Source organism: Mediterranea sp. ET5 (assembly GCF_023337025.1).
Lineage (GTDB): Bacteria > Bacteroidota > Bacteroidia > Bacteroidales > Bacteroidaceae > Phocaeicola_A.
Map to the genome: position 1 here is coordinate 1 of NZ_JAMBLN010000008.1, position 57,671 is coordinate 57,671.

General features: G+C 49.7%; 49 protein-coding genes, 2 pseudogenes and 1 CRISPR repeat array (1 of these 52 running past the window's edge). Of the genes and pseudogenes, 17 read left to right on the top strand and 34 right to left on the bottom strand.

The genetic code is table 11. From position 1 onward, the window contains the following. Positions 1-541: pseudogene (locus tag M3087_RS06285) on the top strand (beta-galactosidase); the annotation flags it as partial. A 516-nt stretch (positions 542-1,057) separates the two neighbouring features. Here M3087_RS06285 and M3087_RS06290 read toward each other — a convergent pair. Continuing rightward, entirely contained in the window at positions 1,058-1,261 is a 204-nt protein-coding gene (locus tag M3087_RS06290; RefSeq protein WP_249094474.1) for a hypothetical protein, read from the bottom strand. An 81-nt stretch (positions 1,262-1,342) separates the two neighbouring features. Between M3087_RS06290 and M3087_RS06295 the strand changes: the two genes are divergently transcribed. Beyond that, positions 1,343-3,070 (top strand): transglutaminase domain-containing protein, encoded by a 1,728-nt coding sequence (locus M3087_RS06295; protein WP_249094475.1) that lies wholly within the window; start codon positions 1,343-1,345, stop codon positions 3,068-3,070. Positions 3,071-3,083: 13 nt separating this feature from the next. Then, positions 3,084-4,007: a FimB/Mfa2 family fimbrial subunit gene (locus tag M3087_RS06300; RefSeq protein WP_249094477.1), complete on the top strand. Its 924-nt coding sequence runs from the start codon at positions 3,084-3,086 to the stop codon at positions 4,005-4,007. A 94-nt stretch (positions 4,008-4,101) separates the two neighbouring features. Here the strand turns inward: M3087_RS06300 and M3087_RS06305 are convergent, their stop codons facing one another. Continuing rightward, the gene (locus M3087_RS06305) at positions 4,102-5,301 is read right to left on the bottom strand and encodes an FprA family A-type flavoprotein (RefSeq protein WP_249094479.1); all 1,200 of its coding nucleotides are present in this window, start codon (positions 5,299-5,301) and stop codon (positions 4,102-4,104) included. A 19-nt stretch (positions 5,302-5,320) separates the two neighbouring features. After that, positions 5,321-6,259 (bottom strand): TIGR01212 family radical SAM protein, encoded by a 939-nt coding sequence (locus M3087_RS06310; protein ID WP_249094481.1) that lies wholly within the window; start codon positions 6,257-6,259, stop codon positions 5,321-5,323. 204 nt (positions 6,260-6,463) lie between these two features. Between M3087_RS06310 and M3087_RS06315 the strand changes: the two genes are divergently transcribed. Next, a complete protein-coding gene (locus tag M3087_RS06315; protein WP_249094482.1) occupies positions 6,464-8,674 on the top strand; it encodes a S9 family peptidase in 2,211 nt (736 codons plus the stop codon). 382 nt (positions 8,675-9,056) lie between these two features. Here the strand turns inward: M3087_RS06315 and miaA are convergent, their stop codons facing one another. The 12 genes from miaA to M3087_RS06375 all read right to left on the bottom strand — a co-directional run bounded on the left by miaA (position 9,057) and on the right by M3087_RS06375 (position 22,927). Beyond that, entirely contained in the window at positions 9,057-9,971 is a 915-nt protein-coding gene (gene miaA, locus M3087_RS06320) for a tRNA (adenosine(37)-N6)-dimethylallyltransferase MiaA (RefSeq protein ID WP_106484756.1), read from the bottom strand. 170 nt (positions 9,972-10,141) lie between these two features. Beyond that, the gene (locus M3087_RS06325) at positions 10,142-10,696 is read right to left on the bottom strand and encodes an IS1096 element passenger TnpR family protein (RefSeq protein ID WP_022384144.1); all 555 of its coding nucleotides are present in this window, start codon (positions 10,694-10,696) and stop codon (positions 10,142-10,144) included. 53 nt (positions 10,697-10,749) lie between these two features. Then, positions 10,750-11,517, bottom strand: coding sequence for an acyl-ACP--UDP-N-acetylglucosamine O-acyltransferase (gene lpxA, locus M3087_RS06330; RefSeq protein WP_106484757.1), 768 nt, complete (start codon positions 11,515-11,517; stop codon positions 10,750-10,752). 52 nt (positions 11,518-11,569) lie between these two features. Next, positions 11,570-12,955 carry a bifunctional UDP-3-O-[3-hydroxymyristoyl] N-acetylglucosamine deacetylase/3-hydroxyacyl-ACP dehydratase gene (locus M3087_RS06335; RefSeq protein WP_022384142.1) on the bottom strand — a complete coding sequence of 462 codons (1,386 nt, stop codon included), beginning with the start codon at positions 12,953-12,955 and terminating at the stop codon, positions 11,570-11,572. 10 nt (positions 12,956-12,965) lie between these two features. After that, complete coding sequence (lpxD, locus tag M3087_RS06340) at positions 12,966-14,009, bottom strand: UDP-3-O-(3-hydroxymyristoyl)glucosamine N-acyltransferase (RefSeq protein ID WP_022384141.1); 1,044 nt, start codon at positions 14,007-14,009, stop codon at positions 12,966-12,968. 370 nt (positions 14,010-14,379) lie between these two features. Continuing rightward, positions 14,380-15,204 carry an orotidine-5'-phosphate decarboxylase gene (pyrF, locus tag M3087_RS06345; RefSeq protein ID WP_249094484.1) on the bottom strand — a complete coding sequence of 275 codons (825 nt, stop codon included), beginning with the start codon at positions 15,202-15,204 and terminating at the stop codon, positions 14,380-14,382. Between the two features lie 12 nt (positions 15,205-15,216). Continuing rightward, positions 15,217-16,917, bottom strand: a complete 1,701-nt coding sequence (locus M3087_RS06350; protein WP_249094486.1) for a DUF4153 domain-containing protein — start codon at positions 16,915-16,917, stop codon at positions 15,217-15,219. Between the two features lie 31 nt (positions 16,918-16,948). Continuing rightward, a complete protein-coding gene (gene prfA, locus M3087_RS06355) occupies positions 16,949-18,061 on the bottom strand; it encodes a peptide chain release factor 1 (RefSeq protein ID WP_249094487.1) in 1,113 nt (370 codons plus the stop codon). Between the two features lie 109 nt (positions 18,062-18,170). Beyond that, positions 18,171-19,340, bottom strand: a complete 1,170-nt coding sequence (locus tag M3087_RS06360) for an AIR synthase-related protein (protein WP_022384137.1) — start codon at positions 19,338-19,340, stop codon at positions 18,171-18,173. 29 nt (positions 19,341-19,369) lie between these two features. Next, a complete protein-coding gene (locus M3087_RS06365; RefSeq protein ID WP_022384136.1) occupies positions 19,370-19,948 on the bottom strand; it encodes a LemA family protein in 579 nt (192 codons plus the stop codon). Positions 19,949-19,993: 45 nt separating this feature from the next. Beyond that, on the bottom strand, positions 19,994-20,917 hold the full coding sequence (locus M3087_RS06370) for a TPM domain-containing protein (RefSeq protein WP_249094490.1): 924 nt from the start codon (positions 20,915-20,917) through the stop codon (positions 19,994-19,996). Between the two features lie 84 nt (positions 20,918-21,001). Further along, a complete protein-coding gene (locus M3087_RS06375; RefSeq protein ID WP_249094611.1) occupies positions 21,002-22,927 on the bottom strand; it encodes an NAD(+) synthase in 1,926 nt (641 codons plus the stop codon). A 335-nt stretch (positions 22,928-23,262) separates the two neighbouring features. Between M3087_RS06375 and M3087_RS06380 the strand changes: the two genes are divergently transcribed. From M3087_RS06380 to M3087_RS06395, 4 genes are all read left to right on the top strand, one after another. Then, entirely contained in the window at positions 23,263-23,673 is a 411-nt protein-coding gene (locus M3087_RS06380; protein ID WP_106484762.1) for a Fur family transcriptional regulator, read from the top strand. 49 nt (positions 23,674-23,722) lie between these two features. Beyond that, entirely contained in the window at positions 23,723-24,268 is a 546-nt protein-coding gene (locus tag M3087_RS06385; RefSeq protein ID WP_022384132.1) for an NADH peroxidase, read from the top strand. A 326-nt stretch (positions 24,269-24,594) separates the two neighbouring features. Beyond that, positions 24,595-25,200: a sugar O-acetyltransferase gene (locus M3087_RS06390; protein WP_249094493.1), complete on the top strand. Its 606-nt coding sequence runs from the start codon at positions 24,595-24,597 to the stop codon at positions 25,198-25,200. Between the two features lie 358 nt (positions 25,201-25,558). Continuing rightward, complete coding sequence (locus M3087_RS06395; protein WP_249094494.1) at positions 25,559-26,293, top strand: copper resistance protein NlpE N-terminal domain-containing protein; 735 nt, start codon at positions 25,559-25,561, stop codon at positions 26,291-26,293. 141 nt (positions 26,294-26,434) lie between these two features. Here M3087_RS06395 and M3087_RS06400 read toward each other — a convergent pair whose 3' ends face one another. The 9 genes from M3087_RS06400 to M3087_RS06440 form a co-directional block, all read right to left on the bottom strand. Continuing rightward, positions 26,435-27,475 (bottom strand): asparaginase, encoded by a 1,041-nt coding sequence (locus tag M3087_RS06400; RefSeq protein ID WP_106484765.1) that lies wholly within the window; start codon positions 27,473-27,475, stop codon positions 26,435-26,437. Positions 27,476-27,556: 81 nt separating this feature from the next. Further along, a complete protein-coding gene (gene trpA / locus M3087_RS06405; protein WP_249094497.1) occupies positions 27,557-28,354 on the bottom strand; it encodes a tryptophan synthase subunit alpha in 798 nt (265 codons plus the stop codon). Positions 28,355-28,412: 58 nt separating this feature from the next. Next, positions 28,413-29,030: a phosphoribosylanthranilate isomerase gene (locus tag M3087_RS06410; RefSeq protein ID WP_249094499.1), complete on the bottom strand. Its 618-nt coding sequence runs from the start codon at positions 29,028-29,030 to the stop codon at positions 28,413-28,415. Further along, the gene (trpC, locus tag M3087_RS06415) at positions 29,027-29,809 is read right to left on the bottom strand and encodes an indole-3-glycerol phosphate synthase TrpC (RefSeq protein ID WP_249094501.1); all 783 of its coding nucleotides are present in this window, start codon (positions 29,807-29,809) and stop codon (positions 29,027-29,029) included. The genes M3087_RS06410 and trpC overlap by 4 nt, the downstream gene beginning before the upstream one ends. 5 nt (positions 29,810-29,814) lie before the next feature. Continuing rightward, positions 29,815-30,810, bottom strand: coding sequence for an anthranilate phosphoribosyltransferase (gene trpD, locus M3087_RS06420; protein ID WP_022384125.1), 996 nt, complete (start codon positions 30,808-30,810; stop codon positions 29,815-29,817). Next, positions 30,807-31,421, bottom strand: a complete 615-nt coding sequence (locus M3087_RS06425; protein ID WP_249094515.1) for an anthranilate synthase component II — start codon at positions 31,419-31,421, stop codon at positions 30,807-30,809. Before M3087_RS06425 ends, trpD begins: the two co-directional genes overlap by 4 nt. A gap of 39 nt (positions 31,422-31,460) precedes the next feature. Further along, complete coding sequence (locus M3087_RS06430; protein WP_249094518.1) at positions 31,461-32,861, bottom strand: anthranilate synthase component I family protein; 1,401 nt, start codon at positions 32,859-32,861, stop codon at positions 31,461-31,463. Continuing rightward, entirely contained in the window at positions 32,858-34,054 is a 1,197-nt protein-coding gene (trpB, locus tag M3087_RS06435) for a tryptophan synthase subunit beta (protein ID WP_249094520.1), read from the bottom strand. Before trpB ends, M3087_RS06430 begins: the two co-directional genes overlap by 4 nt. 288 nt (positions 34,055-34,342) lie before the next feature. Next, positions 34,343-34,849 (bottom strand): histidine phosphatase family protein, encoded by a 507-nt coding sequence (locus M3087_RS06440; protein WP_249094523.1) that lies wholly within the window; start codon positions 34,847-34,849, stop codon positions 34,343-34,345. A 210-nt stretch (positions 34,850-35,059) separates the two neighbouring features. On the opposite strand from M3087_RS06440, the gene M3087_RS06445 reads away from it, so the two are divergent. Beyond that, positions 35,060-35,710, top strand: a complete 651-nt coding sequence (locus M3087_RS06445; RefSeq protein WP_249094525.1) for an HdeD family acid-resistance protein — start codon at positions 35,060-35,062, stop codon at positions 35,708-35,710. A 315-nt stretch (positions 35,711-36,025) separates the two neighbouring features. On the opposite strand, the gene M3087_RS06450 is transcribed toward M3087_RS06445, so the two are convergent. Further along, positions 36,026-38,215 carry a glutamine synthetase III gene (locus M3087_RS06450; RefSeq protein ID WP_106484775.1) on the bottom strand — a complete coding sequence of 730 codons (2,190 nt, stop codon included), beginning with the start codon at positions 38,213-38,215 and terminating at the stop codon, positions 36,026-36,028. Between the two features lie 149 nt (positions 38,216-38,364). Between M3087_RS06450 and M3087_RS06455 the strand changes: the two genes are divergently transcribed. The 7 genes and pseudogenes from M3087_RS06455 to cas2 all read left to right on the top strand — a co-directional run bounded on the left by M3087_RS06455 (position 38,365) and on the right by cas2 (position 48,999). Beyond that, complete coding sequence (locus M3087_RS06455) at positions 38,365-39,696, top strand: glycoside hydrolase family 28 protein (protein ID WP_106484776.1); 1,332 nt, start codon at positions 38,365-38,367, stop codon at positions 39,694-39,696. Positions 39,697-39,965: 269 nt separating this feature from the next. Next, complete coding sequence (gene pheT / locus M3087_RS06460; protein WP_022384117.1) at positions 39,966-42,428, top strand: phenylalanine--tRNA ligase subunit beta; 2,463 nt, start codon at positions 39,966-39,968, stop codon at positions 42,426-42,428. Between the two features lie 54 nt (positions 42,429-42,482). Beyond that, positions 42,483-43,217, top strand: a complete 735-nt coding sequence (locus M3087_RS06465) for a YebC/PmpR family DNA-binding transcriptional regulator (protein WP_022384116.1) — start codon at positions 42,483-42,485, stop codon at positions 43,215-43,217. 20 nt (positions 43,218-43,237) lie between these two features. Further along, positions 43,238-43,492 (top strand): TIGR03905 family TSCPD domain-containing protein, encoded by a 255-nt coding sequence (locus M3087_RS06470; protein WP_106484778.1) that lies wholly within the window; start codon positions 43,238-43,240, stop codon positions 43,490-43,492. A gap of 195 nt (positions 43,493-43,687) precedes the next feature. Next, complete coding sequence (gene cas9, locus M3087_RS06475; protein WP_249094527.1) at positions 43,688-48,184, top strand: type II CRISPR RNA-guided endonuclease Cas9; 4,497 nt, start codon at positions 43,688-43,690, stop codon at positions 48,182-48,184. 174 nt (positions 48,185-48,358) lie between these two features. Beyond that, positions 48,359-48,661, top strand: a pseudogene (locus M3087_RS06480) (CRISPR-associated endonuclease Cas1); the annotation flags it as partial. Beyond that, positions 48,658-48,999, top strand: a complete 342-nt coding sequence (cas2, locus tag M3087_RS06485; protein WP_249094529.1) for a CRISPR-associated endonuclease Cas2 — start codon at positions 48,658-48,660, stop codon at positions 48,997-48,999. The pseudogene M3087_RS06480 and the gene cas2, both read left to right, overlap by 4 nt. 109 nt (positions 49,000-49,108) lie before the next feature. Continuing rightward, a CRISPR array of direct repeats spans positions 49,109-49,770; the repeat unit is 47 nt; unit sequence GCTGTCTCTGATGGCTCAAAGGTAGTAATTTAGAAGCAAATCACAAC. A 56-nt stretch (positions 49,771-49,826) separates the two neighbouring features. Here the strand turns inward: cas2 and M3087_RS14325 are convergent. The 3 genes from M3087_RS14325 to M3087_RS06495 form a co-directional block, all read right to left on the bottom strand. Continuing rightward, positions 49,827-49,955, bottom strand: a complete 129-nt coding sequence (locus tag M3087_RS14325; protein WP_022384706.1) for a hypothetical protein — start codon at positions 49,953-49,955, stop codon at positions 49,827-49,829. Positions 49,956-50,349: 394 nt separating this feature from the next. Next, positions 50,350-50,952, bottom strand: coding sequence for an OmpH family outer membrane protein (locus M3087_RS06490; protein ID WP_022384705.1), 603 nt, complete (start codon positions 50,950-50,952; stop codon positions 50,350-50,352). Between the two features lie 32 nt (positions 50,953-50,984). Continuing rightward, the gene (locus tag M3087_RS06495) at positions 50,985-51,215 is read right to left on the bottom strand and encodes a hypothetical protein (protein ID WP_249094613.1); all 231 of its coding nucleotides are present in this window, start codon (positions 51,213-51,215) and stop codon (positions 50,985-50,987) included. A 155-nt stretch (positions 51,216-51,370) separates the two neighbouring features. Here M3087_RS06495 and M3087_RS06500 point away from each other — a divergent pair, with 155 nt between their 5' ends. Continuing rightward, the gene (locus M3087_RS06500; protein WP_249094533.1) at positions 51,371-52,831 is read left to right on the top strand and encodes an aminoacyl-histidine dipeptidase; all 1,461 of its coding nucleotides are present in this window, start codon (positions 51,371-51,373) and stop codon (positions 52,829-52,831) included. 79 nt (positions 52,832-52,910) lie between these two features. On the opposite strand, the gene rlmH is transcribed toward M3087_RS06500, so the two are convergent. The 6 genes from rlmH to M3087_RS06530 form a co-directional block, all read right to left on the bottom strand. Continuing rightward, complete coding sequence (gene rlmH, locus M3087_RS06505; RefSeq protein WP_106625772.1) at positions 52,911-53,384, bottom strand: 23S rRNA (pseudouridine(1915)-N(3))-methyltransferase RlmH; 474 nt, start codon at positions 53,382-53,384, stop codon at positions 52,911-52,913. Between the two features lie 174 nt (positions 53,385-53,558). Next, a complete protein-coding gene (locus M3087_RS06510) occupies positions 53,559-54,299 on the bottom strand; it encodes a LytR/AlgR family response regulator transcription factor (protein ID WP_249094536.1) in 741 nt (246 codons plus the stop codon). A gap of 3 nt (positions 54,300-54,302) precedes the next feature. Further along, positions 54,303-55,391: a sensor histidine kinase gene (locus tag M3087_RS06515; RefSeq protein ID WP_022384700.1), complete on the bottom strand. Its 1,089-nt coding sequence runs from the start codon at positions 55,389-55,391 to the stop codon at positions 54,303-54,305. An 89-nt stretch (positions 55,392-55,480) separates the two neighbouring features. Further along, the gene (locus tag M3087_RS06520) at positions 55,481-56,701 is read right to left on the bottom strand and encodes an ABC transporter permease (RefSeq protein WP_022384699.1); all 1,221 of its coding nucleotides are present in this window, start codon (positions 56,699-56,701) and stop codon (positions 55,481-55,483) included. A 26-nt stretch (positions 56,702-56,727) separates the two neighbouring features. Further along, positions 56,728-57,474, bottom strand: a complete 747-nt coding sequence (locus M3087_RS06525) for an ABC transporter ATP-binding protein (RefSeq protein WP_022384698.1) — start codon at positions 57,472-57,474, stop codon at positions 56,728-56,730. A gap of 2 nt (positions 57,475-57,476) precedes the next feature. After that, on the bottom strand, positions 57,477-57,671 hold the end of the coding sequence (locus tag M3087_RS06530; RefSeq protein ID WP_249094540.1) for an efflux RND transporter periplasmic adaptor subunit. The gene runs 1,038 nt beyond the window's last position; 195 of the gene's 1,233 nt are visible here — the last part of the coding sequence; its start codon lies off the right edge, out of view; the stop codon is at positions 57,477-57,479.

Consider the following 57,671-nt stretch of genomic DNA (forward strand, 5'->3'; position numbering starts at 1 on the left):
TTTACCTCAAAACACGCTGAAAGGACATCTGCTCAAAGGAGAAACTCCACAAACTCCTTCTTATGTGGACACCAAGTACGACGTGGCCATTGTTTCAGCTCAGGCAGGAGCCAACCAGGCGGATGCCGTACGGAGCTATGATGACAACGAACTGAGTGAATGGGTCAATGACGGACAGTTGTCTACCGCATGGATTACCTATACCTTGGCACGTGAGGCTGAAGTGGATGACATCTGCATGAAGCTTAACGGGTGGCGTTCACGCAGCTATCCGTTGGAAGTTTATGCAGGCGACAAGCTCATCTGGAGTGGAAACACGGAGAAGAGCCTTGGATACATTCATCTGGAAATAGCTGAACCTGTCCGTACGAATGAAATCACAGTGCGTCTGAAAGGCAGCACGACGGATAAGGATGCTTTTGGCCAGATTGTTGAAGTGGCGGGTGGTGCAGCCAACGACATGGAGAAGAAAGCTCGAAAGAGCAAGAGCCGTCATAACTTGCGCATCATAGAGATAGAATTTCTTGAATCTGTGAGGTGATGCAAGACAGGCATGACTTATAGAGGAGAGCTGTAATCAAACCTCCGGCAGGCTGAGTGTGAATGCTTGGTCTCCGGAGGTTTGGTCTTATATGGTGGAATGTCATTTTGTCAAAATGTCAAATGAAGCTTTCCGCCTGGCTGTATTTTATACCTGAAGTCAGGGTGGAATGGGGACAAGTCTCTTCAGGCGATGTGCAGCATGCAGATGAATAGCCTGTCAGTTGTTTGAATGCCCTTTTGTTCTTTTCTGTCTTTTTACGATGAGTAACTCATACCTTCCTTTTGGAATCCTGGAGAGGAAACTGCAAAAATCAGATTCCCGGACGGTCAAATTCGGACTTCTCCCGCTGTTTTTGCATATTTCATGCCGTGAAACTTTAATTTTGCCGCATCGGTTTTGTATTTCGATGCGGCGAAATGTATGTTTCCCGGCGGGATTTTTCCTGTTTTCGTGCGATGTAGTGCTAAGTTTTCTGAAATAGACTCGTCAATTCAAGTCGAATGTTAATTCTGATTAGCAGTTGAACACTCCTAATCCCCAAGTCTCTCCAGACGTTTGTTCGCGTAAATCTTCTTTTTGCTTGATTTTGTTAGCCGAGTCGTCGGTACAGGTTTCTTTTTGATGATTGCCTGTGATGGTTGTTGCGGGGTGTTTGTTGACATGGTATTTTGCGCTTCCGGGTGAAAAAGGCGTCATCTTGTAACCCTTTTTTTCCATTGAATCGTCTTTAAGAAGCATGAAGAGACGAATGCAAGAGAGACATTCGTTGCATAGTATTAATTTTAAAATGATAGAGACATGAAAAAAATGCTGGTTTGGAGCATGCTCTTTCTCGCTTGGGGAGGAGTCGTTTCCTGTTCCGATGATGACAACGCATTGCGTCCGGTAAGTATGGCTGTTGGATTGCCTACTGGAGAGGGAAGTGACGTCGCATTGGATGAATTGACGTCTTTTGACTACTTGGTGTGGAACTCAACTACAGGTGAACTGGTTCCGATAGAGGGAGCGGAACAGGGGGTTGCAAGCCTGGACCCGTCGGCCTTGGCATTCGGAGCTTTTCAATTGAATTTGTCGGCTAAAGACACTTACCAGGTGTATGCCATGGCAGTAAGGGAGACCGCTGCGGACGGTGGCATGACGGCTACCATCGTTAATCCTACACGGACGGAGCAAATGATAGATCCACGTACAGTTGTATGGAAGACGGATGTGGACGGCGAATTGCAACAGACGGATTTGTTTCATGGGGTGGCAACCTTGTCGGCAGCGAATGCCGGACAGTTGGAATTGGAACGTGCGGTCGGACAGGTGTCGGTCGAGTTGCCCGACCGAGAAACCGTTACAATAGATTCTTTGGCGTTGGAAGTTCCCGAGGACAAGTTGAGCCTGGCGATATTGCGGGATGGAACCCTGGTGAAGGGAACGGAGGCAACTCCGCGGAAATGGGTAGTCCCGGAAGTGTTCTATATGCTGCCTATGGAAGAGCCTGCGACCTCCGGTGCCGTATTGCATGTCTATGTGACTACACAGAAGGGGGAGGCAGTGGACTGCAAGGTGTCGTTGGATGAGATTGGCTTCCAGGTAAAGAAGAACCAATGTCTGCATATGGACCTGTCCGCCATGTCGTGGAACGAGACTGGAGAATTGATGCCGGCTTTTGTACCGGTTGTGGAGTGGGGCGAAGTGATATCCATGGAGTTGGGGGCTGCGGATGTGCCCAGTTTCATTCCGGGCGATGAGCTGTGGCCGGACATGGACGTCTACTACTATTATGGATTGCTGAATGAGGCGCAACAGGCGGCTTACCTGGAGGTGATGAAGGCAGCTGTGGCATTTGATGACGAAGGCAGTGCGCTGGCACGCGTGACCATCCCGGTGCCGATGGAGCTGGAGCGGACGGAAATCACGGAACTCTCCAATGCCGTGACCTATGACCTGCCTTCACTCTTCCACTTGTCATCGGTCGCAAACTACGGTACTTATAAGACTTGGATTACGTTGCGCTTTGCGTACCCCTACGAAGATTACGTGTTCAAGTATAAAGCTGTTCTGGATGCTTCGAATGCCATCATTGACCGGATGCCGGAGGGACTGGATGAATATGGCAAAGCGAAGTATTGTTATGAAGAGCTGCTGAAATACGTGACTTACGGTCAGTTGGAAGGTTCAGCCGGCAATCTCTACGGTGCTTTCGGACTGCGTAAGATTGTCTGTGAAGGCTATGCCCGCGCTTACCAGTACTTGTGCCAGCGTGTCGGTCTGCAGGCTATTTACATGACCGGAAATGCCTATCCGAACGACAACATACCGGTGAATCATGCCTGGAACATTGTACGCATCGACGGCAAGTATTATTACGCAGACCCGACGTTCGATGACGGCATGATCGCCGGTTCGGATGTGGTGCGTTATGACAACTTCCTGAAGTCGGCTGCTACGTTTGGAGTGCTGCATGACTTGAATCTTACACCGGAAGACATTACAATCAGCTCTGAAGATTATCCACTTGATATTACCGAACAATAAAAATGATTCACGTATGAAACGTATTCTATATTATTTATGCATGGCATGCCTGTTGGTTGCATGCCAGGAAAATGAGGAGATGTGGCAAGGCAATGATGGAACGAGTGAAAGTACACGGGTGACCGTCCGTTTTTCACCGGTACAGGCATACTATGGGGAGGTGGCCTCGCGAGGGGTTGACGACGTACAGGGGAGCACCATTCAGGAATTGCTTTATCGCCTCCATTATGTCTTGACGGATTATGAGGGGAACATGCTGGAGCACGACACCGTGACTGCGGAGGAACTTCCCGGGTTCACGTCCCTGAATCTCACCCTTCCGCTGGGAACGTATCATTTGTATGTATTGGGAGAGGGACTTAACGAGGGTTTCATCCATGTGAACGAGGAAGTGCAGGCGATAGACTCGGATTCTGCTGTCTGGTTCCGGAACATCCGTTTCCAGCCGGTACGTCGTGAGCTGTTCTATGCACAGCACACGTTCGTGGTGGAAGGTACGGAGGCGGGAACGTCTTTCAGTGTAGAGCTGCAACGGCAGGTCGGCATGGTCGACCTGAAGGTGAAGTGCAGCGACGAGCATTTCGATTTGCTGGGAGTGACACTGATGATTCCGGACGGATATGCTGGCAATACGCTGAGTGTGGATGGCAAGGTGGCTTTCGACTGGTCGCAGACCAACGGTACGGGATACTTCTGGACCAAGAATATCGGCTATGGCAATGCGCCCGTCAACTGGGAAGAGGAGGGAAGTACTTATCGCACCCGTTTCTTCATGTTGCCTACGTTGGCGGATTATGAAGGCGAACAGGCTCCTTGGCTCATGTGCACCTATCTCACCGGTGCCAACGGCAACTTGTTCAACAAGGAAGTTTCTCTGAAGGGGCTGACTATCGCCCCCAACCAGGTGACTTCCATCACGCTGGATCTGGATAAGTAGCCGGGCAGTCCGGGCATAAGAAAGAGGGTGTGTCAAAAGCCATTCTTGGAACGTTGCTTTTGACACACCCTTTATCTTTGGGTACAAGAAAGACTTAAGCCGGTTGACGGTCCATCTTCAGCCGGTCTGCCATGGCGCGTGCCAGGGCTTCACATGCCTTGCGGGTATCCGGCATCAGGCCCTGCTTCATCTCGACCGGATTGCCTACGACCTCGAAACCTACCTTTTCACTGAATGCAGCCAACCGTTTGACCGAATGGCAAGCCCAGGAGAAGGAGCCGAAATAGCTCAGGTAACGGCCCTTGATGCCTCGCATCTCGATTTCGCTCATGAGCATCTCCATCTGCGGGAAGATGGAGGCATTGTATGTGGGGGCGCACAGGATGATGCCTTTGTAACGGAAGATGTCGGCAAGGATGAACGAGTGGTTCGTGCGTGCCACATCATGGAGCACCACTTTGCGGATGCCTTCGCGCGACAGTTCTTCTGCTACGGCTTCGGCTGCCTGTTGCGTATTGCCATACATGGAACCGTAGGCTATGACCACTCCTTCTTCCGTAGCATAACGGCTCAGGCGGTCATACACACTGATGACACGGGGCACATTCTCGCCGGTCCACACCGGACCATGGGTTGCACAAATCATGTCGATCTCCAGGCCTTTCAGCTTTTGCAGGGCACGCTGTACCGGGGAACCGTATTTGCCGACGATGTTGGAATAGTAGCGTTCCATCTCACTCCAGTAGATGGTCGGGTCCATCTGATAGTCGAGCGGTGTGCCGTTGAGTGCACCGAAGCATCCGAAGGCATCTCCACTGAAAACGATGTGGTCGGTCAGGTCATAAGAGACCATTGTCTCGGGCCAGTGCACCATGGGAATCATGTGGAAGCGGAGCACATGGTGTCCCAGCTCCAGCGTGTCACCTTCGTCGATGACCTTGGACGAAGGAGCTGTCCCGTAATAGCCTTCCACCATCTCAAGTGCCTTCTTGTTCGTCACGACGGTCAGTTCCGGATAGAACTGGCGGAGCATACGGATGGAACCGGAATGGTCGGGCTCCATGTGATTGATGACCAGGTAGTCGATGGGGCGGTCACCAATGACCTCCTTGATTTTATCGAGGAAGAGGTCGAAATAGTTCGCATCGACCGTGTCGATGAGGGCTACTTTCTCGTCAGCAATCAGGTAGGAGTTGTAAGTCACTCCATAAGGCAATGGCCACAAGCCTTCGAATAGGGGCTTGATGCGGTCGTTTACGCCGACATAATGTACTTTTCCTTTTAGGGTTATCATTGTTGTTTGTGTTATAGGGTTATTTGTTTTGTTTTTCTTCATAAAGTCTTCCCTGCCACGTCTGCCGTTGACGCATCCGCTTCTTGACCCGTTCCGTGAACTCATGGTTCTTGATGCCCCAGTCGGGAGCAATCAGCAGTTCCTTGGGGGACTGGGAGACGAAGCGTTCCAGTATCAGGTCGGGGCGCAACCGCTCGATGTAGTCAATCACCAGCTCGACATACTCGTCTGCCGTATACAGGTGGAAGTCTGACGGAGACTGGCTGTATTCATGCGCCATGCGTGTCCCTCTGATGAGTTGCAGCTGGTGCATCTTCAGGGTGGTCAGAGGCAGACGGGAGAGGATGCGTGCCTGCTCCATCAGCTCCTCATGCCCTTCGCCGGGCAGCCCGAGGATGACGTGTGCACCGGTGGCTATGCCGGCCTGGGCGGTACGTTCCACGGTTTCGCGGGCCGTCTCGAAGGTATGGCCGCGGTTGATGCGTTTCAGGGTCACGTCGCTGGTGCTCTCAATGCCGTATTCGACAAGGAGGAAGATCCGTCGGTTGAGCTCGCTCAGGTACTCCAGCAACGGCTCAGGCATACAGTCGGGGCGGGTCCCGATGACCAGACCAACGACCTGCTCGACGGCGAGGGCCTCTTCATATTTGGCCTTCAGCTCTTCAACGGCAGCATACGTGTTGGTGTAAGCCTGGAAGTAAGCCAAGTATTTCATGTGGGGATATTTGCGGGAGAAGAAGGCTTTCCCCTCTTCCAGCTGGGCGGTGATGGACTTGTCCGTCCGGCAATAGGCAGGATTGAAGGTCTGATTGTTGCAGTAGGTGCACCCTCCGTGTCCGACAGTCCCGTCCCGGTTCGGACAGGAAAAACCGGCATTCAATGAGATTTTCTGTACTTTCTCCTTGAAGCGCCTTCCCAGGAAGACATTCAGGTCATTGTAGAGAAGAGATGATTCCATGTCGTATCATTGTGTTTGTGGTGGGTTGCCTTTGTGCATTCATACTAAAGCCCTTCCCTGTCTGTTGACTGGTCTGTGGGCTGTAGAACAAACTCTTGCTGACATCAGGTCTCATAAAGTGGGGACAAAAATACGAAAAAGAAGTGGAAATAACCGGTGAAAGCTTTACATTTGCGGCATCGGATACTATAATTAACCTATTATATGAAAAAACTAACGATTTTATTGGCTCTCTTTTTGGCTTGTGCGGCACCGTTGGTACGGGCTGCTGACAGGCTGGAGATGCGGGACGTAGTGTCAGGAAAGTATGCAGCGCAACGCATCTACGGTGTGAATCCGCTGCTTGATGGTGAACACTATGCACAAATCAGTCCCGACGGCAAGCGCATTGTGAAGTACTCTTTCAAGGATGGCAAAGAGGTGGGCACGTTGTTCGATGTGACTACAGCCCGGAATGTCAAGCTGGAAAGCTTTGATGGCTACATCATGTCCCCCGATGAAAGCCGCATCCTGATTCAGACCAAGACGCGTCCCATTTACCGCCGTTCGTTCACGGCGGAATATTATATCTATTCCGTGCGGAACAACACGCTCGAGCCGCTTTCAGAGAACGGTCCGCAGCAGGTCCCCCTGTTCTCACCCGACGGAAACAACATTGCCTTTGTGCGCGACAACAACCTCTTTCTGGTGAAACTCCTGTTCGACAACAGCGAGTCGCAGGTGACAAAGGACGGCAAGTTCAACGAGGTGCTCAACGGCATTCCCGACTGGGTCAATGAAGAGGAGTTTGGCTACAACCGGGCGTTCGACTTCAGTGCCGACAGCAAGATGATTGCGTTCATCCGCTTTGATGAGACGAAGGTCCCCCTGTTCTCGTTCCCCCTCTACCAGGGGATGGCTCCCGCCTATGAGCAGTATGCCGAGTATCCGGGAGAGTATTCCTACAAATACCCGGTGGCAGGTGCACGGAACTCCGAGGTGACCGTGCAGACGTATGACATCAAGAGCCACGTCATCCGTCAGATGGAACTTCCGCTGGACAAAGACGGCTATGTGCCCCGCATCAAGTTCACCGACGACCCCGACGGCTTGATTATCACGACCCTCAACCGCAATCAGAACCGTTTTGAAATCTACATGGCAAACCCGCGTTCGCGTGTCTGCCGCCTCCTGGTGCGCGACGAGGCTCCCCAGTACATCAAGGAATCGGCGTATGCGGACCTGCATTTCTACGATGATTCGTTTGTGATGATGAGCGAGCGCGACGGTTTTAACCACCTGTATCTCTATTCGCTGAACGGGAATCTGTTGCGTCAGGTGACCAAAGGCGAGTTCGAGGTGACATCCTTCATCGGCTGGGACCGCAAGAACAACGTGTTCTACTATGAGAGCAATGAAGAGAGTCCGCTTTGCACGGCTGTCTATAAGGTGGATGCCAAGGGCCGCAAGACGAAGCTGAGCCAGCAGCGTGGAACGAACAACTCCATCTTCAGTGCCGACCTGCGTTACTTCATGAATACGTACACGAACCTGGATACCCCGCCGCTCATCACGCTGCATGACAACAAGGGCAAGCTGCTGACGACGCTCGTTGACAATCAGGCACTGAAGGACCGTCTGGCTGCCTTGAATCTCGGGAAGCGCGAGCTGTTCACCTTCCGGACGTCCGACGGCACGACCCTGAACGGCTGGATGGTGAAACCCGCCGACTTTGATGCTTCCAGGAAGTATCCGGTGGTCATGTACCAGTACAGCGGACCCGGTTCGCAGATGGTGACTGACAGCTGGAGCAACGGAAGCCGTGGCAACGGATGCCTGTGGGAACAGTACATGGCGGAGCAGGGCTTCATCTGTGTCTGTGTCGACGGACGTGGAACCGGCGGACGCGGGGCTGCCTTTGAGAAGTGTACCTACATGAAGCTGGGTGTCCAGGAAGCGCACGACCAGGTGGAGGCAGCCAAGTATCTGGCATCACTGCCTTACGTGAAAAAGGAGGCTATCGGCATCTGGGGATGGAGCTACGGCGGCTACAACACACTGATGTCGCTGAGCGAAGGCACGCCGGTGTTTGCCGTCGGTGTGGCAGTGGCACCTCCCACCTGCTGGCGTTACTACGATTCCGTCTATACCGAGCGCTTCATGCGTACGCCGAAGGAGAATGCGGAAGGCTACCGGCTGTCTTCGGCCCTGGAGCGTGTCGGCAACCTGCACGGCAAGCTCCTGCTGGTTCACGGACTGGCGGACGACAACGTCCACTTCCGCAATACCGCCGAATACAGCGAGGCGCTGGTGCAGGCGAATATCCAGTTTGACATGCACGTCTACACCAACCGCAATCACAGCATCAACGGTGGTAATACCAGTCTGCATGTCTATTCGCTCATTGCCGACTATTTCATTGAGAACCTGAAGTAAAATCCGGCTTCAGTTCCGTTATGCTTACTCCACGGACGGGGATGGACAGTGTGCCTCCTCGTCCGTGGATGTTTTTTAGGACGGACGCATCCCGGGTCCTCCCCGGACTGTCCGTGGGCGAACGCGCATCCATGCCCGGGGCAGATGTCATGCAAGTGCGGGATAGATGAGATACAAGCCGGGCTTATACGGACCAAAGTATAATACTTAGGCACCCTAAGTATTATACTTAGCCTACCTAAGTATAATACTTTGGTCTGTCAAGGTACGGCTTTGACGAGGTCTCTCCAAGGCTTGGACAACGCTTATCCTTCGGGAGCAGGTGCGTCAGGTGCTTCCGGTCCGTCAATGATGGTATGGAACAGGGGGTGTGAGGTGGTGGTTATTCGGATTTAACGGCATTCAAATGGTGTTCGATATGCGTTTGAATGGCATCCTTCTCGTCCGGGTGGAACCAGCAGATTTCCGGGTCACGCTTGAACCAGGTCATCTGTTTCCGGGAATAGATGCGGGAGTTCTGCTTGATTTTCTCGATGGCGAACGGCAGGTCCCATGTCCCGTCGAAGACGTTGAACAGCTCTTTATATCCCACGGTGTTGAGGGAGTTCAGCTGTCTGTAGGGATAGACCCGGCGGGCTTCCTCCACCAGTCCGTCGGCTATCATCTGGTCGACCCTGCGGTTGATGCGGTCATACAGCTCCTCGCGCTCGCGCCGCAATCCGATTTTTATCATGCGGAAGGGGCGTTGCTTGATGCCTTGCGTCCGGTAGGAGGTGTAGGTGCGTCCGGTCATGTAACAGATTTCCAGCGCATGGATGACCCGCTTGGGGTTCTTCAGGTCCACGATGGCATAATATTCCGGGTCGAGCAGTTTCAGTTCGCCGCAGAGTCCCTCCAGCCCGACCTCGGCGTAGTGCTCCATGACCTGGGCGCGTGTCTCCGCATCCACCGTCGGGATGTCATCGATTCCCTTGCATACGGCATCTACGTACATCATGGAGCCTCCGGTCATGAGCAGCACGTCGTGCTGCTGGAAGAGCTCCGCCATGAGTTGCATCGCGTCGGCTTCATACTGGGCGGCACTGTAGTAATCCGTCAGTTGCAGCGTCCCGATGAAATAATGCCTTACCCTCGCCAGCTGTTCGGGCGTAGGGGCTGCCGTACCAATCTTCAGGTCGGCATAGAGCTGTCTGGAGTCGCACGACAGGATGGGGGAGTGGTAGCGTTCAGCGATAGAGAGGCTGAGTTCGGTTTTGCCTACGCCGGTGGGTCCGATGAGGACGATGAGGTGTTTCATGAAGTCTGTGTCTGATAAAAAGGGTGTTGTCGTCAGGGTGATTGCAAGAGAGGCACAAAGACACAGGGAGGATGGCTTTCCGGAAAAGGCTCTCTGTGCTTTTGTGCCTCTAGGGTTGGACCGGGGTTGCACGCTTTCTCACGGTGTCGGCGTGAGGGCAGCCGTCGGCATCAGTAGCGGTCGTAGTCGTTGCTGTTTCCGCCGTCCATCTCGAACCCGTCGGGGTCGAATTCTTCCGGGTCGAACGACTGGTCGCCGTAGAAGTTCTCGTCGAGGTCCAGTGAGTTGGAGGCATTGTTCTTTGCCATTTCATCAAAGTCGACCGACTGCTTGGGGGCGGTGCCATGCTTGCGCGAGCAGACCGGCTTGTCCAGGCTCTTGCCCGGAAGGACCTCGCTCAGTTCGATGAAGAAGACACGGTCCGTCAGCGGGTCGAACACGTAGAGCAGGCGTTGCTTCTCTTCCTCCACCAAGTCGCTCAGGCGGGTGTCTTTCATGATCCAGGCATCCTCGTCAGAGCTGGTTCCCATATCTTCGAGAGTCACCTCTTTTTCCTTCTCCCAGTCTTCATCGCAAATGAAGAAGGAGGTCATCTGGTCGTCTTTGTAGCCACACGATGCCAGGATGGCTTTGTGGAAGTCAAGGAACGTGGCATCGGAGTCTATCTTGATTTCTCTGACGAAATCATCCACCTCGTCGGAGACAATGGTAAATCTGTAAATCATGATGAATAGTTTTTAGTTGCCTGCCCGGGATAACCCGAGTGGCTGAGTTGGGCTTATCTGATTATACCTCGTTGTGATTCTTTGATGAACGAGATGATGTATTCAATCTCTTTGCTCATCGGCACTTCTGTCTCCACTTTTGCCAAAGCGTCGGTTACATTCAGTCCGCTCTGGTAGATGATGCGGTAGGCATTGTGTATGTTCTCAATCAGTTCGTTGGAGAAGCCGCGGCGGCGGAGTCCGACGATGTTGATACCGGCATACGTGATGGGTTCGCGTCCGGCAATGATGAACGGGGGAATGTCCTTGCTGAAGCGGGAACCACCCTGCACCATGGTGTAGCCACCTACACGGCAGAACTGGTGCATCAGGACGGCGGCACTGATGATGGCGTTGTCGTCGATGATGATTTCTCCCGCCATCTTGGTGGAGTTGCCGATGATGCAGCCGTTGCCCACATGGGCGTCGTGTGCCACGTGTACGCCTTCCATCAGGAGGTTGTTGCTACCGACGATTGTACGTCCTTTGGCTGCCGTTCCGCGGTTGATGGTCACATTCTCACGGATGGTGTTGTTGTCGCCGATTTCGGCTGTGGTCTCTTCGCCACGGAACTTCAGGTCTTGAGGAATGGCGCCGATCACGGCTCCCGGGAAGATGCGGTTCCCGTTGCCGATGCGTGCACCATAGAGAATGTTGGCATTGGACATGATGACGTTGTTGTCGCCGATCACCACGTTCTTGTCGATGAAAACGAATGGACCGATTTCCACATTCTCACCAATCTTTGCTTCAGGATGAATGTATGCTAATGGACTTATCATAAAATGTATACTGATAAATATGAGGAATCAGGCACGTTGGGGTGCCTGTGTGTTACTTGTTCTTTACGATTTGTGCCATAAATTCAGCCTCGCAGACCACCTTCTCTCCGACGAAAGCATAACCTTTCATGGTTGAGATGCCACGGCGGATGGGGGCGAGCAGTTCTACCCGGAACAGCAGGGTGTCACCGGGAACGACCTTCTGGCGGAATTTCACGTTGTCGATTTTCAGGAAGTAAGTCGAATAGCGTTCCGGCTCATCCACTGAGTTCAGTACCAGCAGACCGCCGACCTGTGCCATCGCCTCGATTTGGAGTACTCCCGGCATGACCGGTTCCTGGGGGAAGTGACCGACGAAGAAAGGCTCGTTGGCTGTGATGTTCTTCACACCGACGATGTAGTTGGCGCCGATGGCAATCACCTTATCGACCAGTTGGAATGGGTAGCGGTGGGGAAGAAGTTCGCGGATGCGGTTCACATCCATGATGGGGGTCTCGTTGCAGTTGTAGACCGGAGCCTGGATGTCGTGCTGTTTGATTTCCTTGCGGAGCAGACGGGCGAATTTGTTGTTGACGGTGTGTCCGGGACGGGTTGCGATGATGCGTCCCTTGATGGGTTTGCCGATGAGTGCGAGGTCTCCGATGATGTCGAGCAGCTTGTGGCGTGCCGGTTCATTCGGCCATACGAGCGGTTTGTTGTTCAGGTAGCCCACCTTGGTGGCGTCGTGGTGTTCCACCTTCATGATATCGGCGAGCTTGTCAAACTGTTCTTGAGGCATTTGCCGTTCGTAGATGACGATGGCATTGTCGAGGTCGCCTCCCTTGATAAGTCCTGCAGCAAGCAGCGGCTGTATTTCGCGGACGAACACGAAGGTACGGCTGGAAGCAATCTCCTTGGGGAAGTCGCTCATGTTGTCCAGTGTGGCAAACTGGTTCGACAGGATTTGCGAGTCGTAGGAAATCAGGACGTTCACGCTGAAGTTCTCATCCGGCAGGACGATGATGGACGACCCGGTGGCCTCATCCTTGTACTCGATTTTGGATTTGATGATATAGTAATCCTTTACGGCATTCTGCTCTTCGATACCGACACGTTCAATGTTTTCCACATAGGTCTTGGCACTACCGTCGAGGATGGGGAATTCGGGTCCGTTAACCTGGATGAGGCAGTTGTCTATGCCGGCAGCATAAAGGGCCGCCAATCCATGTTCAACGGTGCTGACCTTTACTCCGTTTTTGGAGAGTACGGTGCCTCGTGTCGTTTCAGTCACATTTTCTGCGACAGCATCGATGATGGGTTGTCCCTCCACATCGATGCGTTGGATTTTATAGCCATGATTGTCCGGCGCAGGATTGAATGTCACTGTCAGGTTCAGACCGGTGTGCAGTCCTTTTCCGCAGAGGGAGAAGCTGCCTTTAAGTGTTTTCTGTTTCAACATGGGTCTATGCTTATTTGTTTAATTGTTTCTTCAGTTCTTCAATTTCCTTCTCCATTCGGTTCAGTGTCTGATACATGTCGGGGAGTTTTTTATAGATGACCGAACTCTTGAAGAATTGCTTGGCATCGATGGCGGGGCTACCCATGATGGTGAGGTTGTCACCTTTCACGGTGCCGGGAATGCCCGACTGTGCACCGATATTCACGTGGTTGCCCACGCGGATGTGTCCTGCCAGTCCGACTTGCCCGCCGAACATGCACCATTCGCCCACCTTGGTAGAGCCTGCGATACCGACTTGGGATGCCATCACGGTGTGGCTTCCCACTTCCACATTGTGGGCTATCTGGATCAGGTTGTCCAGCTTGACTCCCTTGTGTACGATGGTTGCTCCCATGGTGGCACGGTCCACGCACGTATTGGCGCCGATTTCCACATCATCCTCCAGCATGGCGATACCGATTTGAGGAATCTTCTCGTAGCCTTCAGGCGAGGGTGCAAAACCAAATCCGTCGGCGCCTACCACACTTCCGGCATGAAGGATGCACCGTTTGCCGACGCGGCAGTCATGGTATACGGTGACATTCGGATAAAGTATGCTGTTTTCGCCGATGACAGCGTTCTCACATACGGTCGCATGTGGATGGAGAGCTACCCCGTCGCCGATGACGGCATTGGCGCCGACATAGGCAAAGGCATCGATATAGACGTCCTTCCCGATTTTGGCTGTCGGGTCGATGCAGGCCAACGGGTGGATGCCAGTCTTCTTCGGTTTACTCATCTCATACAAAGTGAGCAGTTTGGCGACACTCTCGTAGGCATTGTCTACTTTTATGAGTGTAGCGTTGACGGGTCTTTCGGGTTCAAAGTCTTTGTTGACCAGGACGATGGTCGACTTGGTTTCATAAATGTAGTGGGTGTATTTGGGGTTGGAGAGGAAAGAGATGGCCCCGGGCACCCCTTCTTCAATCTTGGCGAAGGTGTGAACTGTGGCATTTTCGTCTCCGACGATGACTCCGTGAATAAATTCTGCAATTTGCTTTGCTGAGAATTCCATAAGCTAGTCTTTTATATCTTTATTGTTGTTTCTTATGTGTTCAAATGAAAAGGATTGTGTAGACAATCAGCTCTTCATTAGCTTGCAAATTACGCAATTTTTTTTCGTATTACCGTCGTTTCGGCAGACTTTTGTACGGTTTTTTAGCCGTAAATGGACAGCAGATGCTATTAAAAAGATAATTTCAGAGAGCCGTAACAGCCTCCAATCCTAAAGTCTAAAGACTGATTTGGGTAAAGGCATGAGCACGGAATATGTCCGGCATGTAGAAAAGAGGACGGGGAATGAAGGAGACTTTCGCTTGTCAGTTTTTGTCCCTTTCATTCCCCGGAAACCTAGGGTATGGTTGGATAAGTCCTTTTGAGGAGACTTATAGGATTTGTTTCAGTTGTTCAGCCATCTGCTGTTGTACTTCATGTGCCTTCTCTGCTGCCATCTGGGCAAAGTTCTCTGTCTTGTCGGCATAGATAATGGCTCTGCTGGAGTTGACGATGAGACCGCAGGTAGTGTTCATGCCGTAGCGGCAGACTTCCTCCAAAGAGCCTCCTTGTGCACCGATGCCGGGAACAAGCAGGAAGTGGTTGGGAGCTACACGGCGGATATCCTCGAACATGCGGCCTTGTGTCGCACCGACTACATACATCATGTTTTCATCATTGCCCCATTGTTGGGAAACGCGAAGCACCTTCTCAAAGAGACGTTCCCCGTTGGCATCAGCTGTCAGCTGAAAGTCGTGTGAGCCCTTGTTAGAAGTCAGAGCCAACAGGATGACCCATTTCCCTTTGTAGGCAAGGAAAGGGCTGACACTGTCTTCGCCCATGTAAGGAGCCACAGTGACGGAATCGATATCCAGCTCGTCAAAGAAAGAGCTGGCATACATGGTCGATGTGTTGCCGATGTCGCCCCGCTTGGCATCTGCTATGATGAACTGGTCGGGATACTGCTGCTTGATATATTGGATGGTCTTCTCAAAGGCAATCCATCCTTTTACGCCCAGACATTCATAGAAAGCCAGATTGGGTTTGTAGGCGATGCAATAGGGAGCCGTGGCGTCAATGATCGCTTTGTTGAAAGCGAAGATCGGGTCTTCTTCCTGCAACAGGTGTTCAGGAATCTTCTTGATGTCAGTGTCCAAGCCCACACAGAGGAATGACTGTTTGCGCTTGATGTTCTCAAATAATTCTTGCTTGTTCATTTTGATAAGTGTTTATTCGTTATGGTAGAGATAGCCTTTGAAGTTGCAATTGCCCTTTTCCGGCTTTCCGTCTGTCAGATAGAGCTGGAAGGTTGTCAGGACAAAGACGTTGCCTCGCTGCGTCCTGAAAGAGACCGGCATGGCGCTTTCGTCACGGTTGACACGACGCAGTGTCTCCAGCGGAATGTTGACAGTGTCGTCAGGATGATGCAATGTGACCGTCAGCACTCCGGTCGTACCTTGCTCCTCTGCAAGTTTGCCTTCCGTCGGGGTGCAGAGACGATAGCCGGATGGTACATTGTGTGTGTCGCTTTTCGAGTAGTAGCTCATCAAATCCCGTTTGTCGGAGGCGGACAGGTCCATACCTTCTATCTGAATCATTTTCGGATAGACCTTGTGCTGGACCAGGTCATCCACGCTGCTTTGTCCGAACCAGTCAATGAGGTATTTTAGCTTTGCGTTGACCAGCTCCCGTTCGGAGGAAGGTAAGGTCTGTACCCATTCATCATATTCTTCTTGGTTGAGGGGTAGCTTGTTTGCTCCACTGTGTTGCATGGCGTCCCGGATGTCCTTATGCAGGGTGTACCGGGTGATGCCTGCATAGTTGACCGGCAATACGGACGTCAGCAAAAAGATGACGGAGAAGGATATGGGAATCCAGCTGATGCGTCGGGCGCGAGTCACTATCAACCCGATGCAGACGAGATAGAACCAGGCATTGAGGGTGACGAGATAGAGGCGGTTGAGCGTGATGCCATAATCGTTGAAACGGCGGATGATGCCGATAGTCATCAACAGCAACAGAGGCAGTACCAGTGCCGGCAGCAGGAGGGCAATCAGATGGTCCTTCCGCCGATTCTCTTTCAGCCGCATCGGGTAAAGGCTGAATTCGATGGCGATGCAGCCAGCCATCAGTGTCACTACAAGCCATGAGACCCATCCGTCAGGCAGTTCCCAGCGGAATAGAATCGTACAGGCATAGACATATAGGACGAGCAGGTAGGCACCGGCTAGCGGAAGAAACAAATAATAGATTGTGCCTTTCAGAAATGCAGTCGGGTAGGGCGTACGGTCGTGTTTTTGTTCCCCTCGCGGAAGCTGTCCTAAAAAGAGGAGTATCGGCAGTAGTTCCAGACCGACAATCAAGATGTATAGATAACTCTTCCGGCTGACCTCCACTCCGAAAAGTTGCTGCAGGGAGAGGGTGAGCAGGCAGAGTCCTGCACTCATGAGGATACCCACGACCAAAGACACGGCAAGTGTGCCGATGGCGTTCTGTGCAAAATTCCAGGAGAGAATATCGTCCTTCTCCCGGAAGAACGGCAGGAAGAAGACGGATATGCTGATAGCCAACACACCGGCAGCATGGGCGATGCCGATGTCAATGGAGTTTGCCTCATGCGCCTTGTAATAGAGGAAGAAAGCATCCGCCACCAATAAGAGCTGCATCGCAACAAACACTCCATAACGGACCGCCGTGCGACGGACCTCCTCTCCCCATAGATGAAGGCTGAGTGAAAGGAGAGTCCCTACGGACAGATAATAGCCCAAGATGAAAACCAGCCGGTCATCTGTCATCCAGGCTTCTGTGGCTACAAGATGGCACAGGTATGCCGTCAGTGCCAAGGCAAAGCATACCGTGATCGGGAAACGCGTGACACAGTTGCGAAAAGCATCTCCCAGGTTGTGCGAAAGGAATGTAAACAGTCTCATGGTGAGGGGTAAGGGTAGATTAAAGACTGGGTTAGAGCTCGCTCTCTTTCAGGCGTTCCGCATTTTCTGCCACAATCAGGTGGTCGATGCAGTCTTGTATGTCGCCATCCATGAAAGCCGCGAGGTTGTAGATGGTATAGTTGATGCGATGGTCGGTAATACGCCCTTGCGGATAGTTGTAGGTACGTATCTTGGCAGAGCGGTCGCCCGTCGATACCATGGTCTTGCGTTTGGACGCGATGTCATCAATGTACTTTTGGTGTTCGCGGTCGTAGATGAATGTGCGCAGACGAGCCAGTGCCCGCTCCTTATTTTTAGGTTGGTCACGCGTTTCCGTACATTCAATCAGGATTTCTTCCACCGCACCCGTATTGGGATTCTTCCAGTTATAGCGGAGGCGTACGCCCGACTCCACCTTGTTCACATTCTGTCCGCCGGCACCGCCACTGCGGAAAGTATCCCATTTGATTTCCCCTTCGTTGATTTCCACGTCAAAAGGTTCGGCCTCGGGCAGCACTGCCACGGAAGCAGCCGATGTATGTACGCGTCCCTGTGTTTCTGTAGCTGGTACCCGTTGTACACGGTGAACTCCCGACTCATACTTCAGTGTGCCATAGACCTTCTCTCCCGAGATGGAACAGATAATCTCCTTGTAGCCACCGGCAGAACCCTCCGTGAAGCTGGATATCTCCATCTTCCATCCTTTTCGTTCGCAATACTTGGCATACATGCGGAAGAGGTCTCCGGCAAAGATTGCTGCTTCGTCGCCTCCCGTGCCACCACGTATTTCCAGGATGGCATTGCGGTCGTCTTGCGGGTCGGCAGGAATCAGCAGAAGTTTGATTTCCTCTTCCAATTGGGGTATGCGGGTTTCGCATGCGGACGCTTCCTCACGCGCCATCTCCTTCATCTCCGGGTCATCCTCAGTGAGCAGGAGCTGCTTGGCTTCGTCCAGGGTGTTCAAACATTGCACATAGTCTTTACGCACTTTCATCAGATCGCCCAGTTCCTTGTATTCCTTTGTAAGCTTCACATAGCGTTTCTGATCCGCGATTACAGACGGGTCTGTGATCAAGATAGAGACCTCCTCAAAGCGGGATACTAAACCATCTAACTTTTCCAGTAAAGTGTTGTTATCAGTCATAGGCAGGTTGGTGGATTTATGAGTTTACAAGTCGTTAAGTTGATGAGGATTTGTTTTGCCTGTTCCCGGGCCATATCCCCATCAACTTGTTTTTCGGAAAGTCTGTTGGTTAGTATCTGAACTCTCCGAATTCGCTCTTAATGACCAATTCGGTTTGACCGTTTCCTTCTTCGATGCGTCCGATGACTTGTGCATCAATGTTGAAGCTCTTGCTGATGGCAATGACTTCTTCAGCGTGTTCCGGAGCAAGATAAACCTCCAGACGATGTCCCATGTTGAAGACCTTATACATTTCAGCCCAGTCTGTACCGCTTTGTTCCTGGATGGTCTTGAACAAAGGAGGTACCGGGAAGAGGTTATCTTTCACGACGCGTACATTTTCCACGAAGTGCAGCACCTTGGTTTGTGCTCCACCTGAGCAGTGTACCATGCCATGAATCTCCGGACGCAGTGCATCCAACAGCTTTTTTACGACCGGTGCATACGTGCGGGTGGGAGAAAGTACCAGTTTCCCGGCATCGAGCGGACTTCCCTCTACCGGGTCTGTGAGGCGCAGCTTCCCTGAATAGACGAGGTCTTCAGGAACAGCCTTGTCATAGCTTTCCGGATATTTCTCTGCCAGGTATTTGGCAAAGACATCGTGCCGTGCCGACGTCAATCCGTTACTGCCCATGCCACCGTTGTATTCTTTCTCATAGGTGGCTTGTCCGTAGGAAGCCAGGCCTACAATGACATCACCCGGACGGATGTTCGCATTATTGATGACATCGCTCCGTTTCATACGGCAGGTAACCGTACTGTCAACAATGATGGTGCGCACCAGGTCCCCGACGTCAGCCGTTTCGCCTCCGGTGGCGTATACACCGACACCCATTTCACGCAATTCGGCAAGCAGCTCATCCGTGCCATTGATAATGGCTGAGATAACTTCTCCCGGAACCAATAGCTTGTTGCGTCCGATGGTAGATGATACCAGGATGTTGTCGACTGCACCCACACAGAGTAAATCGTCGATGTTCATGATCAAGGCGTCCTGTGCAATGCCTTTCCATACACTCAGGTCACCGGTCTCTTTCCAATAGAGGTAGGCCAGGGATGATTTGGTCCCGGCACCGTCAGCATGCATGATGTTGCAATATTCAGGGTCTCCGCCCAAGATATCTGGTATAATTTTACAGAAAGCTTTCGGATAAATACCTTTGTCAATGTTCTTAATGGCGTTGTGCACGTCTTCTTTGGACGCAGATACGCCTCTCATCATATAACGTTGGTTACTCATATCGGATATTGTTAGTTAAGTTGTTTCATTTAAAATTTTACTTCCGGTGCTTTTTGACTACCGGCTTCTGCTTCAAAATAAGGCTTCTTGTCAAAACCGAACATTCCGGCAAACAGGTTGTTCGGGAACTTACGGATATAGGTGTTGTAATCCTGAGTTACCTGGTTGAAGTTACGGCGCTCTACGCTGATGCGATTTTCTGTACCTTCCAGCTGAGCCTGTAGTTCTTGAAAATTCTCGTTGGCTTTCAATTCCGGATAATTCTCGGTAACAGCAAGCAGACGGCTGAGTGCACTGCCAACTTCCCCTTGGGCTGCTTGATAGGCTTTCAGCTTTTCCGGTGTCAGTTCGTCGGCATTCAGGGTAATCTGAGTAGCCTTGGAGCGTGCGTTGACGACAGATTCCAAGGTTTCCTGTTCGTGGGAGGCATAGCCTTTTACTGTATTCACCAGGTTAGGGATCAAATCTGCACGACGTTGATACTGGTTCTCCACATTGCTCCATGCGGTATTCACGGCTTCTTCTTTTTCAACCATGCTGTTGTACCCACAGCTGCTCAGTGTCAGTGCACAGATAAGAATCAATGCTAGTCTCATGATACGTTTCATAGATTTCTTTATTTTAGATGTATGGATTGTTGCTGTTTATTGTTTCTAGAATTTGGAGCCGGCTCCTCCTCCGCCAAAGTTTCCGCCACCAAAGCTGCCACCGCTGAAGCCGCCACCTCCGCGACCTCCGAACAGACCCCCACCAAAGATGATGGGACCTCCTCCGCGTCCACCTCCGAAACCGTCGTGACGGTCGTCCCGTGATTCTTCTTCACGTACGACCGTATAACCGCAGTTTGAACAGGTATAGACCACTTCTTCCCGGCGTATGCCATGGACATTGGAAATGAGACGTGAGTCACTCCGATACAAGGTATGCTTTTTGCAATGTGGACATTGGCTTTTGCGCCGCATGCGACGATAAGCGAAGAAACAGAAAAGCAGTATGACCAGGGCTGCAAAAAGGAGAGGGTAGAGGTCTGCCATCGAATCTGTTTCTGCCCGTTGCTCAGTTCCGTCCTGATAATCCTTCAGATAGGAATCAATCGCCTGGATGCCGGCCAGCATACCGTTGTCCCACTCGCCTTGACTGAAAGGAGTATTCATAAAGCGATTCTGGATGCGTTTACAGATAGCATCCGGTAAAATCCCTTCCAGGCCGTAACCGGTGACAAACTGGATGCAGCGTTCTTCTGTCACCAGAAGGATGACCAGCCCATTATCTGTCTGCTTTTTTCCTACGCCATTCTGTTTGCCGAGTTGCAGGGCAAACTCAAAACAGTCTCCTCCTTCAATTTCCTTGACAGCAACAACCAGTGTTTCAATGCCGGTGCGTTGCTCCAAGGCGTACAGGATGTTGTCAATGGAACTAACGGTGGAAGCGGACAAAATGTGGTCGGGATTGGATACATAGCGTGTACGGTCCTGCAAATGCACCATGGGTATTTCGCTCACCTGATAGGGGTGAGCCCATCCCTTTACGAGTCCAAGCAGACAACAGACGAAGCAGGTAATGATTGTTTTCTTCATATAGCTGCAAAAGTACGAAATCTTTCGTAGGTTATCAGTACTTACGTTTCTTTTGTTTTACAGAATATATAATGTATATAAGGATTAGAGATTCTCACACTCTTCGAGCCACAATGCAGATGATGCGTCGCTGGGCATACGCCAATCGCCGCGTGGAGACAAGACGACGGAACCCACTTTAGGACCATCCGGCAGGCAGGAACGTTTGAATTGTTGGGAGAAAAAGCGTCGGCAGAAAGTCTTCAGCCATTTTTTGATCGTCTCATTGTCATAATGTGTACCGAAGGCTATTTGTGCCAGATAGTAGATTTTGGCAGGACGGAAGCCGAAGCGGAAAAACTGATAGAGGAAAAAGTCATGCAGTTCGTAGGGACCCACCAGATCCTCGGTCTTCTGTTTGATGTTGCCATGTTCGTCGGCAGGAATCAGTTCGGGGCTGATAGGCGTATCGGCAATATCCAACAAGGTTGTGCGTGAGGTCGCATCAACATCATGCTCCGCTACCCATACAACCAGATGTCTGACCAGAGTCTTGGGAATGCTGGTATTGACAGCATACATGGACATGTGGTCTCCATTATAGGTTGCCCAGCCTAGAGCGAGTTCAGACAGGTCTCCGGTACCGATAACAAGTCCGTTCATCTGGTTTGCTACATCCATGAGGATCTGGGTGCGTTCACGAGCTTGCCCGTTTTCATAAGTCACATCGTGGTTGTTTATATCCTGCCCGATGTCCTGAAAGTGTTGGATGCATGCCTCTCTGATGCTGATTTCACGGATGGTCACTCCCAACGATTCCATCAGGTGGATGGCGTTGTTGTAGGTGCGGTCCGTAGTTCCGAAGCCGGGCATTGTGACTCCGATAATGCCTTTCCGGTCAAAGCCAAGCTTGTCGAATGTGCGGGTGGCAACCAACAGGGCCAATGTAGAGTCCAACCCTCCGGAGATTCCGATAACAGCTGTCCGGCAATGGGTGTGTAGCAACCGTTTGGCAAGACCGGATACTTGGATTGCAAAGATTTCTTCGCAGCGTTCGTCCAACTCTTTTCCCGAGGGCACAAACGGGTGCGGCTCTACGAAGCGGGTCAGAGAAACCGGACGGGGAGCAGGTCCGTCCAAGGTTATGTGACGGTATGTCCGCAGGTGATTGGCGGCACGGCAAGCAGCAAATGTGGTGTTCACACGGCGTTCGTTCCGCAAACGTTCCACATCAATTTCGCTGACAACCAGTTGAGACTCCAAGGAGAAACGCTGCGATGATGCCAGCAGGGAGCCATTTTCATAAATCAGTCCGTTGCCGCAGAATACGACGTCGGTTGTCGATTCTCCAAAGCCACAGGAAGCAAACACGTAGCCGGCGAGACAACGTGCTGACTGTTGGCAGATGAGCGAACGCACATAGTTGTGTTTTCCTGTTCCTTCATTATCTGCCGACATGTTGAAGATAATGTCGGCGCCTTCCAAGGCTAGCTGTGAGCTGGGTGGAATCGTTGCCCACATATCTTCACAAATTTCGATACCAAACCTGCACGAAGGTGTATCAAAAAGGAGATAGGGGCTGAACGGGATGCCTTCTTGTCCGCAGAGGGTGATGTTACTGTCGCAATGCAGTCCGGACGCAAACCAGCGCATCTCATAGAACTCTTTATAGTTCGGTAAATAAATCTTGGGGACCACTCCCTGGATTTTACCATGACGCAGGACGACGGCGCAATTGAATAAGGATGCATTTACCTCCAATGGCAATCCAACCATGCATATCACCTCTTTATCCCGACTGACGTTTACGAGCTGTTGAAGTGCTTTGATACTTTCTTCCAACAGAAGTTGTTGTGCAAACAGGTCTGCACAGGTATAAGCGGTAATTGACAGCTCCGGAAAGATAACAACCTCGACCCCGGCTTTTTCAGCTTCCTCCAATTGCTGGATAATTTGTTGTGTATTATAATGGCAGTCAGCAACCTTGACACTAGGTATGGCTGCTGCTACTTTTACAAATCCATAATTCATATTCATACTTGATATTGGTTGGTGCAAAGATAAGAAGTTTCGTTTGAAGGGGAGTTAATCTACCTTTTCTAAAATCGCTCTTTTGAGCGAATTGGCAAAGGTGAGGCGGTTCGTCCCATCTTTTGTTCTGGAATCCGATCAGGAGCGTTCTGTTTATTTTGCTTGGTTCATCCCCTGTTTCGGTGATGCAAAAGAGTCCAAATAAGTTTACATGTACATCAAAAAATCAAAGAAGGTTAAAGATGATAAAAACAAGGCCGAACTATTTGCAGGCAATGCCGAATAGTTTTACATTTGCAGCGAAAACGAGAATGAAACAATTACAAACTTGAAAGATGAAATCTAGTGTAGTCTATGACAATCTGATTAAGCACGAGGTGAAGCCTTCGGTACAGCGGATGGCAATCATGGATTATATGATGACTCATTTCACACACCCGAGTGTGGATGAAATCTATAATGCATTAAGTCCGAAGTTCCCGACACTCTCACGCACAACGGTCTACAACACGTTGAAGCTTTTTGTAGAACATGGTGCCGTGCGAATGCTGACAATTGACGAACATAATGCGTGTTTCGATGGTGATATGAGCCTTCATGCTCATTTCCTTTGCAAAAAGTGTGGCAAGATTTATGATATGCCCTTACAAAATCACGAGGATGCCTTGTTGGGTGTCCAGGTTGATGGAAATGAGATAACGGAAGTTCATCAATACTTTAAAGGTATTTGCAAGGATTGTAGGTAATTATTGAATTAAGATATTTTATTGACTAACTTATTAAAACAAATTGATTATGAAAAAGTTTATTTGCACCGTATGTGGTTACATTTATGAAGGTGATGCAGCTCCTGCTCAGTGTCCGATGTGTAAGGCTCCGGCTTCAAAGTTCAAGGAAATGAATGATTCCGCTTTGGAATTTGTTTCCGAGCACACTGTAGGCGTAGCTAAAGGTTGCGACGAAGAGATGATTAAGGACTTGAACGCTCACTTCATGGGTGAATGCACAGAAGTTGGTATGTATTTGGCTATGAGCCGTCAGGCTGATCGTGAAGGCTATCCTGAAATCGCTGAGGCTTTCAAGCGCTTTGCATGGGAAGAGGCTGAACACGCTTCCAAGTTCGCTGAGTTGCTGGGTGACTGCGTATGGGACACCAAGACCAACTTGGAGAAACGTATGAACGCTGAAAGCGGTGCTTGCGCTGACAAGACCCGTATCGCTAAGCGTGCTAAGGAGTTGAACCTCGATGCTATCCATGATACTGTTCATGAAATGGCTCGTGACGAAGCTCGTCATGGTAGAGGTTTCGAAGGACTGTACAACAGATACTTCAAGAAATAATAATACTTTCCTTATTTGTAGAAAGGGAGGCTTCCGTTTGAGGGGTCTCCCTTTTTCTGTTGTATGCTCGGCATGAGTATTAATTTTCTGCCAACAGGTAACATATAAAACTCTTAAATAGATGCTTCCAAAGTCATAGCCGGAACCTCCTGATTGTGCATTCCTTGATTTATAAACCTTAACAAATTACAGCTCCCATGTCTCACATTATTTAACTGACACACATTTAAAGGCGGATTCTGTTTTTTTGTAAGTTTGTCATAACAGTTCATGTTACAGAATTATTTTATAATTGTAGATAATCAATCACTAATATAACACTGATAATGAAAACCGAACTGGAGAAGTGCATGGCGGGTGAGCCTTTCAACGGAGGGAAAGACCCGAAAATAGTAGAAATGATTTTACGGACAAGGCGTCTGTTGGCACAGTTCAATGCCACAGATTATGCCGATAACGGGCGGAAACAGGAATTACTGCGTGAAATGCTGGGGAGTGTGGGAAAAGGAGTTCATGTAGATATCGATTTCCATTGCGAATACGGAAAGAATATCTTTGTAGGCAATAAATTGATAATCAATATGAACTGCACCTTCGTGGATAACCATCGCATTGAGATTGGGGATAATGTGCTGATAGCGTCCAATGTGCAAATATACACTGCCACACATTCCACGGACGTACATGAACGAATGGTATGGGATTGGCAGGAAGGTGACGACATCTGCTATACCATAGCCCGCCCTGTCAGAATTGAAAACGGTGTATGGATAGGTGGTGGGGCGATACTGTTGCCGGGGGTGACTATCGGAAAGAATTCAGTTATCGGTGCTGGAAGTGTAGTGACTCGTTCCATTCCTGCCAATTGCGTAGCTGTCGGAAACCCATGTCGGGTCATCCGGCATCTTAAGAGCTTGCTGGCGCCTCAGTAAATCGGTGGTGAGTGTATGCGCATCTCCACGTGACGAGAAGCTCATCTCCTTGGTACCGCTTTGCGCGAAACGGTAGTGGTGAGATGAGCATCCCTAAAACAGGAGTTACGCTAATAGTAACAGGTGTTTATAGAAAATCTTACAGGGGAGATGCGCAGGAGGGTTACAGGGTTTTGCTCAAGACGGTAGTTTGAGGAGGTGGAGAGGGCATCCGGATGGCGACAACCGATGGCTGATAGAGGTACTGCAAAAGTATGCGTTTTCTTTGATGAAAACAAGAAACGGAGACGTATAAGGCCCGAGATAAAATTGATAACTTTGTAGTGATGTTTATAAATCGGATAAAAGGAATAGATTTATGAAGAAAGTAAATTTGTTAGTGGCAAGCCTCTTTGTGTCGGCGTTGTATGCTTGTGGAGGACGTGAGAGTCTGACTCCCTGTGACTTGGATTTGCAGTTGTTCCGGGAAGGCATACGGACGGAATCTGTCAGTGGAGATAGACATCCGACTTATGTCCTTTTCAGTAAGGACTCGCTGTATGCCGACTTGTACGAATCCGGTAGCGGAACAAAAGAAAGGCTGGAACGTCGTACGTTGCCTACTGGGGCGCATGTGTGGAACATCGAGGATGATGACACCAGGAATCTGAGCTTCGCAGATGGGTGTTGGACTGTCAGCCAAAGGGGGAAACTGTTGTTCAAACAGTCTCAAAATGATAATGACGCGAACTTGGGAAATTGGGTTGAGGTGCATTATGCAGGGACACTTCCTGCTGCTGATTGCCCGGGCATCAGCTATCAGTTGTATGTGCGCCACAGGGAACACAGTGGAGACGGACAATTCTATTTGCAACTCACTTACCTGGAAGCCGATGGCGGCAAAGATGCTGTTTATACCTATCTGGGTAGGAGGTACACTCAGCGTGGCATGCCTAGCAATAACGATGCTACGGTGTGGAGGCTCGTATCTGACGACGGAGAGGATGCCTTCAACTTTCTGTGCGGTAAGGATGGTCAGACGCTGACACTTTTGAATGACCGGTTTGAGATGCCTGAGTCTGGATTGGATTACTTTCTTAAAAGGACGGAGTGAATCAAAACTTGTCAACTTCCGGGTTTTGTGAGAAAGGATGTGATTAGGGGGTTAACCAAACAATAGCGACTGTCACTATGAGCTTGATAGTGGCAGTCGCTATTGTTTGATAGAGAGTGAATATCTTCCTTTCCATGCAACTTATACGGTGATTTCCCCACAAATGGGGGTATTCATGCGGTAGCGCACTTCATGGGCGCTCATGCCGTGGCCGAGCAGGAACATCAGTTTGGTCAAAGCCGACTCGACCGTACTGTCATGACCACTGATAACTCCCGCTTCGCGCAGGTGAATGCCTGTTTCATAGCGTTCCATTTCGACAGTGCCAGCCAGGCATTGGCTGATGTTGACGATGATGACACCTCGTGCAACGGCATTCTTCAGCAACTTGATGAACCATTCCTTTTGTGGAGCGTTACCGGAGCCGAAAGTCTTCAGCACCACTGCCTTCAATCCCGGAATATTGAGTATGTTGGCGACCATGTTTTCCTGAATGCCCGGGAACAGGGTCAGGATTAGCACATTGGTGTCAAAAAGATAATGCGGCTTGAGTGGTAGCGACATATCAGCCTTGCGGATACGTTCCTCGTTGAAATTGATATGAATACCGGCGGTGGCCAGTTCGGGATAATTGAAGGAGCAGAACGCATTGAAGTGCTCGGCATTGATTTTCGTCGTGCGATTGCCGCGCAGCAAGTGGTTCTCAAAGAAAATGCACACCTCAGGAACAATGGCCGTACCGTCGGGGTGTTGGGCAGCAGCAATCTCAATGGCAGTGATGAGGTTCTCACGTGCATCGGTACGCAACATTCCGATGGGAAGTTGGCTACCGGTGAGAATGACAGGCTTCGCAAGGTTTTCCAGCATGAAGCTCAGAGCCGACGCCGTGAACGACATGGTGTCAGTGCCGTGGAGGATGACAAAACCGTCGTAACGCTCATAGTTGTAATGGATGATGCGGACTATCTTTGCCCACAAGGCGGGTTCCATGTCTGAGGAGTCAATAGGAGGGTTGAACTGGTAGGTATCAATCCGGTAATTGAATTGGTTGAGTTCAGGCACATGACGGCGCAGGTGGTCGAAATTGAATGTCTCCAATGCCCCATTGTCAGGGTTCTGAATCATTCCAATGGTTCCTCCAGTATATATGAGCAGTACGGATGGCTGTTTCTTTTGTAGCATGGCGTCGGTTTTAATTTTAGCACAAAGATAGCAAAAATACTTAGTCGCCGTAATATGAAAGGGAGAAAAATAACAAAATGTTCATGATTGGCTACTCTGAAGGGTTCGACCAATATCTGCTAACAAGCGGTCGATGGCCTCTGTGACGTGTCCGTCGTATTCCTTGAGGAGACTGACAAAGCGGCTTCCGATGATACAGCCGGCTGCATGTTCCGAGGCTGCTTCATAGGTTTGCCGGTTGGAGATGCCGAAACCGATGAGGCACGGGTTGTGGAGTTGCATGGCGGCAATGCGCCGGAAATAGGCTTGTTGCTCGTTCCCGAATCCGGTTTGTGCTCCGGTCGTGGCGGCAGAGGATACAAGGTAAATGAACCCGTCAGTATGAGCATCGATTTCCCGGATACGGTGTGGTTCGGTTTCAGGGGTGATGAGCATGATGACTTTCAGGTCGCAGGCTTCGGCTGTCGAACGGAAGTGGTCCATATATTCCCGGAAAGGGAGGTCGGGGATGATGACGCCATCAATGCCACACTGTCGGCAATCCTGGCAGAACCGTTCAAAGCCGTATTGCAGGATGGGGTTCAGGTAGCCCATCAGTATGAGGGGAATGTCGACACGGGTACGTACGTCGCGTAATTCGGAAAAAAGCTTGCGCAGTGTCATGCCATGTCGCAGGGCACGGGTGGCTGCATCCTGGATGACGGGGCCGTCCGCCATCGGATCGCTGAAGGGAATGCCTATCTCTACCATATCGACCCCTCGGGAGGCGAGAACTTGTAGCATATCGGCGGTGTGACCGGCATACGGGTCACCGGCACAGAAATAGATGGAGAGAATATTGTCTCGTTTGATGTTGAAGAGTTGATTGATTCGGTTCATAGTTGTCTTTAGTTGTATGGGTTATGACTGATTTTGTTGGATGTTCAGGATAGCCGTCTTACAGGGTGCTATCCCGGAATGAGCGGATGAAGCGTCTGAGGGCCTCAATATCTTTTACACCGGGAGCGGTTTCGAAGCAGCTGTTGAGGTCGATGCCTGCCCATCGCGGATGGTGAAACATGCGCAGGGCTGCAAGGCTGTCGGGCGACAGACCTCCGCTGAGCAGAAAAGGAACGGAAGCCTGGTAAGCATCCAGGACGTTCCAGGGGAAAGATTGTCCGGAACCTCCGAACGTGGAGACCCGTTTGTCGAAAAGGAAATAGTCGCAACAGTGCTTATAGGGGACCGTCAGTTCCAGGTCCTTTTCGGACTCGACGGGGAAGGCTTTGACTACGGTCAGTCCATATTGGCGTAGTTCCGCACAGAGCGAGGGGGACTCATGACCGTGGAGCTGAACGATGTCCAGCCGCAGTTCCTTTACCTTATTATATAGGTATGCAGGAGTTGCGTTGACGAAGACTCCGACACGACGGCAGGATACAGGCAGATACTCGGGGGTACGGGAGGCGAAGCGCGGAGACCGGTTGTAGAGGATGAACCCCATCCAGTCGGTTCCCAGCTGTTCGACTGCACGTATGTTGTCCGGTTCGCGCATTCCACAGACTTTGATAATCATAGGCAGGAGCGTATGAAGTTGGCGAGTGTGGTGTGAGGCTGGGGAGTCTTCATGAACGTTTCTCCGATGAGGAAGCCTTGGTAGCCGGCCTTCCGGAGTTGCCGCAAAGTTTTGGGATGGGCAATGCCGCTTTCGGAGACCCATGGCAGGTGAGATGGCAGACGCTCGGCGAGCAGGAAGGACCGGATGGTGTCGGTATGGAACGTGCCGAGGTGACGGTTGTTGACGCCGAGGAGGTCGATATCATCGTTCAGATGCTCCAGTTCGCTCTCATCATGGATTTCCAATAACACTTCCAGCTTCAGCTCGTGTGCCAGTCTTGCCAGTTCCCGACATTCGGCAGGTGTCAGGACGGCTGCAATGAGCAGGACGGCATCTGCACCGACGAGCTTCGCCTGGAGGAGCTGGTAGGGACTGATAATGAAGTCCTTGCGTAGGATTGGCAGACGGGTCAGCTCACGGGCCTTGCGGATATCGCCCAGGTTTCCTCCAAAGAACTTTTCGTCGGTAAGGATGGAGAGGGCTGCCGCACCAGCCTGCTCATATCCTGCGGTGAGCGCAGCATCGGCGTCGGGATGCAGCCAACCTTTGGAGGGAGAGCGGCGTTTGAACTCGGCAATGATACCGGTCGATGATGTACGGAGGGCATGGCTCATGCGGATGCAGGGATGGATGTCGTCGAGCATCTTTTCCAGATGCATACGGGGAACGGCCGTTTCCTGAATGGCTATTTCAACCCGCTTGTGGGCAATGATTTCAGTAAGTATGTCTGTTGTCATGGCGGTCAGCTGTTGAGTTCGACAAAGTGGCGGAAAGTCCGGAGTGCCTTCCCGCTTTCCAAGGATTCACGGGCAGCGGCAATACATTCTTCGATGGGACGCATCGGTTCGATGGCCTGGATGGCGAACGAGGCATTGATCAGGACACATTCGCGTTGTGCCTGTGTGGCGCGGTTCTCCAGAACACTGTCGAAGATTTCCTTTGCCTCCTGCGGACTGCTGCCTCCGCTCAGTGACCCGCGAGGGGCTATGCTGAAGCCCAGGGAAGAGGGCTCGTAGATTGTTTCGTAACGGTTGGTCATGATTTTGAATTCGTCGGTCAGTGAGATTTCATCGTATCCGTCGAGGTTGTTGACAATGGCGAAACCAATTCCCAGTCGTTGCAAGGTGTTGGTGTAGAGACGCATCTGTGCAAGGTCGGCTACACCCAGCAGCTGATAGGAGGGGTGGCAGGGATTGACCAGCGGGCCGAGGAGGTTGAAGAGGGTACGCACTCCCAGCTGTCTACGTACGTTGGCCACGTTCTTCAGTGCCGGGTGGAAAAGAGGGGCGTGTAGATAAGCCATGTTGCATTCTTCGATGGAGCGGCGCAGACGGGCATTGTCATTCGTGAACTTTATGCCGTGGCATTCCATGACGTTGCTGGCGCCGCTGACGGATGTTGCCCCGTAGTTGCCATGCTTGGCAACACGATAGCCCGCGCCGGCGACGACAAAACAGGCACAGGTGGAGATGTTGAAGGTGTTCTTGCCGTCTCCTCCTGTCCCGACAATGTCCAGTGGGTGGTAGGCGGACAAGTCTACAGGGATACACTGTTCGAGCAGGGCATCGCGGAAGCCCAGCAATTCGTCGACAACGACACTGCGCATGCTGAAGGCGGTGAGGAGGGCGGCAATCTGTACATCGGGACAGTCGCCACGGGTAATGTCTTTCATTACCTGGCAGGCTTCGCTGCGGGTAAGCTCTTCGTGACGGAAGAGTCGTTGGAGTATTTCTTTCATTGTTGATTCTCGTTTAGGGGTTGTACATTGGTTGAGGTTTCGGCAGACAACCAGTTGGCAATGATGCGTTGTCCGTCGGGGGTAAGGACGGATTCGGGATGGAACTGGATGCCGCGCACGTCATAATCCTTGTGGCGCAGGGCCATGATGTAGCCTTCCCGGCTGACCGCTGTCACCTCGAGGCAGTCGGGCAGTCCGTCGGAGTCCACGACCCATGAGTGGTAGCGGCCGACATGAATCTCCTGGGGAAGTCCTCTGAAGAGGTAGTCGTCGGGGTGTACGATACGGACGGGACTTTGTACGCCGTGAAAGACTTCCTCCAGGTTACGCAGACGGGCGCCGAATACCTCGCCTATGGCTTGTTCGCCAAGGCATACGCCGAGAATTGGCTTGCGTCCTGCCCACAGGCGGATGGTGTCCAGGAGACGTCCGGCTTCGGCAGGTACACCGGGACCGGGGGAGAGGAGGAGCTTGTCGAAGTCTGACAGTTCTTCGGGTTGGAACTTGTCATTGCGGATGACAGTAACCCGTGCACCCAGAGCCGTGGCAAGTTGGTGCAGGTTATAAGTGAATGAGTCGTAGTTATCGATGAGACAGATGTGGGTGTTCATTGTAGTGATTGCTTTTGTATGAGTTTGATAATCCGTTTTTCAGAGCCTTTCTGCCAGTTCGATGGCACGTCGGAGGGCCCCCAGCTTGTTGTTTACTTCCTGCAGTTCGGCTTCGACATCGCTTTTGGCAACGATGCCTCCTCCGGCTTGAAACCACAGTTCGCTGTTCCGGCTGACGAACGTACGGATAATGATGGCCTGGTTGATGTATCCGTTGAAACCGATGAACCCGACGCATCCTCCATAAGCGCCCCGGTTGTGCGGTTCGATTTCACTGATGAGCTGCATGGCTCTGACCTTGGGCGCACCGCTGAGTGTACCGGCGGGGAAGGTGTCCAGGAAGGTGCGTATCGGGTCTGCACCGGGACGGAGCTTTCCGCTGACACGGCTGACAAGATGGATGACATGGCTGTAGAACTGGACTTCCTTATAAGTCTCTACGTCGACCGCTTTACAGTTGCGGGCAAGGTCATTGCGGGCAAGGTCGACGAGCATGGTGTGCTCGGCGTTCTCTTTCGGATCGGCGAGGAGTGCATCGGCGAGGCGTCGGTCGGTGACCGGGTCTCCGGTGCGTCGGGTCGTTCCGGCTATCGGGTCAATGGTGGCATAGCCGTCACAGACCTTGCAGTGTGTTTCGGGTGAGGAACCGAACAGGCGGTACCCTCCAAAGTCAAAATAGAACAGGTAAGGGGAGGGATTGATGCTGCGCAGGGCACGGTAAACGGCGAAGTCGTCGCCTTCATAGCGTTGGACGAAACGCCGGGAGAGCACTATCTGAAAGACGTCTCCCTTGAGACAATGTGCGATGCCCCGGCGGATGTTGGCACGGTGTTCGTCGTCCGTGAGAGGACTGCTGACGGGTCCTGCCGTACGGAATCCATACGTCGCATAGTTGCGGTTGTTGACTGCCCGTTCGACATCCCCGATGTGTCCGGTTTCACCCTCTCCCTTCAGTCCGACCAGGACCATCTCGCTCTCATGTCCTTGGAAAACAATGAGGTAACGGTAGAGGATGTAGATGGCGTCGGGAGCATCGTTCTTGGGATCGCAGCTGTCCGGGACTTGGACGGGTTCGAGGTAACGGATGGCGTTGAAGGCCGTGTATCCGTAAAGTCCGCAATAGTGCGCATACTCTCCTTCGATGTGGAAATGGGCAAGGAAACCGTTGAAGGCATCCGCCATGGTAAAGTCCGGTGTGAGAGGTTTCCGGTCGATGGTGCCGTCAGGGTAGACAGCGGTCGCCGTATTGTGGTTGATACTGATATGTGCAATGGGGTCCAGCCCGATGAAAGAACGGTTGTTGTCAGTCCCGTGGTAGTCGGAGCTTTCGAGCAGGATACTTTGCGGGAAGAGGTCGCGTACCTTCAGGTAGGTGCCCGTAGGTGTGTGCAAGTCTCCCAAAAGGACTTTGTGCTCGGTTTGAAAGTGGTAGGTTTTCATGCTTGCAGAGTAGTTGGAAGATTGTTCAGATAGGTTTCAATGTCTTTGTCTCCACGTCCTGAGACCGTCAGTACGACGATGTCGGAAGGACGGAAATGTACCTTGGAGAGGGCTCCCAGTGCGTGTGCCGATTCCAGTGCAGGGATGATGCCTTCCAGCCTTGTCAGCTCGTAGGCAGCCCGCAGGGCTTCGTCATCAGTGACGGCGAGGACCTGTGCGCGCCGGGTGGCCGCCAGGTTGGCATGGAGAGGACCGACGCCCGGATAATCCAGTCCGGCAGAGATGGAATAGGGCTCTGTGATTTGTCCGTCTTCGTCCTGCATGACCAGAGTCCGTGCACCATGAATGATGCCGGGGCGTCCGAGACGGATGGTCGCTGCGGAGAGTCCGGTGTCCGTGCCCTTTCCTCCGGCTTCAGCAAGCACAATATGAACCCGTTCATCATCAAGGTAGTGGAAGATGGTTCCGGCTGCATTGCTTCCGCCACCTACGCACGCCATGAGGTAGTCGGGATAATCCCGTCCTTCGTGCTCCAACAGCTGCGCTTTGATTTCCCGGCTGATGACCGATTGCAGCCGCGCCACCATGTCGGGATAGGGATGGGGACCGACCGTAGAGCCGATGACATAGTACGTGTCAGCCGGATGACGGCACCAGTCGCGTATGGCCTCGTTGGTGGCATCCTTGAGCGTCATGTTCCCGGCGGTCACAGGACGCACTTCTGCCCCCAGCATCTTCATCCGTTCTACATTGACATGCTGACGGTCGACATCGGTCTTGCCCATGTAGATGATGCACTCCATGTTCATCAGGGCACACACGGTAGCCGTGGCAACCCCGTGCTGGCCGGCACCTGTCTCGGCGATGATACGGTGTTTGCCCATGCGGCGTGCAAGGAGGATTTGCCCGATGGCATTATTGATTTTGTGTGCTCCGGTGTGGTTGAGGTCTTCCCGCTTGAGATAGAGGGTGCAGCCGTAACGTTCAGACAGCCGGCGGGCAAGATATAAGGGAGAGGGACGGCCTACGTAGTCGCGCAGGAGGGAGTCGAACTCAGTCTTGAAATCGTCGCTGTCGAGCACGCGCCGGTAGTTGGCGCGCAGTTCTTCGACACAGCGGTGAAGTATCTCGGGGATGTAGGCTCCGCCAAACTCCCCGTAGTAGCCTTCGGAATTGATTTGGTAAGTTCTCATTGGTTATGGTGTTTGTTGATGGATACGTATAAAAAGACAGCGGACTGTCGTAAGTCACTACGACAGCCCGCTTAGCAAATTTATAAAATGTGTATGTTGGAATTTAATGCATACGAGGCTCGCTCCCTTACGACTGTTGGAGTTGTAAGCGGCGCCACCACCAATATGTATTAGTCTTAAATTTCATCTTACTTTGAATGTTTTGTTCGTTCGTTGGGTGCAAAGGTATACCTTTTTGCGATACGACCAAATGTTTTCTGCACTTTTTTCTTTTGGGAATTTTTTGTTTCATACCTGTATGACGCGGAATGTGGCGTTCTGCATCCGGTCGATTTCTGCCATGGGACGTCCGGAATAGGCTGCTCGCAAGGCCCGACAGAACAGGCCGTGACTCACGACCAGGACGGTCTGTCCATCGTGCTGTTCATGCATTAGCCGGAGGAAACGTTGCGCCCGTTGGAGCATGGCTTCTACTGTTTCCACATCAGCAGGAAAAGGGGACGTCTTCAGTACCGGAATGGATGCGCCGGTCAGACTGCCCCAGTCGCGTTCACGCAGGAGTGGGGTATACGTCAGGGGGATGTTTCGCCCCTCCAGTAGGATGGCTGCAGAGTCGACGCAACGTTGCAGGTCGCTGCAGAGGACGGCGTCGAAAGGAATGGAGAGTAGTTCGTCGTGCAGTGCGTGCAACTGTTCCCGTCCGCGTTCGGACAGGTGTCCGGGCAGATGCCCTTGGAGGATTTGTGAGGCGTTCTCTTCCGTCTCTCCGTGTCGTACAAGATAGAGTGTGGTCATAATGGTGTGGGGTTGACAAGTTGATGAGTTGTCGGCAAAAGTACGATATTTATGAGTGCAGGTTCAATAAAAAGCCCTATTTTTGTTTACTGTTTATGCTTCGCATACGCTCACCCTGTCAGGCAGGCATCTCGTCCACGTCCGCTTGCCCGTTCCGGTGTGAGTCTGCGGAAGCTGGATTGTGTATAAATAACCAGAGACTTATAACGTATGACAAACAAATTGAACAATGCGTGGGTGAGAGGCATCTTCTCGCTCATCATCGGTGTGTTATTGGTGGTGTATCCGTCGGCTGCGAGTGTCTATTTCGTGATGGCTGTCGGTGTCTTGTTTTTCATTCCCGGGGCAGTTTCACTGTCTGCCTTTCTGATGCGGCGTGCTGACGGACGTATGTTCCCGTTCATGGGACTGGGCAGTTTGCTGTTCGGCTTGTGGCTGTTGATTACTCCCGCTTTCTTTGTCGGAATCCTGATGTATGTGCTCGGAGCGGTACTCGTATTGGCGGGCTTGGGGATGCTGGTCAACCTGTCCGCTATCAGGAAACGTGCACCGGTGGCTGTGGGCTTCTATGTGGTACCCGTCCTGGTGATTGTCGGCGGAATCCTGGTGCTGGTGAATCCTTTTCGTGCAGCGGAACTTCCGTTTATCATTCTGGGAGTAAGCTCAATCATCTATGCCTTGTCCAGCATGCTGAACGCCTACAAGTTCCGTGCAGTGACGATAGAGGCTGTCGAGATTATCGAGGAAGGGCCGTCAGCGGAAGAGCACTCTGAAGCGGAGGCGTCCGAGATGAAAGAGGTGGAAGGAGAAGCCGATGTGAAGCTGTTGGAGAAGCCGGAGCATCGTGATACTCCACTCTGACGCTGACCTTCGCCTGCTTTCAATGACATGTTGGTAGGGGGTAGACGACGAATAGCCGCCGTATGTACGGACCAAAGTATTATACTTAGGCACCCTAAGTATAATACTTAGCCTACCTAAGTATAATACTTTGGTCTGTATAAGCCCGGCTTAGTTCATGCTTATCCCTACGTTTGACGTTGTCTACTCCCGGGTTTGATGACCGGTTGGGACAAATACAATAAACGCGAACGCTACGGATGTTCATTCACTGCCTTGTGGGCAGAGGAAATGAGTCCGTAGCGTTCGCGTTTATTCTGATGTGGAGGGTTCCGATTATCGGATGAAGAGCAGTTCGCGGTACTTCGGCAAGGTCCACAGTTCGTTGTCAACCATCAGTTCCAGTTTGTCCACGTGATAACGGATGGTTTCCAACATGGGAGCCACATTGTCGTGGTAAGCGATGGCTTTCTCACGTTCATGCTCGATGCGGTTGGCCACCTTGCGTGCATCAACGAGCTTGTCCACTTGCTCCTTGAGGATGCTGGTGTGCTTGGCAATGTCGCGGATGAGTTCCACGTTGCGGGCAGACATCCCTTCCGCTTCAGCCTTGCTGAAAATCTGTTGCATCTTGTACACGTTGTCGATGAGTTCGCTCTGGTATTTGGTGGCAGTCGGGATGATGTGATTCATCACGAGGTCACCGAGGACCCGTGCTTCAATCTGAATCTTCTTGGTGTACATTTCCCATTTTGCCTCGTTGCGTGCTGCCAGTTCCTTGCGGGTCATGACTCCGGTCGATTCGAACATCTTGACGCTTGATTCCGAGAGGTAGTTGTCAAAGATGACGGGGCATGAAGTCTCGCAGTCGAGTCCGCGTCGTTTGGCTTCCTCCTGCCATTCTTCGCTGTAGCCGTTACCGTCAAAACGAATCGGTTTGGACTCCTTGATATACCGGCGCACTACCTTCAAAATGGCGTGTACTTTGGGTTCCCCTTTCTCGATGAGGGCATCCACGTCGGCTTTGAACTCTTTGAGCTGCTCAGCCATGGCAGCATTGAGGGCTATCATTGCCGAGGCGCAGTTGGCTTCGGAGCCGATGGCACGGAATTCAAAACGGTTGCCGGTAAAGGCGAAAGGCGATGTCCGGTTACGGTCCGTATTGTCAATCATGATTTCGGGAATCTGTGGAATGCCGAGGCTCTTTCCCTGCTTGTCGCTGAAGTCGAGCTGTTCGTCTTCCGACTCTTCCAGGTGGTCCAGCATACGGGTCAGCTGACTGCCCAGGAAGGATGAGATGATGGCGGGGGGAGCTTCGTTGCCACCCAGACGATGTGCGTTCGTGGCAGACATGATGCTTGCCTTCAGCAGTCCGTTGTGGCGGTATACGGCCTTCAGTGTGTTGACAATGAAAGAGATGAAGCATAGGTTGTCGGTCGGGGTCTTGCCGGGAGCCATGAGCAGGCGTCCAGTATTGGTGCTGAGCGACCAGTTGTTGTGCTTGCCGGAGCCATTGATGCCTTTGAACGGCTTCTCGTGGAGCAGTACCCGGAAGCCATGTTTGCGGGCAATGTTGCGCATGAGTGCCATGACGAGCATGTTGTGGTCGACGGCAAGGTCGCACTCCTCGTAAATGGGTGCCAACTCAAACTGGTTGGGGGCAACCTCGTTGTGGCGTGTCTTGCAGGGAATGCCCAGTTTCCAGGCTTCGATTTCGAGTTCCTTCATGAAGGCCGCCACCCGGGTCGGTATGGCGCCGAAATAATGGTCTTCCAGCTGTTGGTTCTTGGCCGACTCGTGTCCCATCAGGGTCCGTCCGGTCAGCAGCAAATCGGGGCGTGCCGCATACAGTCCTTCATCTACGAGGAAGTATTCCTGTTCCCAGCCGAGGTTGGTATGGACACGTTTCACTTCCGGGTAGAAGTAATGGCAGACATCGGTTGCTGCCTGGTCGACGGCACGAAGAGCCTTCAGCAAGGGAGTTTTATAGTCAAGGGATTCGCCGGTATAGGCGATGAAGATGGTCGGGATGCAGAGAGTGTCTTCGACGATGAAAGCGGGGGAGGAGGGGTCCCATGCGGAATAGCCCCGCGCCTCGAATGTGTTGCGGATACCTCCGTTAGGGAATGAAGAAGCGTCAGTTTCCTGTTGTACCAGCAGCTTGCCGGAGAATTCTTCCACCAATCCGCCTTTGCCGTCGTGTTCCACAAAGGCGTCGTGCTTCTCGGCGGTGCCTTCGGTCAACGGGTGGAACCAGTGTGTGTAGTGGGTCACTCCCAACTCCATGGCCCAACGTTTCATGCCTTCAGCCACAGCATCGGCTATGTTCCTGTCGAGGTTGGCGCCGTTCTCGATGACGTCCATCAGTGCGTTGTAAACGTTGCTGGGCAGATACTTGAACATCTTCTCCTTGTTGAAGACGTATTTGGCAAAGTATTCCGAGGGGCGTTCTTTGGGCAGTTCCACTTCGAGCGGTTTTTTGTGGAAAGCCGTCTCGACAACTTTAAATCTGAGATTCGATGACATAATGAATGATCTTGTTTGTTGTTGACGGCGCAAAGATAATTCTTTTGGTAGAGATTTTGAAAGAATCTCGGACATTTAGTTGAATGTTCAGCCTGTTCTCGTTACTTTTGCAACCAGAACTTTGTTTAATCCTATATTTTATACAAACTATGTTTAAACACTTTTTGTCCGTGATTCTGTTGCTTGCGGTGTCGACCTTGGCGTGGGCCGAACGTGTCGACATGAAGCAGGCAGGTGCCAAGACGGATGGCAAGACTATCAACACCCGACTTATCAACCGTACCATCGAACGCCTGGAGAAGCAGGGAGGCGGTACGCTGTTCTTTCCTGCCGGACGGTATCTGACGGGTCCGATTCACCTGAAGAGCAACATTACGTTGGAGCTGGAAGCTGGAGCGACCTTGCTCTTTTCGACGAATTTTGATGACTACCTGCCCTTTGTGGAGGTGCGTCACGAGGGAGTGATGATGAAGAGTTTCAGTCCGCTTATCTATGCCGTCGATGCCGAAAATATCACCATCAAAGGAGAAGGAACTCTTGACGGACAAGGCAAGGCCTGGTGGGACGAATTCTTCAAGGTCCTGGTTGACTTGCGGGATAATGGCAAGCGTGACGTCAACAAATATCAGCCCATGTTTGAGAAGGCAAATGATGTGGCGCAGATTGCCGCCGAGACAAACGAAGACTGGCATGGAACGCTGGACCGCCGTTTCTTCCGTCCGCCTTTCATCCAGCCGATCCGTTGCAAGAACGTACGCATCGAAGGGGTGAAAATCATCAATTCGCCTTTCTGGACCGTTAATCCGGAGTTTTGCGACAATGTGACGGTGGATGGAGTAACCATTCACAATGTCCCTTCCCCCAATACGGATGGAATCAATCCTGAGTCGTGCCGTAACGTGCATATCAGCAACTGTCACATCTCCGTCGGCGATGACTGCATCACGATTAAGAGCGGTCGTGACCTTCAGGCACGTAAACTGGGTGCTGCCTGCGAAAACATCACCATCACCAACTGCACGATGCTGAGCGGGCACGGAGGTGTTGTCATTGGCAGCGAGATGAGTGGCGGCGTACGTCGGGTCACTATCAGCAACTGCGTCTTTGAGGGAACGGACCGTGGCATTCGTCTGAAGTCCACCCGCGGACGTGGTGGTGTGGTCGAGGACATCCGCGTGAGCAACATCGTGATGAAGGATATCAAGAAGGAAGCCCTGGTCTTCAACTTGAAATATAGCAAGATGCCCCAGGAACCCGTGAGCGACCGTACTCCCGTCTTCCGTAACATTCACATCTCCGGTGTGACGGTTAACGGTGTTCAGACTCCCATCAAGTTCGTCGGACTGGAGGAGGCGCCCATCACTGATATTGTGTTGCGTGACATTCAAATCAAAGATGGCAAGGAACCCAATATCTTCCAGGATTGCGAAGGTATCATTATGGATAATGTAATGGTTAACGGAGAAAAGGCAGCTTTGTAAACCACATAAGATAAAACTGTAGAAGCAACCTTCCCCAAGCAATAGGTGCGTATGCATGACGTCTGTAGAACGGTCGTGTGTAAAGAATCCGGTCATCCGGTTTCCGTGCGTATTGTTTGGGGAGGCTTGTATCTGTACTTGTCGGTGGTCTCTGCCGGGAATAGGAGCGAGAGCCCGTCCGTACAAACTTTTTTCAATATCATAGTTCCTTGCAAACGAAATCTTTGTAAATTTGCAAATCTTTTGACGAATGTATAAAAACTGAAGATATGAATATCTCTTATAACTGGCTAAAAGAGTATGTCGGTTTCGACTTGACTCCCGGTGAAGTGGCGGAGGCATTGACTTCTATCGGACTGGAAGTCGGAGCTGTGGAAGAAGTACAATCCATCAAAGGTGGACTTGAAGGTATCGTTATTGGTGAAGTACTCACCTGCGAGCCCCATCCCAATTCAGACCACATGCATATTACGACAGTCAATCTGGGCAACGGTGAACCCGTACAGATTGTATGTGGCGCTGCGAACGTTGCAGCCGGACAAAAAGTCGTGGTGGCAACATTGGGCACCAAGCTGTATGATGGCGATGAATGTTTCACAATTAAGAAATCCAAACTTCGCGGTGTGGAATCCCTTGGCATGATTTGTGCGGAGGATGAGATTGGTTTGGGAACCAGCCATGAAGGCATTATGGTTCTCCCCGACAGTGCCATACCGGGAACACCTGCAAAGGACTATTTCAATATAAAGAGTGACTACGTTATCGAGGTAGATATCACTCCGAACCGTGCTGATGCTTGTTCTCATTATGGTGTAGCACGCGACTTATACGCCTATCTGGTTCAAGCGGGGAAAGAGACTTCATTGACCCGTCCTTCCGTAGAAGGATTCCATGTAGACAACCAGGAATTACCCATCGACATCGAAGTGACAGATTCTACGGCGTGTCCCCGTTATGCAGGTGTGACAGTAAAAGGCGTAACGGTAAAGGAAAGTCCGGCCTGGCTTCAGGATAAACTCCGTCTGATTGGTTTGCGTCCCATCAATAATGTGGTCGACGTGACCAACTATATCCTGCATGCTTATGGTCAACCGCTCCACTGCTTTGATGCTGATAAGATCAAAGGAGGTAAGGTGATTGTGAAGACCATGCCCCAAGGTACTCCGTTTGTAACTCTGGATGAGGTTGAGCGTAAACTTGATGCTCATGATTTGATGATATGCAACGCGGAAGAGCCGATGTGTATGGCTGGCGTATTCGGAGGACTGGATTCCGGCTCAACCGAAGCTACCAAAAACGTATTCCTGGAGAGTGCTTATTTCAATCCGACAACCGTACGTAAGACAGCGCGTCGTCATGGTCTGAATACGGACTCTTCCTTCCGCTTTGAGCGTGGCATTGATCCGAATGGTGTTATTTACTGCCTGAAACAGGCTGCGATGCTTATCCAGGAACTGGCGGGTGGAACCATCTCTATGGACATTAAGGATTTGTATCCTCAACCGATAGAAGACTTCACCGTCGAATTGGACTACCGCTATGTACATGACCTGGTCGGCAAGACGATTCCCGTAGAAGATATCAAACGAATCGTTACTGCCTTGGAGATGAAAATCGTGGCAGAGACACCGGAAGGCATTACCTTGAAGATACCGCCTTATCGTGTGGATGTACAGCGTCCGTGTGACGTCGTGGAAGATATTCTCCGCATTTACGGATATAATAATGTAGAGATTCCCTTGACCTTAAAGTCCAGTCTGACGACAAAAGGAGAAGTGGATAAATCCCAAAAGCTGCAGAATCTGGTGTCTGAACAGCTTGTCGGCTGCGGTTTTAATGAGATTCTGAATAACTCATTGACAAAGTCTGCCTATTACGATCATTTGGAAAGTTATCCCTCACAGCATCTGGTCATGTTGATGAATCCGCTCAGCAGTGACTTGAACTGCATGCGCCAGACTTTGCTGTTTGGAGGACTGGAAAGTATCCAGCACAATGCCAACCGTAAGAATGCGGACTTGAAATTCTTTGAGTTTGGCAATTGCTATCAGTTCGATGGTGAGAAGAAGAATGCAGAAAAGGCATTGGCACCTTATAGTGAAAGCTGTCATCTGGGTCTTTGGATAACTGGTAAGCGTGTGACTAACTCTTGGGCTCATCCGGAGGAGAACAGTTCCGTTTATGAACTGAAGGCATACGTATTAAATATCTTCACCCGTTTAGGGTTGAACCTGGGAGGACTGGTCTTCGGTAATCTGTCCAATGACATTTACTCGGCAGCTATCAGCATCCATACCAGAGGAGGTAAGTTGATTGCTACGTATGGTATCCTTACCCGGAAACTGCAGAAGGCATTTGATTTGGATAATGAAGTCTATTATGCCGATATCAATTGGAATGAGCTGATGAAAGCCGTAAAGAATGTGAAAGTCGGCTATACGGAAATCAGTAAGTTCCCTGCTGTAAAGCGTGACCTGGCATTGCTCATTGACAAGAACGTACAGTTCGTGGAAATTGAAAAGATTGCCTATGAAAGTGAGCGCAAGTTGCTGAAAGCCGTAGAGTTGTTTGATGTTTATGAGGGGAAGAACCTCGAAGCGGGAAAGAAGAGCTATGCAGTCAGCTTCCTGCTGCAAGATGAGAATGCGACACTCAACGACAAGCAGATTGATAAGATCATGCAGAAACTGATTACTAACTTGGAAAACAAGTTGGGAGCCAAGCTGAGATAACCTGGAAAAGATAATCAATAAAACTAATCTATAGATTCTAAAAACATTAATCCAATGGGAAGAGCGTTTGAATATAGAAAAGCTACAAAGCTGAAAAGATGGGGTCACATGGCCAAGACATTTACAAGACTCGGTAAACAAATTGCTATTGCAGTGAAAGCTGGAGGTCCTGAACCGGAGAACAATCCTACCCTGCGTTCAGTCATTGCTACCTGCAAGCGTGAAAACATGCCGAAGGACAATATCGAGCGTGCCATCAAGAATGCAATGGGCAAAGACCAGAGCGACTATAAAGGAATGACTTATGAAGGATATGGTCCTCACGGAGTTGCCATCTTTGTCGATACACTGACTGACAACACGACTCGTACTGTTGCCGACGTACGTTCCGTATTCAATAAGTTTGGCGGTAATCTGGGCACTACGGGATCATTGGCTTTCTTGTTTGACCATAAATGTGTCTTTACGTTCAAGAAGAAGGAGGGTATTGATATGGAAGAGTTGATACTCGACCTGATTGATTACAACGTGGAGGACGAATTTGATGAGGACCCGGAAGAAGGTACCATCACGATTTATGGTGACCCAAAGAGCTATGCAGCCATTCAAAAGCACTTGGAAGAATGCGGATTTGAGGATGTCGGTGGTGACTTTACCTATATTCCCAATGACTTGAAAGACGTAACTCCCGAGCAACGTGAGACAATCGATAAGATGATCGAACGCCTGGAAGAGTTCGACGATGTGCAGACTGTGTACACCAACATGAAACCGGCGGAGGAAGAATAAGTCAGTATCCCATTCCTTTCATGAAGATCCTGTATAAGACACAAGGAACTTGTAGCACCCACATTGACCTTTCGGTGGAAGACGGCTGTATTAAGGATGTCTGTTTCTGGGGTGGGTGCAATGGTAATCTGAAAGGTATATGCAGTTTGATACGAGGCATGAGAGTCGAAGATGTATTGGCTCGTTTGGAAGGAATAAAATGCGGGCATCGCACAACATCCTGTCCGGACCAATTATGCAAGGCTCTCCGTCAGATTACTAAGGACACTCAGTAAAAGTCCCTAAAAAGTGTAGAGGGCATGTGAAGAGGTTGTTTTCAATCCTTCATATGCCCTTTTTTATTTGGTGTTTACTAATCTCATCGCTTTGACAAAAGAGAATCTTCGAGAAGTCCATGCAATATATAGTGGTTCATGCAAGAAAACCTGATAAATACACTATATTTGGACAAAATATAAAAAAGTATGGAGATGAAACATATCCTAGGCCTTGATTTAGGGACAAATAGTATTGGTTGGGCAGTTATCAGAGCCCATCAAGATGCTGACGGGCATACCACATTGCAAGATATCCTGGCTGCCGGAAGCCGGATTATTCCGATGGATGCCGCGACACTGACTGATTTTGACAAAGGTAATGCCAGGTCCGGGACAGCAGAGCGTACAAGTTTCAGAAGCATGCGTCGTCGTCGGGAACGGCAGCTGTTACGTCGCGAACGTTTGCATCGGGTGTTGATGCTGTTGGGATTCCTGCCGCAACACTATGCCAACGCATTGACGCGATATGGTGAGTTTGCAGACAACAGGGAATGCAAGTTGCCTTGGGTGAAAGATGAATCGGATGGGAAATATCATTTCCTTTTTCAGGACGCATTTCATGAAATGTGCGAAGACTTCCGTCAGTTAGCTCCCCAATGGGTCGCCGACGGAAAGAAGGTGCCCTATGACTGGACACTCTATTACCTACGCTGTAAAGCTTTGTCCCGTAAAATAAGCAAGGAGGAATTGGCTTGGATTCTGCTAAGTTTTAACCAAAAACGAGGATACTATCAGGCACGGGATGAAGAGGACGAAGTAACCACGAACAAGCTGGAAGAATATTATGCCGGAAAAGTGGTTCGTGTGGATGATACAGGCGAACGGAAAGGGAAAAATGTCTACTATGACATAACGCTTGAAAACGGATGGGTATATCGGTATGCAGCCCGTATTTATCCCGACTGGGTGGGGCAAGTAAAGGAATTTATTGTTACGACAACGCTCAATCCGGATGGTACTCCTAAAACAGACAAGGCGGGCGAAGTGAAACGTTCCTTCCGTATGCCTAAAGATGATGACTGGACCTTGATAAAGAAAAAGACGGAGAGGGATATCGACCGTTCGCAAGAAACCATAGGGCAATATATCTATCATGCTTTATTAAAAGATCCATCACAGAAGATCAGAGGAAAGCTTATAGGCACGGTCGAACGTAAATATTATAAAGATGAACTGAGACGTATCTTGGATAGGCAGATTCAGTTCCATCCCGAGTTGCGGGACCGTGAATTGTATTATGCATGTTTGCAGGAGCTTTATCCCTCCAACGTGGCATTCCGGAATACATTGGTGAATCGTGATTTTACTTATTTATTTTTGGATGATATACTCTTTTATCAACGTCCCCTTAAAAGCAAGAAGTCACAGATCAGTGACTGTCCTTATGAAGAACACTTCTATACGGATAAGGAAACAGGAGAGCGTATATCGGTTCCTGTAAAATGTATCGCAGTCTCTCATCCTCTCTATCAGGAATACCGGTTGTGGCAGTTCATCCAGAACCTGCGTATCTATTATAGAGAAGCACGTATCGATGGAAATTTGATGATTGACTGGGAAGTTACCAATGAATTGTTGCAGACGGAGGAGGACAAGACTGCATTGTTCGATTGGCTGAATGACAAAGAGAGTGTGAAACAGCCGGAGTTGGTCGCATTTCTACTGGGAGGCAAGGCTAATAAAAAACAAATCAAGGCTTACCGGTGGAACTATATGGATGACGACACAAAGGGATATCCTTGCAATGAGACACGTGCAAGTCTCTTGAAATATCTGAGAGAGGCTCAAACAGACTCGTCCTTCCTCACTCGTGAACGGGAAGAAGCTCTATGGCATATCCTGTACTCTATATCCGACAAGGGAGAATTAAAGAGCGCTTTGGGTAAATTTGCTGTCAAGCATGGATTGAATGAAAGGTTTGTAACTGTCTTCAGCAAATTTCCGCCTTTTAAAAAGGATTATGGAAGCTATTCGGCAAAAGCACTTAAGAAGCTGTTGCCATTGATGCGCATGGGCCATCATTGGCAGGAAGCTTCCTTTATTCCTTCTACCCGTCAGCGTATGGAGAAATTCATTAATGGGGAGTATGATGATTCGATTGATAAGCGCACTTATGAAAAATTAGAGAGTTTGACTGAGGTGTCACAATATCGTGGGCTCCCTGGCTGGTTGGCTTGCTATGTGGTTTATGACCGTCATTCAGAAGGGAGGGATATAGAAAGATGGACTTCTCCGTCTGACATCGATTCCTATTTGGCACAATTCAAGCAGCATTCGTTACACAATCCCATTGTGGAACGTGTGGTCTTGGAAACTCTACGTACCGTGAGGGATATTTGGAAACAGGTAGACCATATCGATGAAATACATATCGAGTTGGGACGTAATATGAAGCTTCCGGCAGACAAACGTCGGCAGATGACCGAACAGGCGTGGAAAAACGAACAGACGAACTTACGCATCAAAGCATTGTTGCTGGAATTTGCCAGACCGGGGTATGACATAGAGAATGTACGTCCCTATTCGCCCTATCAGCAGGACCAGCTACGCATCTACGAAGAGGCTGTACTGGGTGCCAATGAATGCCCGGATGACATCAGTGCCATATTGAAGAAGTTCAATGGACTCAATCCGCCGACTTCTGCGGAAGTCTTACGCTACAAGTGCTGGTTGGAACAGAAATACCGTTCACCCTATACGGGACGTACAATTCCGTTGAGCAAACTGTTTACTTCCGCTTATGAAATAGAACATATTATCCCAAAGCAACGCTATTTCGATGACTCCTTTAGCAATAAAGTCATTTGTGAGTCGGAAGTGAATAAGAAGAAAGGTGCCATGTTGGGGTATGAATTTATCAAGTCGTATCATGGAGCTTCCATTACCTTGAATAGGGGAGGTACAGCTTCTATCTTTTCTGTAGAGGCTTATGAGAACTTCGTCAAGGAGCACTATGCTCATAATAGGGGCAAGATGAAAAAGCTGCTGATGGATGATGTCCCCGACTCATTTATTTCACGTCAGCTAAATGACAGTCGCTACATCAGCAAGCTTATGAAATCCATATTATCTAACTTGGTTCGTGAAGAGGGTGAGAAAGAAGCTATTTCCAAGAATCTGATTGTGTGTACAGGAGGTATCACCGATCGTCTGAAGAAAGATTGGGGAACTCATGACGTATGGAATGACATCATCTTTCCACGCTTTAAGCGTTTGGATGAAATGGATAGCTCGCATACATACATTACCTTGAATACGCACCGTCATCCTATTCCCTCCATGCCGTTGGAGTTTCAACGGGGCTTCAGCAAGAAACGGATCGATCACCGGCATCACGCCATGGATGCCATCGTGATAGCGTGTGCCACACGGAATATAGTCAATTATCTTAATAATGAATCTGCCCGGCATGATGCCAAGACCAGCCGGATGGATTTGCAAAGGTTGCTATGTACGGCAAATAGAAAATTGATAGACAAGCCTTGGAAGACTTTCACGCAAGATACCTGTAAAGTTTTGGAAGATATGATTGTCAGCTTTCAGAGAACTCTGCGAATCATCAATAAAACGAAGAACTATTACTTGCGGTTTGAAGATGGCAAGAAGCGAAGAGTCCTTCAGACGAAAGGTGATAATTGGGCTATACGCAAACCTCTCCATAAAGAGACTTTTTATGGGGAAATTAACTTGCGCCGGATTGAGACCCTTTCTCTAAACAAGGCATTGGAACGTATTCCTGATATTGTGGAAAGAGATTTAAGAAAGAAGTTAAGTGAATTGCTTAGCTTGGGTTATAATGCCAAACGGATAAAAGGCTATTTCGAGGAACACAAGGAGGAATGGTCGGATGTGAACTTGTCAAAAATAAAGGCATATTATTTTACGAAGCAGAAAAACAAACGTTATTTTGCAGCTCGGACGGAACTTGATACATCTTTCAATAAGGATAAGATTGAGAATAAGATTGCTGATACGGCAATTCAGAAAATTCTGTTGCAACACTTGGAGGCTTATGGTAACGATGCTGAACAGGCTTTTTCCCCTGAAGGGATTGATACCATGAACCGGAATATTCGACAGCTGAATGGCGGACGTTCGCATCAACCGATCTATAAGGTCAGAGTCTATGAAGAAGCCACGAAGTTTGCAGTCGGACGAAGGGGAAATAAGTCGACTAAGTTTGTCGAGGCGGCTAAAGGTACCAACTTGTTCTTTGCTATTTATGAAATATCTCAAGTAGATGGGAATGGCAATAGACAGACGTCACGGACTTTCAGCAGCATTCCACTTAATGTCGCTGTTGAACGGTTGAAACAAGGACTGCCTTCAGTTCCGGAAGATGAAGAAGGAAATGCTCCCAAATACGTGCTTTCTCCCAATGACCTGGTTTATCTTCCGACGGAAAAGGAACTGAAGCGACGCGAGATAGCTATGCCGATAGATAAGTCTCGTATTTATAAGATGGTGAGTTGTACGGGAAAAGACTGCTTCTTTATCCCTGCGAATACAGCAGTACCTATTGTAGACAGGTATGAGTACTCTTCTATGAACAAAATTGGACGTGCTCTTACCGGTGAAATGATTAAAGAAATATGCCTACCGCTAAAAATTGATCGGCTAGGGCAGATTATCGAAATATCTACCTTCTAAAATATAGCCTTATGATAAAGCGTACCCTTTATTTTAGTTCTCCGGCCTATTTAGGGAAATTTGCTGAATATCCCTGCCCAAAATGAGCGTTTTCGGAAACAACTTGAAGCTTCTTTGTCTTAAAAAAAAAACAATTGTGGCAGCAAACGATTCAGGCAAAAATTGCGAATCAAACTGCTGCCTACTCTTGGCATCCATCATCATAATCGTTACAATGCATATTGTTTGGCTGATGATATTATGGAACCTTATCGTCCATATGTTGATAGGTTGGTCTTTCAAATGTCTGGACGATATGATATGAGCAAAGTAGAACTCACGAAAAGTCAAAAAGCGGAGTTGCTGTCTATCCCTACGCTAGATGTGCAAATATCTGGCAAGCGGAGTCCTTTGATGATAGCTGTTGGACAAACCACTGCATCCTTATATAAATGCTTTTCTGGAGAATCACGACGTATATCATATCCTGAATTATGAATATTGCAGAACGTTTTAACGAATATCGAATCATGTGGGTATTGGTTTTGTTTGACCTTCCGACAGAGACAAAGAAGGATAAGAAAGCGTATGTGGACTTTAGAAAGAATCTGCAACGTGACGGGTTTACGATGTTTCAATTTTCAATTTATGTGCGTCATTGTGCCAGTCAGGAGAATGCCCAAGTTCACATAAAGCGTGTTAAATCTTTCTTGCCAGATTATGGCAAAGTAGGTATAATGTGCATCACAGATAAGCAATTTGGTGATATTGAGATCTTTTATGGAAAGAAGATACAAGATGTCAAACCGGCAGAGCAGCAATTAGAACTCTTCTAGAAACAATAAATCCCACTTCAGAGTGGGATTTATTGTTTTGAAACAGCCTTTTTTTATTTTCCTAATAGAGCCTTTAACTTGTTTATATTCAGAGAATAACATATAACCTGCTGTCTCTGATGGCTCAAAGGTAGTAATTTAGAAGCAAATCACAACGCTCTGTTTGCAATGAAAGAAACGCCCGACGCTGTCTCTGATGGCTCAAAGGTAGTAATTTAGAAGCAAATCACAACTCTTCAGCCAGAAGGTCCGACTGTTGTTCAGCTGTCTCTGATGGCTCAAAGGTAGTAATTTAGAAGCAAATCACAACAGTCGTATTCTCTGGAAAATTTGCGTGAAAGCTGTCTCTGATGGCTCAAAGGTAGTAATTTAGAAGCAAATCACAACTAGCGTTTGAGTGTCGCCTCTGCTGATTCTGCTGTCTCTGATGGCTCAAAGGTAGTAATTTAGAAGCAAATCACAACTGTCTCCTGCTGAATCGCATTCTTCCAGTAGCTGTCTCTGATGGCTCAAAGGTAGTAATTTAGAAGCAAATCACAACTGCCACCGCCCAATGTTGATTTTCCGATGTGCTGTCTCTGATGGCTCAAAGGTAGTAATTTAGAAGCAAATCACAACTGATGAGGATGCGCGAGCCGGAGGGGAACTGCTGTCTCTGATGGCTCAAAGGTAGTAATTTAGAAGCAAATCACAACACATCCAGGATGCCAAGATACGCAAGAAGGCTGTCTCTGATAGCTCAAAGGTAGTAATTTAGAAGCAAATCACAACAGTTGAACAGGGCGAAACGCTTGTTGATGGCTGTCTCTGATAGCTCAAAAGTACAATTAGAGTTCGGGAAGATAGAGTGGGCTCCGTTCCAGGGCGGCAGCCAACGCGGCAGAGGCGTCGTCACCATCTACCTGGTGACCGACTGGACAGAGGGCGGGCACGATGCAGCCTTCGACCTCAGCCATCGGTTCTATAAGGCTCTTGACGGACTGAGTGGAGAGAGCTTCAACGGACGTCGCTGTTGGAGACGAACACGAGCCACAACCACAAGGAGATACTTGAGAGTATCGACAGCTATGCCGTGCGCTACCTGTTGCGATAGGGCGCACGAGTTGCAATGATGAGGAAGGTGTGTCGTAATAAGTGATGCACCTTCTTTTTTCCGTCAATTACAAAAGAAAAGTTCGATATTTTAAAAAGAATTGGACAATGCCTATATCAAACTGTGAATTGATTATGAATCAATTTATGCTTATGTTTGAAAACAGAATCCAGATATAAGAAAAAACTTACAGCTGAATCCTGTTTCCATTTACACAAAATTTTGAACAGCGTCACACAGTAAGAATTTGGATGTGATTACTCTGCTTTTGCCGGAGTATAACGCTTGTTCAATCCGTCAATGACTTCCTGTGTGATATTCAGGGCTGGATCTGCATACAGCAGGTTATTGAAGCCGGCATTATTGATAATCAGATTATATCCTTTGGTCTTGTTGTATTCTTTCAGATAAGCATTGATGGAATCGCGCAATTGGATATTGTTCTTGTCGCTTTCCTGTTGGAGCTCTCCCATCAGACGCTGATGGAGTGCTTCGAGGTCCTGACGTTTCTTAATCAGACGGTTCTGCTCCTGTTGTGCTCTTTCCGGAGTGAATACATGATTTTGATATTTACGTTCAAAATCGCGCATTTCGTTGTCAAGGCTCTTCATTTTCTCTTTCAGGGTTACCTCTACATTCTCCTGCTTCTTTATCATAGCCTCATTCAGGTCCTTACAAAGATTGTAGTTGTTCAGCAAGCTGTCGATTTCAACATAGGCTATTTTTAAGTCAGATACGCTTCCCGCGGGAGTCGAGTTGTCGCTTGTCGTGTTGGCAGCTTTGTTCCCATCACATTGTGTAAAAGCAACCATGATGGCCAAAGCTGAAAGCCCACTCACGATAAAGTTTCTTTTTTTCATACTTATCTGTTTCTATACAGTTTATAAAACGATTATTCATTGCTGGATGCCGACGTGTGCAGGCTTTCGCGTATGCCGGGGCGGTTGAGTCTGGCTTCACGGTCCTGAGATTGCACACAGTGTACACCTCTTTTTCTCATTGCCGGATTGCCACTGACGTGTGTATTGGGAAATTTCCCGTTCTTTTTCACGATGATTTGCAAAGCCAGCAACGCGATGCAAATAGCAACTATTAACACGGATATGAGGATTGTTTCAAGCATTTCTTCTAAATTTGTGCTGCAAAGATATAGTTTTGCGCTCACTCTCACAGCTCTTTTTACTTAAAAAATGAGAGAGGGCTCGGAAAGGATATTTTGATTTAACCAAAATTAGCGGAGATAGACTAATTATACACGATAAAAAGGAGACTTTAACGATGGAACATCAAACGAAACTACAACCGGAATGTGTATTCCATTACTTTGCAGAGGTTTGTAAGATACCTCGTCCGTCAAAGAAAGAAGAGAAGATGATTGCTTTCCTGAAGGATTTCGGGGAAAAGCATGGGTTGGAAACAAAAGTCGATAAGGCTGGTAATGTGTTGATAAAGAAACCGGCTACTCCGGGGTTTGAGAACCGTAAAACGGTGATTCTCCAATCGCACATTGATATGGTGTGTGAGAAGAATAAGGAGACACAGCATGATTTTGAAAAGGATCCTATCGAAACTTACGTGGATGGAGAATGGTTGCGTGCCAAGGGGACTACTTTGGGAGCAGACAACGGCATTGGAGTAGCTACGGAACTGGCTATTCTGGCAGCCGATGATGTGAAGCATGGACCGATTGAATGCCTGTTTACCGTAGATGAAGAGACTGGATTGACTGGCGCTTTTGCATTGGAGAAAGGTTTCATGGACGGTGACATCCTGCTGAATCTTGACTCAGAAGACGAAGGTGAACTGTTTATTGGTTGTGCCGGTGGCGTACGTACATTGGTTGAGTTTGATTATCAACCCGTAACTGTTCCCGCTGATTTCTTTTGCTTCCGGCTGGCTGTTGAGGGGCTGACCGGTGGACATTCCGGAGATGACATCAATAAGATGCGTGCGAATGCCAACAAGCTGCTGGGTCGCTTCCTTTATCAGACTAACCGTAAGTATGATTTCTATTTGTTGGATATTGACGGTGGCAACCTCCACAATGCCATTCCACGTGAGGCCCATGCCCTTTGCGCCATACCGATGGAGCACAAGGAAGATATCCGGGTAGATTGGAATATTTTTGCAGCCGAAGTAGAGGAGGAATATGCCGCTACGGAGAAAAACATGAAATTCAAGTTGGATTCGGAGACTTATCATGCTGAGGCTATCGAGCGCCAGGTAGTGACAAGGTTCCTGGCAGCTGTGCAAGGAGTGTTCAATGGAGTCTTTGCCATGAGTCAGGATATTCCGGGACTGGTAGAAACATCTTCGAATCTGGCTTCCATCAAGGTGCGTGATCATAAAGTCATTGTGACGAGTAGCCAGCGTAGTTCCATCCTGTCAGCTCGCAAAAATGTGGCAGACAGTATTCAGTCCGTGTTTGAACTGGCTGGTGCGCGTGTAGATGTCGGTGAGGGATATCCGGGTTGGAAACCGAATACACAGTCCGAAATTCTCCAGATTGCCGTAGATACCTATAAGGAACTGTTTGGTGTAGAGCCAAAGGTGAAGGCAATCCATGCCGGATTGGAATGCGGCCTGTTCCTGGAGAAATATCCGTCTCTGGATATGGTTTCGTTCGGTCCGACTTTGAGAGGGGTTCACTCACCTGATGAGCGGATGCTCATCCCGACGGTAGATAAGTTCTGGCGCCATCTGTTGGCTGTCCTCCAGCGTATCCCGCTCAAGGCATGAGGCATGAAATAGAATTTGTAAAGCGAGGGCATGATTTGTGAATAGTCACAAGGAGTGCCCTTGTTTTATGTCTGTCCGGTTACTCGTGATGATAAGGACCTCCGTTGAGAATATTCATGGCGCGATAAAGCTGTTCGACAAAGACCAGGCGTACCATCTGATGGGAGAAGGTCATCTTCGAGAGGGAAACTTTCTCATGAGCTGCCTGATAAACATCGGATGAAAAGCCGTAAGGACCACCGATAATGAATACCAGCCGTCTGTTGACCGTATTCAGCTTCCGTTCCATCCATGATGCGAACTCTACGGAGCGGAATTCCTTTCCACCCTCATCGAGTAATACGATGACATCACCCGGCTGGAGGGCTTTCAGGATGAGTTCGCCTTCTTTTTCTTTTTGTTGTTCCATGGAAAGCTTCTTGGTGTTTTTCAGTTCCGGAATTACTTCCATGTCAAACGATATATAGTGTTTGGTACGTTCTACATAGTCGTTAATGGCAGCAATGTAATGCTTTTCTACAGTCTTTCCTACGACCAATAATACGGTTTTCATTGGATTCTTCGGTTGGTTCAGGTTGCAAAGATAGGGCAATTGGTCCGGAATGTCAATATGAGTTGTCGTGCTTGTACCCGGACATGTAATCATCATGAAATGGGGCTCGTTGGTCATACCGCTGTATGACACGAGCCCCTTCCTTCTTAAATATAGAGAGAGTGTATGGTTGCGTTATTGGATTGTCTTGTTGTTCAGGTAGCTTTGCAGTTCTTGTTTGTAGCTGTCCGAGATGGGGATGTATTCCTTTCCAAATACGATTCGTCCGCGGTCAATGAGGCGGATTTTACTTTTCTGCACGATGTAGGAACGATGTACACGTAAGAAACGGGAAGAGGGAAGATGCTCTTCTACCGATTTCAGGCTCATGAGGGATAAGATAGGACGAGGTTCATGCTCCAGGTAAATCTTTACGTAGTCTTTCAGTCCTTCGATGTAGAGAATGTCGTCCAGACGAATCTGTATGAGCTTGTAGTCACTCTTCACGTAAATGAATACATCGCCGTTATCCGTGCCTTCTCCATGTCCGTTTGCGGCATTCTGCGACGCCTCTTTCATCTCAAACCATGCCAATGCCTTGTTGGACGCTTCGAGAAACTCTTTGTAGCTGATAGGCTTCAGCAAGTAATCCAACGCATTGACCCGGTAGCTGTCCAGCGCATACTGGCTGAATGCCGTTGTGAAGATGATGCGTGTTTCGGGCACTACCATCTGTGAGAATTCCAGTCCGTTCAGGTCGGGCATCTGTATGTCCAGAAACAGCAGGTCTACCGGATTCTCTTGCAGTCCTTTCATTGCAACCACTGCACTGGAATATTTACCCTGGAGTTGCAGAAACGGAGTTTTGTTGACATAGGTTTCCAGCAGGTCCAGAGCCAACGGTTCATCATCGACAATTGCACACGATAGATTCATAGTTTACATGGTTTTATTGGGATATGTATTAATGGCCAGCAGAGAGGTATAGACACTTCCGTCCGCGTTGACACCTTTCCGCCATTCATAGCGTCCCGGATAAAGCAACTCCAGACGTTTTTTCACCTGTTCGAGCCCGATGCCACTTCCGCTTTTGTCCGAACGGTTTTTCGGATGGTTGCTGTTGGCAATCTCACAGACCACTTGTCCTTCCCGTTCACTGATGGTGATGCTGATGAAACTCGGTTCAGTCGGACTGATTCCATGCTTGAAGGCATTTTCGATGAGTGAGATGAAGATGAGCGGGGCTATGGGTGTCTGGCTGTCTTTCGCCACTTCGATGTTAATGACCAGACTGACTCCTTTCACCAGACGGATACGCATCAGCTCGATGTAGTTGTGTATAAAGTCTATCTCTTTACACAAAGGTACAAAGGTTCCCCGGTTTTCATAGAGTACATGTCTCAAAAGTTGAGACAAATCCTGAACGGCTTGCTGTGCCTTGTCAGTATCGAATGCAATGAGGGCATAGATGTTGTTCAGTGTGTTGAGCAGGAAGTGAGGATTCAGCTGGTTACGCAAGTTGTTGAGCTCGGCTTCCATGCGGCTTTGCTCTGCCTCTTGCCGTGCCGTTTCCGCTTTTTGCCACTGCATGCTCAGGCGGATGACCGTGCCCAGTCCTGCCATGAAGATGTACATGACACAGTCTTTGATGAGAAAAGCCCAACGAGGTGGATGGTGAAAGCTGACAAATGGCTCAACCTTTGTATCTTTCCCAAAGAAACAATCCTGAAGATAAGGGAAATAGAACAGATGGAAGAATACCAGTAACACAGCAATGAGCAAAACATTGTAGAGCAGGTAGCGTGACCGTTCTTTTTTCAGAAGGAACTTGGGTACCAGCAGCCAATAATTTGCATAGAAGATGATGAAGAATGAGACTGGGATGGAGAGGCGACGGAAATATTCATTCCACCGTATACCCTCCGAATGGTCTTCCATCAGTAGCGGAAAGGTGAAAAGCAACACCCATGCGATGATATGTATGTAGATAGCCAAGTGGGCTGTTTTGGGAGTAGAATCGTGTTTCATAGTGTATTGTTACTCTTTCCGTTTAACCAGTCCGGTACTTTGGGAGAAGTACCGGACTGGAGATACTGTGCTTTCTTGATCCGGGAGTTTTATTCGTACCGTAAAGCCTCGATCGGGTCCAGATTGGCAGCCTTCTGTGCAGGATACCATCCGAAGAAAATGCCTGTTATGGTGCAGACTGCAAAGCTCAGCAGGACGCTCCAAGGCTGGATGAAGACGGGCCAATGTGCCACGAACTTGACAACCCAGCTGGCACCACATCCGATGATGACGCCGATGAGTCCGCCTGTAATGCTGATCAGGATGGCTTCGATAAGGAATTGGCTCAGAATGTCAACTCCCCGTGCTCCGACTGACATGCGCAAGCCGATTTCCCGGGTACGTTCGGTTACCGAGACGTACATGATGTTCATGATGCCGATACCACCTACGATAAGTGAGATTCCGGCGATGCAAGCCAGCAGGGTTGTCATCAAGTCAGTGGTCGTGTTGAGCATCTGGCTGAGTTCCTGCTGAGTTCGGATGGTAAAGTCATCTTCATCCGTATCGCGCAGTTTGTGTTCCCGACGTAAAATCTTTCCGATTTCATCGGTGGCATACTCGGTCATGTCCTCTGTCAGTGCTGAAGCATAGATGCCTTGCAGGTAGGTGACGGCAAGCAATCGCTTCATCACAGTGGTATAGGGAGCGATGACGATATCATCCTGGTCCATACCCATCGAGTTGTAGCCTTTTGACTTCAAGACTCCGACCACCCGGAAGGGAACCTGGTTGAAACGTATGACTTGTCCCACGGGATCGCTTCCGTCAGGGAACAGATTGTCGACAATGGTTTTTCCAATGATGCACACTTTGGCGGAGGTGCGTATGTCATTTTCTGTGAACATCTCTCCCTGCTCTACGGTGAGCTGGCGTATCTTCAGGTAGTCGATGCTGGCACCGTTGACGGAGGAGGGATAGTTCTCTGAACCATGAATGAGTTGTCCGGAAGCTGACACGTTCGGGCTGATGGCGGAGAGATAGGTGCACTCATTGCGCAGAGTCTCATAGTTCTCCAGCTTTAACGTCTGCATTTCTGAAGCGTCGCGACGGACACCGCCACGCATCTCACCTCCCGGATGAATCATAATCATATTTGAGCCCATTTCGGAGATTTGTGCCTGGATGCTCTTCTTTGAACCTTGACCGATGGCAATCATTGTGATGACGGATGCCACGCCGATGATGATGCCAAGCATGGTCAGGAAGGCTCGGAGCTTGTTGTTGGCCAAGGCTCGCAGGGCTATCTTAAATAAGTTGCTAACATTCATACTATGTTTTGTTGTTTATGAGTTTGTCAGTCTTCATCATTCCGGGGCAATGCTGCCAACGCCTGTTTAGCTGAGAGGACATTGGCATTCACCACGTCTTCAATGATGTGTCCGTCTCGCAGACGGATATTCCGACTGCTGTACTGGGCTATTTCAGGGTTGTGAGTGACGAAGATGATGGTACGTCCTGCCGCATGCAATTCCTGAAACAATACCAGAATTTCGAAGGAGGTGCGGGTATCCAGGTTTCCGGTTGCCTCGTCTGCCAAAATCACTGCCGGATTGTTGACCAATGCCCGAGCGATTGCCACACGTTGCATTTGTCCTCCTGACATCTGATTGGATTTATGTTCCAGTCGGTCGCCCAGACCTACACGCTGCAGGGCTTCGATGGCACGTTTGCGGCGTTCTGTTGCACTTACGGCCGGATTGTACATCAGGGGGAGTTCTACATTCTCCACAGCAGTGGTTTTCGGGAGCAGGTTGTAGTTCTGAAAGACAAATCCGATTTTCCGGTTGCGCAGAATTGCTCGTTCGGCTTTGCTCATTTGTCGGACAGAGATGCCGTCAAGGTAATATTCACCGCTGGTGGGGGTATCCAGGCAGCCCAGTGTGTTCAGCAACGTAGACTTTCCGGACCCCGACGTTCCCATGATGGTGACAAACTCTCCTTCTTCGATGGAGAACGAGACACCGCGCAATGCGTGAACAGTCTCGTCTCCCACTTGGAAGTTCCGTTTGATATTTTCTATGCTGATGACAGTTTTACCCATAATTACTTTTTCTCGTTTTTCTTTTTATTTCTGTCAGGCGGTCCCGGCATGAACGGGCTTCTCTCGCCTTGTTCCCCGGATACTGCTTCTCCACCCATCAGTGAACCGGTCTCAGCTTCACTGACGATGGTAGTCCCTTCGCTGATGCCTCCCAGAATTTCCGTATTGATGCCGTTACTCAGTCCGATGGTTACGGG

Excerpts from the sequence above, each read along its gene's own strand:
- M3087_RS06510 (WP_249094536.1), bottom strand. The coding sequence starts at position 54,299 with ATGAATCTATCGTGTGCAATTGTCGATGATGAACCGTTGGCTCTGGAC.
- cas2 (WP_249094529.1), top strand. The coding sequence starts at position 48,658 with ATGAATATTGCAGAACGTTTTAACGAATATCGAATCATGTGGGTATTG.
- M3087_RS06400 (WP_106484765.1), bottom strand. The coding sequence starts at position 27,475 with ATGCTACAAAAGAAACAGCCATCCGTACTGCTCATATATACTGGAGGA.
- M3087_RS06445 (WP_249094525.1), top strand. The coding sequence starts at position 35,060 with ATGACAAACAAATTGAACAATGCGTGGGTGAGAGGCATCTTCTCGCTC.
- M3087_RS06515 (WP_022384700.1), bottom strand. The coding sequence starts at position 55,391 with ATGAAACACGATTCTACTCCCAAAACAGCCCACTTGGCTATCTACATA.
- M3087_RS06440 (WP_249094523.1), bottom strand. The coding sequence starts at position 34,849 with ATGACCACACTCTATCTTGTACGACACGGAGAGACGGAAGAGAACGCC.
- M3087_RS06300 (WP_249094477.1), top strand. The coding sequence starts at position 3,084 with ATGAAACGTATTCTATATTATTTATGCATGGCATGCCTGTTGGTTGCA.
- M3087_RS06325 (WP_022384144.1), bottom strand. The coding sequence starts at position 10,696 with ATGATTTACAGATTTACCATTGTCTCCGACGAGGTGGATGATTTCGTC.
- M3087_RS06430 (WP_249094518.1), bottom strand. The coding sequence starts at position 32,861 with ATGAAAACCTACCACTTTCAAACCGAGCACAAAGTCCTTTTGGGAGAC.
- rlmH (WP_106625772.1), bottom strand. The coding sequence starts at position 53,384 with ATGAAAACCGTATTATTGGTCGTAGGAAAGACTGTAGAAAAGCATTAC.
- M3087_RS06335 (WP_022384142.1), bottom strand. The coding sequence starts at position 12,955 with ATGTTGAAACAGAAAACACTTAAAGGCAGCTTCTCCCTCTGCGGAAAA.
- M3087_RS06360 (WP_022384137.1), bottom strand. The coding sequence starts at position 19,340 with ATGAGTAACCAACGTTATATGATGAGAGGCGTATCTGCGTCCAAAGAA.
- M3087_RS06455 (WP_106484776.1), top strand. The coding sequence starts at position 38,365 with ATGTTTAAACACTTTTTGTCCGTGATTCTGTTGCTTGCGGTGTCGACC.
- pyrF (WP_249094484.1), bottom strand. The coding sequence starts at position 15,204 with ATGAACAAGCAAGAATTATTTGAGAACATCAAGCGCAAACAGTCATTC.
- lpxD (WP_022384141.1), bottom strand. The coding sequence starts at position 14,009 with ATGGAATTCTCAGCAAAGCAAATTGCAGAATTTATTCACGGAGTCATC.
- prfA (WP_249094487.1), bottom strand. The coding sequence starts at position 18,061 with ATGACTGATAACAACACTTTACTGGAAAAGTTAGATGGTTTAGTATCC.
- trpC (WP_249094501.1), bottom strand. The coding sequence starts at position 29,809 with ATGACAACAGACATACTTACTGAAATCATTGCCCACAAGCGGGTTGAA.
- M3087_RS06370 (WP_249094490.1), bottom strand. The coding sequence starts at position 20,917 with ATGAAGAAAACAATCATTACCTGCTTCGTCTGTTGTCTGCTTGGACTC.
- M3087_RS06525 (WP_022384698.1), bottom strand. The coding sequence starts at position 57,474 with ATGGGTAAAACTGTCATCAGCATAGAAAATATCAAACGGAACTTCCAA.
- trpB (WP_249094520.1), bottom strand. The coding sequence starts at position 34,054 with ATGAGAACTTACCAAATCAATTCCGAAGGCTACTACGGGGAGTTTGGC.
- M3087_RS06470 (WP_106484778.1), top strand. The coding sequence starts at position 43,238 with ATGAAGATCCTGTATAAGACACAAGGAACTTGTAGCACCCACATTGAC.
- pheT (WP_022384117.1), top strand. The coding sequence starts at position 39,966 with ATGAATATCTCTTATAACTGGCTAAAAGAGTATGTCGGTTTCGACTTG.
- M3087_RS06450 (WP_106484775.1), bottom strand. The coding sequence starts at position 38,215 with ATGTCATCGAATCTCAGATTTAAAGTTGTCGAGACGGCTTTCCACAAA.
- M3087_RS06500 (WP_249094533.1), top strand. The coding sequence starts at position 51,371 with ATGGAACATCAAACGAAACTACAACCGGAATGTGTATTCCATTACTTT.
- M3087_RS06395 (WP_249094494.1), top strand. The coding sequence starts at position 25,559 with ATGAAGAAAGTAAATTTGTTAGTGGCAAGCCTCTTTGTGTCGGCGTTG.
- M3087_RS14325 (WP_022384706.1), bottom strand. The coding sequence starts at position 49,955 with ATGGCTGAGGTCGAAGGCTGCATCGTGCCCGCCCTCTGTCCAGTCGGT.
- lpxA (WP_106484757.1), bottom strand. The coding sequence starts at position 11,517 with ATGATAAGTCCATTAGCATACATTCATCCTGAAGCAAAGATTGGTGAG.
- M3087_RS06425 (WP_249094515.1), bottom strand. The coding sequence starts at position 31,421 with ATGAACACCCACATCTGTCTCATCGATAACTACGACTCATTCACTTAT.
- M3087_RS06495 (WP_249094613.1), bottom strand. The coding sequence starts at position 51,215 with ATGCTTGAAACAATCCTCATATCCGTGTTAATAGTTGCTATTTGCATC.
- cas9 (WP_249094527.1), top strand. The coding sequence starts at position 43,688 with ATGAAACATATCCTAGGCCTTGATTTAGGGACAAATAGTATTGGTTGG.
- M3087_RS06350 (WP_249094486.1), bottom strand. The coding sequence starts at position 16,917 with ATGAGACTGTTTACATTCCTTTCGCACAACCTGGGAGATGCTTTTCGC.
- M3087_RS06410 (WP_249094499.1), bottom strand. The coding sequence starts at position 29,030 with ATGATTATCAAAGTCTGTGGAATGCGCGAACCGGACAACATACGTGCA.
- miaA (WP_106484756.1), bottom strand. The coding sequence starts at position 9,971 with ATGAAACACCTCATCGTCCTCATCGGACCCACCGGCGTAGGCAAAACC.
- M3087_RS06375 (WP_249094611.1), bottom strand. The coding sequence starts at position 22,927 with ATGAATTATGGATTTGTAAAAGTAGCAGCAGCCATACCTAGTGTCAAG.
- M3087_RS06290 (WP_249094474.1), bottom strand. The coding sequence starts at position 1,261 with ATGGAAAAAAAGGGTTACAAGATGACGCCTTTTTCACCCGGAAGCGCA.
- M3087_RS06465 (WP_022384116.1), top strand. The coding sequence starts at position 42,483 with ATGGGAAGAGCGTTTGAATATAGAAAAGCTACAAAGCTGAAAAGATGG.
- trpA (WP_249094497.1), bottom strand. The coding sequence starts at position 28,354 with ATGAACCGAATCAATCAACTCTTCAACATCAAACGAGACAATATTCTC.
- M3087_RS06385 (WP_022384132.1), top strand. The coding sequence starts at position 23,723 with ATGAAAAAGTTTATTTGCACCGTATGTGGTTACATTTATGAAGGTGAT.
- M3087_RS06295 (WP_249094475.1), top strand. The coding sequence starts at position 1,343 with ATGAAAAAAATGCTGGTTTGGAGCATGCTCTTTCTCGCTTGGGGAGGA.
- M3087_RS06380 (WP_106484762.1), top strand. The coding sequence starts at position 23,263 with ATGAAATCTAGTGTAGTCTATGACAATCTGATTAAGCACGAGGTGAAG.
- M3087_RS06305 (WP_249094479.1), bottom strand. The coding sequence starts at position 5,301 with ATGATAACCCTAAAAGGAAAAGTACATTATGTCGGCGTAAACGACCGC.
- M3087_RS06520 (WP_022384699.1), bottom strand. The coding sequence starts at position 56,701 with ATGAATGTTAGCAACTTATTTAAGATAGCCCTGCGAGCCTTGGCCAAC.
- M3087_RS06365 (WP_022384136.1), bottom strand. The coding sequence starts at position 19,948 with ATGAAACGTATCATGAGACTAGCATTGATTCTTATCTGTGCACTGACA.
- trpD (WP_022384125.1), bottom strand. The coding sequence starts at position 30,810 with ATGAAAGAAATACTCCAACGACTCTTCCGTCACGAAGAGCTTACCCGC.
- M3087_RS06315 (WP_249094482.1), top strand. The coding sequence starts at position 6,464 with ATGAAAAAACTAACGATTTTATTGGCTCTCTTTTTGGCTTGTGCGGCA.
- M3087_RS06390 (WP_249094493.1), top strand. The coding sequence starts at position 24,595 with ATGAAAACCGAACTGGAGAAGTGCATGGCGGGTGAGCCTTTCAACGGA.
- M3087_RS06310 (WP_249094481.1), bottom strand. The coding sequence starts at position 6,259 with ATGGAATCATCTCTTCTCTACAATGACCTGAATGTCTTCCTGGGAAGG.
- M3087_RS06490 (WP_022384705.1), bottom strand. The coding sequence starts at position 50,952 with ATGAAAAAAAGAAACTTTATCGTGAGTGGGCTTTCAGCTTTGGCCATC.